This is a genomic window from Roseateles sp. P5_E8 (assembly GCF_054177665.1).
Genome location: NZ_JBGCUM010000034.1, coordinates 1 through 55,653 on the forward strand (window position 1 = coordinate 1; position 55,653 = coordinate 55,653).

Consider the following 55,653-nt stretch of genomic DNA (forward strand, 5'->3'; position numbering starts at 1 on the left):
GCGCTGCACCTGGCCGGCCGCAGCCTGGGCACCGGCGTGGCCATGCAGCTCGCCGCCCGCCTGGCCGCCGCCGGCCGCCCGGTGGCCAGCGTCGCGCTCATCACACCGCTGAAGAGCTTGCGCGCGGTGCTGCGCCGCAACCCGCTGCTCGCGCCGCTGACGCCGTGGCTGCGCTCGCCGCTGGACTCGGTGGCCGCCGCGCGGGCCTTGCACTGCGAGGTGCTGGTGCTGCTGGCCGAACGCGACCGCCAGGTGCCACACGCGCACTCGCACACGCTCGTGCAGGCCCTGCGCAACGCAGGCTCCGCCGTCACCGTGCACCAGCTGGCCGGCACCAACCACCGCAGCCTGGCGCGCACGCCGGCGGCCATGCACAGGCTGGGCGGCTGGCTGCTGGCGGCGTCCAAGGCCGAGCTCAACCCGCGCTGAAGCCGCCCCCCTATAACCGCACTCCTCGCTGGCTAACCCCCTTGTCGTCGCTGGGGTGGGTACCTAGCGTCGGTCTCCCACAAGACCTATGGAGACAACATGACCCACCCTGTCCGCAGCTCACTCGCCGCCGCAGCTCTCGCCGTCCTGTTGGCAGGCCCCGCCAGCGCCGTCACCTTCAGCGACGCCTTCTTCTTCGGCGACAGCCTGTCCGACACCGGCAACATTCTGGTGGCCACCGGCGGCACCATCCCCGCTACGCCGCCCTACTTCAACGGCCGCTTCTCCAACGGCCCGGTCTGGGTCGAGTACCTCGCCGCCGGCATCGGCCATGCCGACGCCGCCAAGGCCAGCCTGCTGGGCGGCCACAACTACGCCTTCGGCGGCGCACGCACCAGCAATGCCGGCGCGAGCGACCTGCTCAGCCAGGTGGGCAGCTTTGTCAGCGCGCTGCCGGCAATGGCCGACGCCAATGCGCTCTACGTCGTCGTGGCTGGCGGCAACGACATGCGCGACGCCCGCAGCGGCAACCCGGCCAATATCGGTGCCGCAGCGGTGGCCGCAACCGACAACCTCAAGGCCGCCATCGGCCTGCTGGCCGGCAAGGGCGCCAAGAACATCCTCGTGGCCAACCTGCCCGACCTTGGCAAGACGCCGGAGGCCGTCGGGCTCGGCGTGACCGCCGCGTCCACACAGGCGACCGACGCCTTCAACTCACTGATGGGCGGCGTGGTCAGCTACGGCCAGGGCCTGGGGCTCACGATGAGCTTCTTCGACTTCGCGGCCCTGGGCGCTGCGGTGCGCACCGACGCGCTCACCAATGGCGGCGCCCTCTACGGCATCACCAACGTCTTCACGCCCTGCGGCGCCTTCCAGGGCTCGGTCGGCATCTCCTGCGATGTCTCGCAGTTCTCCGATGCCCTGCACCCCTCGGCCGCGTCGCACGCCCTGATGGGCGCAGCAGCCATTGCCGCCGTGCCCGAGCCTGAAACCTATGGCCTGATGGCGCTGGGCCTGGGCGTTATCGGCTTCATGGCGCGGCGCCGCCGGCCCACCGCCTGAGCAAAGCAGCCGGGGCCGCGACAGCCTGGAAGAATCGCGGCCCATGAAGCTCAACCAAGCCCTGCCCGCCCTGGCCGCCGCCGCAATCTCCAGCACCGCCCTCGCGGGCGACGGCCAGTTCCAGCTGCTGGTGCTGGCCATGCCCACCAAGTACCACTACGAGTACATCCCGGTGGCGCGCGAGAGCTTCGAGAAGCTGGCCAAGCTGCACGCCTTCGACCTGACCTGGGCCGCCCAGCCCTATGCCTTCGAGGGCGACCTCAGCAAGTACGCGGCGGTCGTGCTGCTGAACAGCTCGGGCGAGGAGTTCAACGAGGCGCAAAGGGCAGGTTTCGAGCGCTACATGAAGGCCGGCGGCAACGCCGTCGTCGTGCACCGCGCCATCATCAGCAAGTCGGGCCTGTGGCCCTGGTACGAGAAGCTGGTCGGCCGCAGCTTCGTCATTCACCCCATGCTGCAGACGGCCGTCGTCACCAAGGCCGACCCGGCCCACTCCGCCACCTTCGGCCTGCCGGACAAATGGATCTGGAGCGACGAGTGGTATGAGTTCAGCAACCCGCACGGCGTGACCGTGAACCCCGTGCTGACCGTGGACGAGCGCACCTACGACCCGAAGAAGATCTGGCCCGGCCAGGTCGCCAACGGCATGGGCGCCAACCACCCGGTGAGCTGGTGGCAGGGCTACGAGAAAGGCCGCGTGTTCGTCACGGCGCTGGGGCACAACGCCGAGATGTACAAGGACGCGAGGTATCTGGACCACCTCTGGGGCGGCGTGTGGTGGGCCGCCACCGGGCGCTGACGAGCCCGACTCAGGCTACTTCGAGAACCAGCCAGCGATGCGCTGCTTGATGCGCAGGAAGAAGCCGGCGCGCTCCACGTCGGCAAGCGCCACGACCGGCGCCTCGCCGAGCGACTTGCCGTTGGCCACCGCGACGATCTTGCCGATCACCGCGCCCTTGGCGATCGGCGCCTCCAGGCCCGGGTTCAGCGTCACCTCGGTCTTGACCGCGGCCGCCTGGCCCTTGGGCACCACCAGCGTCCACGGCTTGGCGGCGCCCGCCGCCACCTCGGGCACCACGCCATAAAGCACCTTGGCATTCGTCAGCGCAGCGCCCGGCTGGGTCGGCGTCGCTTCCTCGAAATTGGCGTAGCCCCAGTTGAACAGCACGCGGGTCTGGTCCGCCCGGGCCTGCTTGCTGTTCGCGTTCATGATGACCGAGATCAGGCGCATGCCGTTGCGCTTGGACGAGGCCGTCAGGCAGTAGCCGGCGTCCTCCGTGTGCCCGGTCTTGAGCCCGTCGACCGTCGGGTCGGTGTAGAGCAGCATGTTGCGGTTGCCCTGCTTGATGCGGTTGTAGGTGAACTCGCGCTCGGCGTAGATCGGGTAGTACTCGCCGCTGTTGCGGATGATGGCCGCGGCCAGCACGGCCAGGTCCTTCGCTGACGCCTTGTTGTTGGGGTCGGGCAGGCCGGCTGCGTTCGCGAACTGCGTCTTCGTCATGCCGAGCTTCGCGGCCTCGGCATTCATCAGCGTGACGAAGCCGGCCTCCGAGCCGCCGATGTGTTCGGCCAAGGCCTTGGAGGCGTCGTTGCCGCTGGCGATGACCACGCCGCGCAGCATGTCCATCAAGGAGGCCTTCTCGTTGAGCGGCACGAACATGCAGCTGTCGCCGTCCTTGCCGCCACGGCACCAGGCGCTCTCGCTCATGGTGACCATCTCGTCGGGCTTGAGCTTGCCGCTCTTCAGGCCCTGCTCCACCAGGTAGCTGGTCATCATCTTGGTCAGTGATGCGGGCGGCAGCGGTTCGTCGGGGTTGGAAGACGCGAGCACCTGGCCCGTGTTGAAGTCCATCAGGACCCAGGCCTTGTTTTCGAGCACGGGGATGGACCGCCCGTTGGCGTCGGTCGTCATCGCCTGCTCGGCAGGCGCCGACTTGGCCTTGCGGGCAGCGGCCGCGTGCGGCTTGGACTTGCCATGCGGCGCAGCGGTGGCGACGCCGGCTGAGCCCGCCAAGAGGGCGCTGGCCAGGAGGGAGGGAAGGAGACGGGAAAGGGGGGATTTGCGTGTCATGGAGATGCTTGCTGAAGAAGCCGGTCGGTAGCTCGTCGCGATCAATGCGCTGGTGCCCCAGGCGCCGGTGAGGTTCTGCCGTTGGCGCGAAACACACCCGCCGTCGGCAGTGACGGCAAGATGAATCGGCATCGGCAGGTGCGCCATGCACGTGATCGCTGGGGGGCCTGGGCGATTGTGGCGGGTTGGCAGCGCAGGACGAGCTTCAGCGCCTTGGCGGGCGACCTGCGCCGAGTAACAGTTGAATGCCGCGACGCGCGTCAAGCTGCTGAGCGGTTCGGCCCAGGGTCACCGCGGGCACCTTCGTGCCGGCACACTGCGCCGTCATGAACGCCACCCGCCGCCTGATGACCCTCCTGCCCCTGGCCGGCCTGCTGCCGGCGGTCGCCCTAGCCGCCACGGCTGCACCTGCCGTGCTGCCCCTGTGGCCTGAAGGCGTGCCCGACCGCATGCGGCCCGACGCCCCCGCCACGCGCGGCGACCTTGGCCCCGAGCGGGTGGACGCGAACGGCGCCATCGCCAACGTCTCGCTGCCCACGCTCACCGTCGTGCCGCCCGCCGTCGACCGCCATCTATCAACCCAGGGCACCGCCGTCATCCTCTGCCCGGGCGGCGGCTACCGCTACCTGTCGTGGCAGCGCGAAGGCCTGCAATACGCCGCCTGGCTGAGCACGCTGGGCATCACCACCTTCATCCTGAAAAGCCGCCTGGAGGAATGGGGCCACCCCGCGCCGCTGCAGGACGTGCTGCGCGCCATCCGCCTGGTGCGCTCGCGCGCGGCCGAGTTCGGCGTCGACCCCAAGCGCGTCGGCATCATGGGCAGCTCCGCCGGCGGCCACCTGGCGGCCAGCGCCAGCACGCTGTGGGACCACCCCGACGGCCGCACCGGCGCCGCGCTGGACAACAGCGTCAGCGCCCGGCCCGACTTCGCCGTCCTCGTCTACCCCGTCATCACGATGACCGACCCCGCCGCCCACGCCGGCTCGCGCCGCGCGCTGCTGGGCAGCACGCCTGCTCCAGCGCTGCTGGCACTGATGTCCGCCGAGCAGCAGGTGACCGCCGCCACGCCGCCCACTCTGCTGCTGCACACGCAGGGCGACAAGACGGTACCGGTGGACAACAGCCTCCTGTACTACCAGGCCCTCACCCGGGCCGGTGTGCCGGCCGAGCTGTACGTGTTCGAGCAGGGCGGGCACGGCATTGGCATGCGGGATGGGCTGGGCACGGCGTCGGCCTGGCCGAGGCGGGCGGAGGACTGGCTGCGGCAGCGGGGGTTGTTGGGTACGGCGGGGCGGTGACGCGGGCGGGTGGCCACGGAAATCCGGAGGATTCAGGACGGGTACGGCGGGAGCTCAGCAGTGGAGGAGGATGCTCGGAACTCCGCGCCTCGCGCCGGCCTTCATCCCGCTAGAGTGCCGGGCCGGCGCCTGCCGTGACCGTAGCCTCCAGAAGTCGAGGCCGGCCAGCCCACGAGACCATGAATCACCAAGCCCTTTCTTCCTTCATCTGGTCCGTCGCCGACCTGCTGCGTGGCGACTACAAGCAATCTGAGTACGGCCGTGTCATCCTGCCCTTCACCGTACTGCGGCGCCTGGACTGCGTGCTGGAGGGCACCAAGCCGGCCGTGTTGAAGGAGTTGGAGGTCAGGACCAAGGGCGGCGTGAACCCCGATGCCTACCTGCGGCGCAAGGCGGGCCAGAGCTTCTACAACATCTGGCCAGGTGACTTGACCGCGCTGCTGGGCGACCAGGACCACATCCGCCAGAACCTCTACGCCTACGTCCAGGCCTTCTCACCCGCGGCACGCGACATCTTCGAACGCTTCGACTTCTTCACCCAGGTCGAGCGCCTGGCCAAGGCCAACCTGCTCTACCTTGTCACCGAGAAGTTCGCCAACATCGACCTGCACCCGGAGGCCGTCAGCAATGCCGCCATGGGCGCCGTGTTCGAGGAGCTGATCCGCAAGTTCGCCGAAATCTCGAACGAAACAGCCGGAGAGCACTTCACGCCGCGCGAGGTCATACGCCTGATGGTGGACCTCATCTTCATCGAGGACGACGACGTGCTGAACCCGGGCAACGCCGTGGTCCGCACCATCTACGACCCGACCGCTGGCACCGGCGGCATGCTGTCGGTGGCGGGCGAATACCTGCTGCAACACAACCCGCAGGCACGGCTCACCATGTACGGCCAGGAGCTCAACGACGAGAGCTACGCCATCTGCAAGGCCGACATGCTCATCAAGGGCCAGCCGGTGGAGAACATCGTCGTGGGCAACACCCTCAGCGACGACGGCCACGCCCACACCAAGTTCGACTACATGCTCTCCAATCCGCCATTCGGCGTGGAGTGGAAGAAGGTCGAGAAGGCCGTGCGACAGGAGCATGAGCAGAAGGGCTTCGACGGCCGCTTCGGCCCCGGCCTGCCGCGCGTCAGCGACGGCTCCATGCTGTTCCTGATGCACCTGCTGTCCAAGATGTCGCCCGTGGTCAACGGCGAAGGCGGCTGCCGCTTCGGCATCGTGCTCAACGGCTCACCGCTGTTCACCGGCGGCGCCGGCAGCGGCGAGAGCGAGATCCGCCGCTATGTGCTGGAGAACGACCTGGTGGAGGCCATCGTCGGCCTGCCCAGCGACATGTTCTACAACACCGGCATCGCGACCTACGTCTGGGTGTTGTCCAACAAGAAGCCGGCCGACCGCAAGGGTTACGTCCAGCTCATCGACGCCAGCGGCTTCTGGCAAAAGATGCGCAAGAGCCTGGGCTCCAAGCGCAAGGAGATGAGCGACGCCCACATCGCCACCGTCACGCGGCTGTTCGGCGGCTTCACCGAGGCCGAGCTGGTCACCGTGTTCGACGCCGCCGGCCGGCCTCTGGGCGAGCCACTACTCGTCACCGGCACGGACCAGCCACCCGCTGCCCCCGAAGGCGGCCGCCTGAAGCGCGTGCCCATTGCGCGCATCTTCCGCAACGAAGAGTTCGGTTACACCACCCTCACCGTGGAGCGCCCGCTGCGCGATAAAGCCGGCCAGGTGGTGCTGGGCCTCAAGGGCAAGCTCAAGGGCAAGCCCCAGCCCGACAGCGCGCTGCGCGACACCGAGAACGTGCCGCTGGGCGAAGACATCGCGGCCTACTTTCAACGCGAGGTGCTGCCGCATGCGCCGGACGCCTGGATCGACGAGGAGAAGAGCAAGGTCGGCTACGAGATCCCGTTCAACCGCCACTTCTACGTCTTTGAGCCGCCGCGCAGCCTGCATGCGATTGATGAGGAGCTGAAGATCGTCACAACCAGCATCATGAAGATGCTGGGGGAGTTGGCGGAATGAGTTTGCCGAGGTATCGCGCATACAAGGACAGCGGTGTGACTTGGCTCGGTGCTGTGCCTGAGCATTGGGCTGTGAAACGGTTCAAGTGGCTGATTGAGCGCAATGACGGCGGCGTCTGGGGTGATGACCCAGACGGCAATGACGACACCGTTGTGCTGCGTTCAACCGATCAGACGGCCGACGGTCATTGGAAGCTTGATGAGCCTGCCTTGCGCAAGCTGTCGGAGTCCGACCGTCGCGGCGCAACCTTAGAGATCGGAGACCTGCTGGTTACGAAGTCCAGCGGTAGCGCGCTGCACATTGGCAAGACAACCCTTGTTGACGAGAGAGTGGGAGACCTTGGTGGTTGCTACTCGAACTTCATGCAGCGCCTCAGGCTCAATGCGGGGCTCTTGCCAAAGCTTGCTTGGTACGTGATGAACAACGAGCTTGCACGCAGTCAATTCGATCTGGCCTCGAACTCCACGACAGGGCTTGCCAACCTCAATGGGACGATGATTTCAGACGTGCTCGTTCCGGTGCCGGGCACGTTGGAGCAAGCCTCCATCACCACCTTCCTCGACCACGAAACCGCCAAGATCGATGGGCTGATTGCGGAGCAGGAAAAGCTCATCGCGCTGCTGGCCGAAAAGCGCCAGGCCACCATCTCCCACGCTGTCACCCGCGGCCTGAACCCCCAGGCCCCCATGAAGGATTCCGGTGTGTCGTGGTTGGGGGAGGTGCCGGCGCATTGGGAGGTTAGGGCGCTGCGCCGCGTCATTGCAACCATCGAGCAAGGTTGGAGTCCGGAATGCCACGCCCGGGAGGCGGAAGCGACCGAATGGGGCGTGCTGAAGGCGGGTTGCTTGAACGGTGGCGTGTTCCGGCCCTCGGAGAACAAGGCGTTGCCGCCGGACTTGTCTCCGGAGCAGAAGTACGAAGTTCGCGTCGGCGATGTGCTGATGTCTCGCGCCAGCGGCTCACCTGAGCTGGTCGGCTCGACGGCACTGGTCACAACGACGCGGCCGGGCCTGATGCTGTCGGACAAGATTTTTCGGCTTCACCTCCAGGAGGCTGTCGCGCCGAGCTACTTCGTCGCGGTGATGGGTTCGTTGGGCCTGCGCGCCCAAATCGAAAACGCATTGAGCGGTGGCAATGGCATGGCCAACAACCTGCCCCAATCCAGCCTGCTGACGTTCTCCATGACGGTGCCGCCACAGAGTGAGCAGCAGGAGATCGTGGATTTCGTCGACGGGGAAGTCGGCAGGATCGATAGCCTGAGGGGCGAATCGGAGCGCGCCATCGCCTTGCTGAAGGAACGCCGCTCCGCCCTCATCGCCGCCGCCGTCACCGGCCAGATCGACGTGCGCGGCCTCACCGCCGCCGGAGTGCCAAGAACCCCATGAACGCCAGCACGCCCAAGACCATCCAGATCTTCCTGCCTAGCGGCGAGCCCACGGGCATTCGCGTGGCTGAGATCACCACGCRCATCGTTCAGGTGATCGAGGTGCCGCGCAAACGGCTGCCGCAGTTCTTCGCCATGCCGGAGAGCACGCAGGTGGCGGTGTACTACCTGGTGGCCACGCCCGAGGACGGCAGCGCGCCGCAGGTGTACGTGGGCCAGACGGGCGACCTGCGCGCGCGCCTGGCCGACCACGACAAGAAGAAGGACTTCTGGGAGCGGGCGCTGGTGCTGGTGTCGCGCACGCATTCGCTCACGCAGACACATGCCCTGTTCCTGGAGTGGCTGAGCCTGGACACGGCGCGCCGCGTGGGGCGGTACAGCGACTCCAACGGCAACGCGGGCAGCCGGCCGCACACACCGGCCCCGCTGGAGGCGGATTGCCGCGAGGTGTTCGAGACGGGCCAGATCCTGCTGGCCACGCTGGGCCACCCGCTGTTTGCGGCGCTGCCGCAGGCCGACCAACGCGCCAAGGCGGCCGAGTTGTTCTTCTGCCGCTCGGGCGGCGTGGAGGGCCGGGGGCTCTACACCACCGAGGGTTTCGTGGTACTGGCGGGGTCGGTGGGGCGGCTGGCGCATGTGCCGTCCATCCAGGGCACGAGTGACGCGAACTTCCGCGACAAGCTGCTGCGCGAGGGCGTGATGGCGGCCGAGGGCGACACGGTGCGCTTCACGCGCGACCACCTCTTTCGCTCGCCCAGCATGGCGGCGGTGGCGCTGCTGGGGCGCACGGCCAATGGCTGGCTGGAGTGGAAGGCCGAAGACGGGCAGACGCTGGACGCGATGAAGCGGCGAGCGATCGAGGCCGAGGGCACTGCCCTCGGGTGAACTCGGCAACTGAAGAAAATGTGCGCTACATCAACGTTGTTGAAGAAAACGTGTGATGGCTGACGTTTTTACGCCCGACGCTGCGGCCGCCACCCAAAAGGCCGGCGATCAACTGAAGAAAATATTTGTGAATCAATCAATTTTGATAATAATTCTTCTGGCCTGAAGATTTTCCAGGCCACACCCCCAAGAGACATGAGCGACATCGGCTACGCCTGGATTCAAGACGCCGTGGGTGCCCCGGACTTCCTGGGCACCCAGCGCGCTCGGCTGGCGCCGGTCAGCCGCATCGAGCGCCTGGCGGATGGCACGCTGCTGGTGCCACACAAGCTGGCCCCGGCGCCCTCGCTGTTGCAACAGGCGCTGTTTGCGCTGAAGCACGAAGGCGTGCGGCTGGACCTGCTGGCACTGGCGCTGCGGCGCGTGCCGGCGGCGGAGCTGGCAGCCCTGGTGCGCGCAACGCCCAACAGCGTATACGGCCGCAAGCTGGGTTACTTGTGGGAGGCCTGGCATGGCCGGACCCTGCCAGACCTGGCCGAGACGGGCGTGGCCGCTGCCTACGTGCCGCTGTTCGACCCCGAGGCCTACGCCGTGGGCCAGCCGCGGCGCGACCCGCGCTGGCGCGTGGAGTTCAATGGTCTGGGCGAGTTGGACTTCTGCCCTGTGGTGCGCAGGACACCGGCGCTGGCGGACCGGCTGGCGAAGGACGTGCTGAGCCAGGCCCAGGCGTTCGCCGAGTCCGTGGGCGCGGCCCTGATGGAGCGGGCGCTGGCCTGGGCCTACCTGAGCGAGACCGAGGGCTCGTTTGCCATCGAGGGAGAGGCGCCCAGCCACGACAAGGCGGCGCGGTTTGCCGCCCTGCTGAAGCAGGCGCATGAGCAGCGGCCTCTCACTGAGGAGCTGCTGGTGGCGTGGCAGAACGCCACGGTGTCCAACCCGTTCGACCTGGCCGCGCAGTTCCGCACGGAGCAAAACCGGCTGCAAAAAGACATGCCCGGCGCAGCCGGTGTGACCTATGTCCCGCCCGAGCCCGAGCTGGCCGCCGTACTGATGGCGGGCCTCATGCGCCTGGCCAACCAACGCCCACCGGGGCTGGATGCGCTGGTGCACGCTGCGGTGGTGTCGTTCGCGTTCGTGTTCATCCACCCCTTCATGGACGGCAATGGGCGGCTGTCGCGCTTCCTGGTCCACCACTGCCTGGGGCAGTCGGGCCGGCTGCCGCCGCAATTCCTGCTGCCCATCTCCGTGGCGATGAAGAAGCACGAGGCCGCCTATCTCCAGGCGTTGACCGCCTTCAGCAAACCGGCGCGCCAGTTGTGCGAGGTGACCTGGGCCGGTGACGAGCAGTACGCCTATGCCTGGGCCGCAGACGCCGATGCGTGGTTCCGCTACGTGGACCTGACGGACGCCGCAGTCTTCATGCTGGACATGGCCGAGGCGTCGCTGGACACGCACATGCGGCAGGAGGTGGAGTTCCTGACCCTGTTCGACCGGGCGAAGGCTTTCATCGATGCCCGCCACGACCTACGCGGCAGCGACCTGGCGACCCTGATCGTGACGATCTTCCAGAACGGCGGCACGCTGTCGAGCAACCGGCGCAAGCGCTACGCCGAGCGTGTGCAGCCCGAGGTGCTGGACGCCATCGAGGATGCGGTGCGCCGGGCCATGCAGGGCCAGGCACTCGATGAAGCCGGTTAGGCTGCGCGCACACCGAGCAATGGCTGCAAGGCCACCACCCCGAGCTGCTGGACAACCCATGAACCTGCACCAGGAACGGCACTTCGAGGCCGAGATCTGCCAGCACCTGGCCGCCCATGGCTGGCTGCATGCCGAGGGCGATGCGGCGCTGTTCGACCGCGCCAGCGGCCTGTTCATGCCCGACCTGCTGGCCTGGGTGCAGGCCACGCAGCCCGAGAGCTGGCAGCGCCTGGGCAAGACCCACGGCCCGGCGCTGGCTAACGTGCTGGCCGAGCGGGTGCGCAAGAGCCTGAACGAGCGCGGCACGCTGGACGTGCTGCGGCGCGGCGTGGAGTTGCTGGGCCTGCCGGCGCCGCTGATGCTGGCGCAGTTCAAGCCGGCGCTGGCCATCAACCCGGCCACCCAGGCCGCCTATGCCGCCAACCGGCTGCGCGTGGTGCAGCAGGTCTGCCATTCGCCGAACAACCCCAAGGCGGAGCTGGACCTGGTGCTGTTCGTCAACGGCGTTGCGGTGGCGACGGCCGAGCTGAAATCGGACTTCACGCAGAGCGTGCATGACGCGGTGGACCAGTACCGCTTCGACCGCAACCCGGCGCCCAAGGGCGGCGTGCTGGAGCCGTTGCTGGGCTTCCCGGGCGGGGCGCTGGTGCACTTCGCGGTGAGCCAGTCGGAAGTGATGATGACGACGCGGCTGGCCGGGCCGGCGACGAGCTTCCTGCCCTTCAACCGGGGCAATGAGGGCGCCGCCGGCAACGCGCCGAACCCGGCGGGCTTTGCCACGGCCTATCTGTGGGAAGAGGTGTGGGCGCGGGAGAGCTGGCTGGATATCCTGCACCGCTACCTTACGGCCAAGCGCGACGACAAGAAGCAGCTCAAGAGCGTCGTCTTCCCGCGCTATCACCAGCTGGATGTGACGCGGGCGCTGGTGGCCGATGTCTTGGCCCAAGGCGCGGGCCAGCGCTACCTGATCCAGCACTCGGCCGGCTCGGGCAAGACCAACTCGATTGCCTGGACAGCGCACTTCCTGGCCGACCTGCACGACGCCGAGCACAAGAAGATTTTCGACAGCGTGCTGGTGGTCAGCGACCGCAACGTGCTGGACGCGCAGTTGCAGGAAGCCATCTTCGACTTCGAGCGCACGACGGGCGTGGTGGCGAGCATCACGAACGAGCACGGCAGCAAGAGCGCGCAACTGTCGCAGGCGCTGAAGGACGGCAAGAAGATCATCGTCTGCACCATCCAGACTTTTCCCTTCGCCTTGCAGGCGGTTCAGGAGCTGGCCGCCACCGAGGGCAAGCGCTTCGCGGTGATTGCCGACGAGGCGCACAGCTCTCAGACCGGTGAGGCGGCGGCCAAGCTGAAGCAGCTGTTGTCGGCGCAGGAGTGGGCCGAGTTGCAGGACGGTGGCGAGGTGGACACCGAGGCGCTGCTGGCCGCGCAGATGGCGGCGCGCAGTGGCGACGGCGCTGGCGCGAAGGGCTTGACCTACGTGGCCTTCACTGCAACGCCCAAGCAGAAGACGCTGGAGCTGTTCGGCCGGCCCGGCCCCGATGGGCTGCCGCAGCCTTTCCACGTCTATTCGATGCGGCAGGCCATCGAAGAGGGCTTCATCCTGGACGTGCTGAGGAACTACACCAGCTACAAGCTGGCCTTCAAGCTGGCGCACGACGGCAAGGAGTACGACGAGGCGCAGGTGGAGCGCAGTGCGGCCATGAAGGGGATCATGCAGTGGGTGCGGCTGCACCCGTACAACATCTCGCAGAAGGTGCAGGTTGTCGTCGAGCACTACCGCGAGAACGTGCAGCCGCTGCTGGCCGGCCGCGCCAAGGCCATGGTGGTGGTGGGCTCGCGCCGCGAGGCCGTGCGCTGGCAGAAGGCCATACGCGCCTACATCGCCAAGCAGAACTACCCGCTGGGCGTGCTGGTAGCCTTCTCGGGTGAAGTGAATGACGCCGACAGCTATCCGCAGGCCGTTACGGAGGCCAGCAAGGACCTGAACCCCGGCCTGAAGGGCCGCGACATCCGCGAGGCCTTTGCTGATTCCGACTATCACCTGCTGCTGGTGGCCAACAAGTTCCAGACCGGCTTTGACCAGCCGCTGCTCTGCGGCATGTACATCGACAAGATGCTGGGCGGCATCCAGGCGGTGCAGACGCTGTCGCGCCTGAACCGCGCGCACCCGGGCAAGGACACGACCTACATCCTGGACTTCGTCAACGAAGCCGGCGACATCCTGAAGGCCTTCAAGACCTACTACGAGACGGCTGAACTTGAGGCCACGACCGACCCGCACCTGGTCTACGACCTGCGAGCCAAGCTCGATGCCAGCGGCAACTACGACGACTTCGAGGTGGAGCGCGTGGCCAAGGTGGACACGGATCCCAATGGCACGCAGAAGGCATTGGACGCGGCCATCGCGCCCGTGGCCGACCGCCTGCTGAAGCGCTACAAGGCGGCGCAACAAGACATGTCGGCCGCGGAAGATCGGCAAGACGACAAGGCCGCAAAGTCGGCCAAGGATGCGCTGGACGCTTTGCTGCTGTTCAAGAACGACATGGCGGCCTACGTGCGGCTCTACGCCTTCCTGTCGCAGATCTTTGACTACGGCAACACCGACATCGAGAAGCGCTTCCTGTTCTTCAAGCGGCTCATTCCGCTGCTGACCTTCGGCCGCGAGCGCGACACGGTGGACCTGAGCCAGGTGGTGCTGACCCATCACACGCTGAAGAACCGCGGCAAGCAGGCGATGAGCCTGAACGCAGACGGCAGCTACAAGCTACCGCCGATGGACGCAGTGGGCAGCGGCTCGGTGCAGGAGAAGCAGCAGGCCTATCTGGTCGAAATCATCCAGAAGGTGAACGGCCTGTTCGAGGGCGAGCTGAGCGACGACGACCAACTCGTCTACGTGAACGGCGTGCTCAAGGGCAAGCTGCTGGAGAACGAGATGCTGATGCAGCAGGCCGCCAGCAACAGCAAGGAGCAGTTCGCCAACTCGCCCGACCTCAAGGACGCGCTGATGCACGCCATCATGGATGCGCTGGATGCCCACACCACGATGAGCACGCAGGCGCTGGGCTCGGAACGCGTGCGGGACGGGTTGAAGGACATCCTGTTGGGGCCGGCTCAGTTGTACGAGGCGCTGCGGGCTCGGTCGGGCTCTAGCGCTGGCGACAGACCTTAGCCACAGGAAAGCAAAAGGCTCACAAGCCTTTCAGCTCGTGAGCCCCAGTTACGCCGCTTCGGCAAATGCACGCTGCGCGTGCGTGCGACGACGTCGTCAAACGTCGATGTTGCCCGCGCGAAGCGCGTTGGTCTCAATGAAGTCCCGCCGCGGCTCCACCTCGTCGCCCATCAGCATCGTGAAGACCTTGTCCGCCTCGATGGCGTCGTCGATCTGCACGCGCAGCAGGCGGCGCACGTTCGGGTCCATCGTCGTTTCCCAGAGCTGCTCGGGGTTCATCTCGCCCAGGCCCTTGTAGCGCTGGCGGCCGACGGCGCCTTCGGCTTGGCTCATGAGCCAGGCCATGGCGGCGCGGAAGTCGTCGACCTTGCTTTCCTTGGCCTTCTCGCCCTCGCCCTTGCGCACCATGGCGCCGTGCTGGATGAGGCCCTGGAAGCTGAGGCCCGCGTCGGCCAGCACTTCGTAGTCGGCGCCATGCACGAAGTCGGCGGAGATGACGCTGGCGCGCACGTTGCCGTGGTGGGTGCGAGCGATCTTGAGAAACAGCTTGTCGGTGCGCGGGTCGGTCTCCACCGTCACCAGCGCGTCGTGCAGCAGGCCCTTGAGGCTGGCGGCGCTGGCCTCGGCGGCTTCAGCGGTGTCGAGGTCCAACGCCAGGCCATTGGCCAGCACGTGCAGGGCTTCGATGTCCATCCAGTTGGACAGGCGGCCGATGACGGCCTGCGCGGCGACGTACTTGCGCGCCAGCGTGTCCAGCGTGTCGCCCTTGAGCGTGTTGCCCGTGCCCGTATCCAGCGACGCGTCTTGAAGCGCGACCTTGAGCAGGAAGCTGTCGAGCTCGGGCGCGTCCTTCAGGTATTGCTCGTGCTTGCCGACCTTGACCTTGTAGAGCGGCGGCTGGGCGATGTAGATGTGGCCGCGCTCGCAGAGCTCGGGCATCTGGCGGTAGAAGAAGGTCAGCAGCAGCGTGCGGATGTGGGCGCCGTCCACGTCCGCGTCGGTCATGATGATGATGCGGTGGTAGCGGAGCTTGTCGGGGTTGAAGTCGTCGGTGCCCGCGCCGCGGCCGATGCCGGTGCCTAACGCGGTGATCAGCGTGATGATTTCATTGCTGGTCAGCAGCTTCTCGTAGCGGGCCTTCTCGACGTTCAGGATCTTGCCGCGCAGCGGCAGGATCGCCTGGAACTTGCGGTCGCGGCCCTGCTTGGCGGAGCCACCGGCGGAGTCGCCCTCGACGATGTAGATCTCGCACTGGGCGGGGTCTTTTTCCTGGCAGTCGGCCAGCTTGCCGGGCAGGCCCAGGCCGTCGAGCACGCCCTTGCGGCGCGTCATCTCGCGTGCCTTGCGCGCGGCTTCGCGGGCGCGGGCGGCGTCGAGGATCTTGCCGCAGATGATCTTGGCGTCGAGCGGGTTCTCGAGCAGGTAGTCGGTCAGCAGGCGGGAGACGATGTCTTCCACCGGGCCGCGCACTTCCGAGCTGACGAGCTTGTCCTTGGTCTGCGAGCTGAACTTGGGCTCGGGCACCTTGACGGAGACAACGCAGGCCAGGCCTTCGCGCATGTCGTCACCGGCGACTTCGACCTTGGCCTTCTTGGCCAGCTCGTTGTCGTCGATGTACTTGTTGATGACGCGGGTCATCGCGGCGCGCAGGCCGGTCAGGTGGGTGCCGCCGTCGCGCTGCGGGATGTTGTTGGTGAAGCAGAGGACGTTCTCGTTGAAGCCGTCGTTCCACTGCATCGCCACTTCGACGCCGATGTTGGTCTGCTGGTCGCTCATCTTGTCGCCCTGGGCGTGGAAGATGTTCGGGTGCAGGGTGGTCTTGCCCTTGTTGATGAACTCGACAAAGCCCTTCACGCCGCCGGCATAGGCGAAGTTGTCTTCCTTGTTGTTGCGCTCGTCGACAAGGCGGATCTTCACGCCGTTGTTCAGGAACGAGAGCTCGCGCAGGCGCTTGGCGAGGATGTCGTAGTGGAAGTCGTTGTTCTGCTGAAAGATCTCGGTGTCGGGCAGGAAGTGGACTTCCGTGCCGCGCTTGTCGGTCTCGCCGGTGATCTTCATCGGCCGGGTCTCGAAGCCGTTGACCATGACGCTTTCAGCGTCCTGCGGCACGCCCTTGGCGAACTCGATGAAGTGGACCTTGCCGTTCTGGCGCACGGTCAGGCGCAGGAACTTGGACAGGCCGTTCACGCAACTCACGCCCACGCCGTGCAGGCCGCCGGAGACCTTGTACGAGTTCTGGTTGAACTTGCCGCCGGCGTGCAGCTCGGTCAGTGCGATCTCGGCGGCAGAGCGCTTGGGCTCGTGCTTGTCGTCCATCTTGACGCCCGTGGGGATGCCGCGGCCGTTGTCGATGACGGAGATGGAGTTGTCGGTGTGGATGGTGACGACGATGTCGTCGCAGTGGCCGGCCAGGGCCTCGTCGATGGAGTTGTCCACCACTTCAAACACGAGGTGGTGCAGGCCGGTGCCGTCCGACGTGTCGCCGATGTACATGCCGGGGCGCTTGCGCACGGCCTCCAGGCCTTCCAGGATCTGGATGGAGTCGGCGTCGTAGACGGCGCCCGACTTGGCCTCGGCGGCCGCAGCCGCTTGCTGCTTTTCGTTCAGGCCATCGGGGTGGTCGGCGCTGCTGGAAACATCACTCATCGGGAACTCTCTCTCACTCGCGGGCGACAAACTGATCGCCCTTTAAAAGCACTGAAGCGGGCCGAAGCCCGCTGTGTCCAAGTCAGGTCGTGACTCAGATCCTCATTGGCATGACCACGTACTTGAAGCCCGTCGTGTCGGGGATCGTCAGCAGCGCACTCGATGCGCTGTCGTTGAGGTCGATGCAGACCATGTCCTGGCTCATGTTGGCCAGGGCGTCCATCAGGTAGGTGACGTTGAAGCCGGTCTCGATCTTGTCGCCGGCGTAGTCGATCTCGATCTCTTCCTTGGCCTCTTCCTGCTCGGCGTTGCTGGACGCAATGCTCAGCAGGCCCGGCTCGAAGGTCAGGCGCACGGCCTTGAACTTCTCGCTGGTCAGGATGGCGGCGCGCTGCAAGCTGCTCAGCAGCGTGGTGCGGCCCAGCGTCAGGCGGAACTTGTGGTTTTTGGGGATGACGCGGTTGTAGTCGGGGAACTTGCCCTCGACGAGCTTGGTCACGAACTCCATGCCGCTGAAGCTGAACTTGGCCTGGTTGCCGGCAAAGCGCATCTCGATGGCGTCGTCGTCCTTGCCGTCCTTGAGCAGGCGCTGCAGCTCCAGCACGGTCTTGCGCGGCAGGATGACTTCCTGCTTGGGGATGTCGGTGTCCAGCTCGGCCTGGGCCAGCGCCAGGCGGTGGCCGTCGGTGGCGACGAGCGTCAGGTTCTTGCCTTCGGCGACGAACAGGATGCCGTTCAGGTAGTAGCGGATGTCGTGCACCGCCATCGCGAAGTGCACCTGGTTGATCAGGCCCTTGAGCGCCTTTTGCGGCACGCTGAACGCGGGGCCGAAGTCGGCGGCTTCCTGCACGAGGGGGAAGTCGTCGGCCGGCAGCGTCTGCAGCGTGAAGCGGCTCTTGCCGCCTTGCAGCGTCATCTTGTTCTGGTTGCTGGTCAGGCTGACGACCTGGTCGGTCGGCAGGGCGCGCAGGATGTCGATGAGCTTGCGCGCGCCGACCGTGGTGGACAGGTTGCCGGCGTCGCCGTCGAATTGCACCGTGGTGCGCACCTGGATCTCGAGGTCGCTCGTCGTCAGCTCCACCTGGTTGCCGGTCTTGCGGATCAACACATTGGCCAGGATGGGCAGCGTGTGACGCCGCTCGACGATGCCGGCCACTGCTTGCAGCGCGCCGAGCACCTGATCCTGGGGAGCTTTCAAAACGATCATGGAGGCCTCTTTGGAGGAGATCTTTGGGGGATTTCGGCTGGGCCGCAGACCCAAAACCGCGCGCGCGCGTAAAGCTGCGATTGTCGCCCGGAAACGGTGCCTCGCCGGGTGGGCGGGGCGTGCGGGTCAACCCGAAGCGGTGACTGGCTTCAGCCCTTCAGCGTCTGTTCGAGCACGTGGAGCTGCTGGTTCAGCTCGGTGTTCTTCTGGCGCTCGCCGCCGATCTTTCGCACGGCATGGAGGACCGTCGTGTGGTCCCGCCCGCCGAACAGCTCGCCGATCTCGGGCAGGCTCTTCTGCGTCATCTCCTTGGCCAGGTACATCGCAATCTGGCGCGGCCGGGCGATGCTGGCCGGGCGCTTCTTGGAGTACATGTCGGCGATCTTGATCTTGTAGAAGTCGGCCACCGTCTTCTGGATGTTCTCGACGCCGATCTGGCGGTTCTGGATGGAGAGCAGGTCCTTCAGCGCCTCGCGGGCCAGCGTGATGCTGATCTCCTTGTGCGAGAACTTGGCGTAGGCCAGCACCTTGCGCAGCGCGCCTTCCAGCTCGCGCACGTTCGCGCGCACGTTCTTGGCGACGAAGAAGGCCACGTCCTCGGGCATCGGCGTGCCCTCGGCCTCGGCCTTCTTGATCAGAATGGCGACGCGCATCTCCAGCTCGGGCGGCTCGATGGCCACCGTCAGGCCGGCGTCGAAGCGGGAGGTGAGGCGCTCATCAATGTCCACCAGCCCCTTGGGGTAGGTGTCCGACGTCATGATGATGTGCGCCTTCTTGGCCAGCAGCGCCTCGAAGGCGTTGAAGAACTCCTCCTGCGTGCGGTCCTTGCCGGCGAAGAACTGCACGTCATCGATCAGCAGCAGGTCCAGCGAGTGGTACTTGGCCTTCAGCTCGTCGAAGGTCTTGCGCTGGTAGTTCTTGACGACGTCGGAGATGAACTGCTCGGCGTGCAGGTAGAGCACGCGGGCGTCCGGCCGGTCCTTCAAGAGGGCGTTGCCGACGGCGTGGATCAGGTGGGTCTTGCCCAGGCCGACGCCGCCGTAGATGAACAGCGGGTTGTAGGTGATGCCCGGGGCGCCGGCGACATGCAGCGCGGCGGTGCGGGCCATCTGGTTGGCGCGGCCGGGCACCAGCGTGTCGAACGTCAGCTGCGGGTTGATGCGGTGCTTGGCCGAGGCGGGCGCCTGCGACGGCAGCATGATGGTGCTGGCGGGCGGCGCGCTGACGGGCCGCAGAGCCGCGCTGGGCTCCGGCGGGGCTGAAAGCTGCTGCTGCTGCGCCGCCGAGACGGCAGCCGACATCGCGCCGGGCGCGGCKATGGGCGCGCTCGACGCGTCACGCGAGACCAGCGCCAGCTCCAGCCGCGTCGGGCGGCCGGCCAGTTCGGTCAGGATGGCCTCGATGCGGGCCGCGTATTGGCGACGGATCCAGTCGCGCTTGAAGTGGTTGGGCACCTTCAGCGTGGCGACCAGCGCGCTCGCGGCATCGGCGCCTTCGCCCGACACGGTGGCCGGCGGCAGCGGGCGGATCCAGGTGTTGAACTGCTGCTCGGGCAGCTCGGTGGCCAGGCGCTCGCAGCCACGCCGCCAGAGGTCAGAGGCCCATTCCGCCGAATTCATGCCCACCGCGCCAGTCGTTTCGCCCGTTGCCAAAGCCTGCACCCCATCCACCCAGTGTTCTTCTTCGCTCATTGTGGAAAACTTCTTCTCGAGCGGTCGGATTGTACGGACCCGAGCCGGTCGAAGGACGGGTTATCCACAGAATTTGGAAGGGGGTCAATCCCTGGCAAACCCGGCTTGAGACTGGCGACTTATTGACCGAGCCGGCGGCTTCTGCTGTAATGCCGGGTTTTCGCGCACTGCGATTCATTCGCCGTGCGCTTTTCTTGTCGGGCACCAACCGCTGTGTCCGGACGAACCGAACAAATCCCTCCAAAGAGGTTTCCCCATGAAGCGTACCTACCAAGCCTCCAAGACCCGCCGCGCCCGCACCCATGGCTTCCTCGTGCGCATGAAGACGCGTGGCGGCCGTGCCGTCATCGCCAATCGCCGCGCCAAGGGCCGCAAGCGCCTGGCCGTCTAAGCCCGCCGGTGATTGACGACCGCGCCTGCGTGCGTCGTCAGCCCCCGGGCACCCGATGATCGGCAAGCTGAACCGCCCGGTGGACTTTGAGCGTGTGCTCGGCCGTCAGAGCCGGGCGCGCAGCGCGCATTTCGCGCTGCACCACCTCTCGGCCAATCCCGAGCCCAGCGCCTGGCATGCCGCCCAGTTGCGCACAGCCTCAGCCAAGTTATCAACAGGCGACCCACAGCCTGTGCACAAATCTGTGGACCAAGACCCGCCCGCTGCGCCCTCGATTCCAGTTGAGGGCTGCTGGGTGGGCATCGTCGTGCCCAAACGGCATGCCAAGCGATCGGTGACCCGGGCGCTCTTGAAGCGGCAGATCCGCGCCGCATTTGCCGAGCGTCCCGGCATGCCGCCGGGTTTGTGGGTCGTGCGCTTGCGCTCTCCGTTTGACCGCCAGAAGTTCCCCAGTGCCGCGTCCGACGCGCTGCGGGCGGCAGCGCGTGCCGAGCTGGCGCAGCTGCTGGACCGCGCGCTCAAACCCAAGGCCGCCGCCGCATGAACCCCAGCTGGCCCGCTCGCCTGCTGATGGCCCTTGTGCGCGGCTACCGGCTCATGCTCAGCCCCTGGCTGGGCAACGCCTGCCGGTTCGAGCCGACCTGCTCTCGCTATTCGCTGGCCGCGCTGGAGAAGCACGGCGCACTGGCCGGCAGCTACCTGACCGTTCACCGCATCCTGCGCTGCCAGCCGCTGTGCAAAGGCGGGCACGACCCCGTGCCTGACAATGCGCCGCGCCTGTTTTCCCGCCTGATTTCCCCTGTGCCTTGCGCACCGTCTTCCTCTTCCGAGTCTCTCCATGACTGATATTCGCCGCACCGTGCTGTGGGTGGTGTTCACGATGTCCCTCGTCCTGCTCTGGGACGGCTGGCAAAAGCACAACGGGCATCCTTCATTGTTCGGCCCCCAGGTGCCCAAGGCGGTCGCAACGGCCCCTGTCGGCCCTGCGTCCAGCGGCGTGCCGGCCAGTTCGACAGGTTCGGCCAGCCAGGCCCCGGCGGCCGTCACGGCCCCTTCGGCGGCGCCGTCCGAGAAGGTCACCATCCGCACCGACGTGCTGACGGTCACGGTCGACACGCTGGGCGGCGACATCGTCCGCGCCGAGCTGCCCAAGTACCTGACCTCGCCGGACCCGACGGTCACCGACCAGCTGCTGCAGATGGTGCATCTGCAGAAGAAGCCTGCGTTCACGCCCGAACCCGTCGTGCTGTTCAACGCCGCCCAGCACTACCGCGCCCAGACCGGCCTGGTGGGCGGCGCCGGCCCGCTGCCGACGCACAACACCCCGATGACGGCCGTGGAAGGCCCGCGCGAGCTGGAAGCCGGCCAGAACGAGGTCAAGTTGCGCCTGGAATCGGCCGAGGTCGGTGGCGTCAAGCTGGTCAAGACCTTCACCTTCAAGCGCGGCGTCTACACGGTGGGCGTCACGCACGAGGTCGTCAACGCAGGCAGCACCCCGGTCACGCCCCAGGTCTACCTGCAACTGGTGCGCGACGGCAGCACGGTCACCGGCGGCGCGGCGTTCACGCCCAGCTTCACCGGCCCGGCCATCTACAACGACAAGACCAAGTTCAAGACCATCAAGTTCGAGGACATCGACAAGAACAAGGTCGACATCGAGAAGCAGGCCGAGCACGGCTGGGTCTCGATGGTGCAGCATTACTTCGCCAGCGCCTGGCTCGTCAACGAGGCGGGCAACCGCGAGTTCTTCGTGCGCAAGCTGCCCGGCCAGGTCGGCGTGAGCGGCGACAGCTATGCCACCGGCWTGGTGTTCACGCTGCCAACGCTGGCGCCTGGCGCCAGCGCGACGCAACAGGCTCTGCTCTTTGCCGGCCCGCAGGAGGAGAACAACCTATCGGCCCTGGCCCCGGGCCTGGAGCGCGTCAAGGACTACGGCGTGCTGACCATCCTCGCCGAGCCGCTGTTCTGGCTGCTCGACAAGCTGCATGGCTTCATCGGCAACTGGGGCTGGACCATCGTCACCCTGGTGCTGCTGCTGAAGATCGCGCTGTACAGCCTGAACGCCAGCGCCTACAAGTCGATGGCGCGCATGAAGGCCGTCGCGCCGCGCATCAACGACATGAAGGAGCGCCTGAAGGACAAGCCGCAGGAAATGCAGCAGGAGATGATGAAGATCTACCGCGAGGAGAAGATCAACCCCATCGGCGGCTGCCTGCCCATCTTCCTGCAGATGCCCATCTTCATGGCGCTGTACTGGGTGCTGCTGTCCACCGTCGAGATGCGCCAGGCGCCGTGGATGCTGTGGATCACCGACCTGTCGGTGCGCGACCCCTACTTCATCCTGCCGCTGCTGATGATGGCCTCCAGCCTGTTCCAGGTCTGGCTCAACCCGCCGGCGGCCGACCCGATGCAGCAGAAGATGATGTGGATCATGCCGGTCGCCTTCGGTGTCATGTTCTTCGTCTTCCCCGCCGGCCTGGTGCTGTACTGGCTGACGAACAACATCCTGTCCATCGCCCAGCAATGGATGATCAACAAGCGCTTGGGCGTGAACTGAAGCACGTGAATCTGCACAGCCCCCGCAAGCGGGGGCTTTTTTATGCCTGCGACAAGCAGTTCAATGGCTTCGCGGGGCAGAGAACACCGGCCCGGACGGGACTCACGAGAGCGCCCGACCCGAGCCTCCCCCGCGCCAATTCCGCCAGCAGCCGCCCCCGACCGGGCGGCTGTTTGCTTTTGGGCCGCCGACAATCGCGCCATGCTCGCCCGACACGCCGACCCCATCGCCGCCATCGCCACCGCCCCGGGGCGTGGTGCCGTCGGTATCGTGCGGGTGTCATCGCCGCAAGAGTTGTCCGGGCTGATCGATGCCGTCTGCGGCCGGCCGCTGAAGGCGCGCGAAGCGACCTATCTGCCCTTCCGCGACGCGACCGGCACGGCCATCGACCAGGGCCTGGCGCTGCATTTCCCGGCGCCGCATTCCTACACCGGCGAGCATGTGCTGGAACTCCAGGCCCACGGCGGCACCGTCGTCATGCAGCTGCTGCTGGCGCGCGTCATCGAGGCGGGCGGCACGGTTCGCCTGGCCGAACCCGGCGAATTCACACAGCGCGCCTTCCTGAACGGCAAGCTCGACCTGGCGCAGGCCGAGGCCGTGGCCGACCTCATAGACGCCAGCACCGAGGCCGCCGCGCGCAGCGCCAGCCGGGCGCTCGGCGGCGCGCTGTCGCACGAGGTCGGCATCCTGCGCGACCAGCTCATCCAGCTGCGCATGCTGGTCGAGGCAACGCTGGACTTCCCCGAGGAAGAGATCGATTTCCTCGAAAAGGCCGATGCCTTCGGTCGGCTGGACCGCCTGACCGCGCAACTGCGCCAGGTACAGGCCCGCACGCGCCAGGGCGCCCTGCTGCGTGACGGCCTCAAGGTCGTGCTGGCCGGCCAGCCCAACGTCGGCAAGAGCTCGCTGCTGAACGCGCTAGCCGGTGCCGAGCTGGCCATCGTCACGCCCATTCCCGGCACGACGCGCGACAAGGTCAGCCAGACCATCCAGATCGAAGGCGTGCCGCTGCACATCACCGACACGGCCGGCCTGCGTGACGCGACGGCGGACGAGGTCGAGCGCATCGGCGTGTCGCGGTCGTGGGACGCGATTGCGGATGCCGACGTCATGCTCTTCCTGCACGACCTGGGCCGTGTCGGTCAGGCCGATTACGAAGCCGAGGACGAGCGCATCCGCGCGCGGCTGGCGGGCGTGGACGCTGGCCGCATCGTGCAAGTCTTCAACAAGGCCGACCTGGCCGCTGCGCCCGACGGCGAGATCGCGCTGAGCCTGAAGACCGGCGCCGGCCTGGAGGCGCTGCGCCAGCGCCTGCTGAAGACCGCTGGCTGGCAGGCCGTGCCCGAAGGCCTGTTCATTGCCCGCGAGCGCCATGTGCAGGCGCTGGCACGCACGGCCGAGCACCTGGCGCTGGCCCGCGAGGTCGCCGCTCAGCGCGACGCGGCGCTGGATCTGCTGGCCGAGGAGCTGCGCCTGGCCCACGACGCGTTGGGAGAGATCACCGGTGCGTTCTCGGCGGATGAGCTGCTGGGGGTCATCTTCAGCAGCTTTTGCATAGGCAAGTGATGGCTCAGCGCCCGGCGCTGATGAACGTCATCTTGCCCTTAACGCCTCCGCTCACCTGCGTGCTCGCCACCAGCTTGGCGCGTGCCTCCGCGTTGCCGCGCAGGAAGGCGTCGAAGAAGGTCAGCTCCCAGCTGTAGGCCTCGCGCTCGGCGGCGGGGGAGAGCAGGTGGCCTTCGCCGGGCAGTTCAACGGCCCAGACCGGACCCCCGAGACGGCGGACGCCGACGCGGACGGCGTCGGGTGAGACGCTCTTGTCCTGGTCGGCATAGACGGCAAAGAAGGGCACCTTCACGGCGGCCAGGCCACCGAAGTCCTCGCCCAGATGCCAGGCGTCGGTCTTGAAGGGCCAGACGCCGAAGCTGGTGCCCATGAAGGGCACGAGGCCGAAGCCGGCCTTGATGCGCGGGTCGCGCGGGTTGTGGGCGGGGTACTTGGGATCAACGCCGCCGAGCAGGGCCAGCACGGTCAGGCCGCCGGCGCTGGCGCCTGAGGCGCCGATGCGGTCGCGGTCGATGGCGGGGCCGAAGACGGCGTCCTTCAACACGTAGTCCAGTGCCGCCCGCACGCCCGCCTGGCGCAGCGCGACGGACTCGTGATAGCCCGGCGCGCGGCTGTCGCCGTGGAAGAGGTTGACGACGATGTAGCCGTGCGAGGCCAGCAGCTTGAGGTGGGCGAGGTGCCACAGGCCGTGGGTGTTGTAGCCGCCGGAGTAGACGATGAGCGGGTACTTGGCGGCCGGGTCGGCCAGCAGCGGCTTGTCGGCCGGGCCCTGCATGTGCGGCACGAGGGCGTCGCCGGTGTCCTTGTACGGGAACGCGTAGTCGGGCCGCGGGTTGCTGGCGGGCGTGGGGTAGAGGATGTGCAGCACCAGCGGCTGCGGCTTGCCGACGAGCGCGCCGGCGCCGGGCTGGCTGGCGGGCACGCTGACCTGCAGCTGCGGCACGGCCTGCGGGTGGGCCAGGATGACCGACAGGTAGGCGCCGTCCTTGCTGCCGTTGAGGTAGTCGATCAGCGGCCGGCCGCCAGGCACCGTGACTTGCAGGTTAGTGGAGCCGACGGCGAAAGGGCCAGGGCCGGCGGCGGGAATCTCGGCGGCCTGGGCGGACGCGGCAAGGCACAGGCTCAGCAGCAGGAACAGGAGGCGCATGTCATCGGGCGGGCAGGCTTGGGGTGGCGCAATGTCGCCGAAATGCCCGCCGATGACAACGGTGTCAGCTCAGGGGTTGGAAGCCTTCCAGCGCGGGTAGGCGTCCAGCGCCTTCTGTGGCCACACGCCCCACCAGGTGTAGCCATTGCGGCGGCCCTTGGAGATCTCGTTGACGTCGTCGTGGATGGTCTTGGGCCAGTCGCCAAAGATGGGTCGGCCGGTGGGGATGTCGTACAGGCGCGACCACAGCGGGCCGGCGCCGGCCTGGGCGGTGAGCTTGCGGCCGTCGGGCGTCATCGTGAAGGCGTGGTCGCGCAGCGCGTGGGCCTTGAGCCAGGCGATGCCACTCTCGATGGCCGCCTTCATCGCGGGCGTGGGGTGGGGCTGCTGCATCAGGAAGAGCAGTACGCCGGCGCTCTCGGCGCTGGCGAGGCTGCGCGGCTCGTAGTTGCGGGCGGAGATGGGCGCCAGCGTGACAGCGTCGATCTGCTGGGGCCAGAGCGTCGGGCGGCCGTCGACCTTCACCTGGGCGGCCAGGAGGAGGTCCACCGCGCGGGCCGCAGCGGTGCGGGCCTGGCGGCGCAGCGGCGCGGGGACGAAGGCGAAGCCGGGCGCGGCCTTGGCCACGTCCTGAAGCAGGCGCGCGGCCTCAGCGACGGCGTCGTCGTTGAAGGTGATGCCGTCGTGGAAGCCGCCTTCCAGCGGGTAGTTCTGCGGCCAGCCGCCGTTGGGGTACTGGGCCATCAGCAGGTAGCCGATGCCCTTCAGGATGGCGGCCTGGCAGGCCTCGCTCGGGCGCTGCTGGTTCACGCGCGCCAGGAAGCGGATCTCGCTGTGCGTGGCGTCGTTGTCCAGCGTGCCGACGAAGGTCCAGTAGCGGTCACGCGGCTCGTCGAAGCTGCCCGTGCCCACCGTCATCGTCTCGGCGTTGTTCGAATAGCGCTGGCCAGGCAGGCGGGCCGGGCCGCTGCGGTTCTGGTTCTTGCTCCAGCCGCCGCTGGGGGTCTGGAAGCTGAGGATGGTGGCGGCGATTGCTCCCGCCTCGGCCGACGCGTACCAGGCAGGCTCGCGGTCCAGCGGCGCGTTCGTCTTGCCGGCGGTGGGCGGTGGCGGCACGGTGTCGCCGGCTTTCAGCTCGCGCGCCAGCGTGGCGCGGTCCAGGGTCATCTGGCGGCCGGAGCGGTCCAGATAGGCCTGCCAGGCGGTTCGCTGCGCGGCGGGCAGCTCGGCGAGGCGCGCGGCGCTCATCTCGGGGGCCGGCGTGTTGTGGCCGATGACGGCGGCGAGCAGGGCGCCCGGCGCGAAGGCGAGAGCGAGAGAGAGCAGTTTCTTCATGGCAGCGGCAACAGGCCTTCGGCGCGCACGGTCCAGGCGCCATCCTTGGGGAAACCGGGCGTGGGGCCCGCAGGTGCGCCGTCCCAGCCGCCGGCCATCAGACCCAACGCCATCAGGTAGGCCGAGTTGGTGGGCAGGTAGGCCACGGCGCCCTCGGGGTCGCGCGGGCGGCGGCTGTAGCCGCTGGGCATGAAGCGGGCCGACGGCAAGCTGTTGGCGAGGATGCTGACCGCGCGCTCGGGCTCGCCCAGCCGTGCTGCGGTCAGCGCGCCCTGGCCCATCTGCCAGCTGACCCAGCCGCCATCGGCGCCGCGCTGCTCGTGCACGGCGTGGAAGGTGCGGCGGGCGGTCTCGATGTCGATCTTGGGCGTGGCCGGCAGATAGCCCAGGGCCAGCAGCATGGACGAGGGCGCGCCCTGCTTGCCGGGCTTGAAGAGGTCGCGGATGCCGTCGATCTCGAGGTACTTGCCGTCCTGCTGCGGCAGGGGCGCCAGGTGGGCAATGACGTCCGCCCAGCGTGGGTCGGGCGCCAGGCCCAAACGCTCTCGCCACTGTTGCGCGACACGCAGGCCGTAGTGCCAGAAAGCCAGCTCGAAGGTCGGGTCACGCACCAGCTCGACCGAGGTGCTCTCGCTGACGTTCTTCAGCGGCGGGCCGAGGTGGTAGACGCCGGTGGCGGGGTCACGCTGGGCAAAGCTGGCCAGGAACTTGGCCGACTCGAACACCATGTCGCCATAGCGCGCCAGCGTCTCCTGCGTGGGCTTGGCGCGGTAGACCAGCTCGGCCAGGTAGATGGGGTTGGGCTGGTTCCAGATGATGTAGGGGTTGATGCCGCCGGGCGTGGGGCGGCCATCCAGGCCGGACATCTTGGGCCAGCGCACGCCGTCGAAGCCCTCGCTCTTGGCCTGGGCGATGCCCTTGGGCAGCTGACCCAGGTACCAGGCCAGGCCCTTCTCAAGCAGGTCCACATGGCCCCATTGGTAGAACTGTGCGGCGTGGAAAGCGTAGACCTCGGAGTTGTGCTTGCCGAACCAGCTCAGGTGCTGCAGGCCGGTCTCGGCCGGCGGGAAGCCGCCGGCGTAGTTGACGCGCATCAGGTAGAGCGACTGGATAGCTCGGCGCTCGACCTCCTTGGCGCGCGGATCGGTGGCGGCGCTGAGGTCGACCATGCCGCCCTTCGTCCAGTAGTCGGCCCAGGCCTGCTTCGATGAGGCGAGCGTGCTGTCGACGGTTTCGTTAGGCGCCGGATGCTCGGCGTCGGCAAAGGCGGCCGTGAAGGCAATCGTGTCGCCCTTCGTCGCGCGCAGCCGGTAGTCGTGCGGCGCGGCAAGCTGGGGCGTGGACGCGCTGACCAGCTCGGCCGGCGTGGACCAGCGCAGCTCGGTGTCGTAGCGCGTGCCGTCGGCGTGGCGGGCGATGCGGGCATGGCCGGGGCCGACCTGCGTCAGCGTGCTCTGGTGCCTGTCGGGCTGCTCCCAGATGAAGGGCGGCTTGTGGGCAATCGAGGTGCGGTAGGCGTAGGGGAAGCGCAGCCGCACCTGCAGCTCACCACTGGCGATCAGCGGTGAGCGCGCCTGCACGGCCATCACGGCGGCCGAGCCATGCGCGGCCGTCAGCACCTCCAGCGGCTGGCCGCGCACCAGCAGGCGGCTGGTGACGACGCCGGTCCACAGGTCCAGCGTCTGGTGGATGCCGGCGATGTCCTCGGTGCGCAGCGGCTCGCCGTGCAGCGTGAAGGCGAACTGGCCCAGCGGCATGGGCTGGGGGTTCTCGCGGTAGTAGCGGCCGGCGGGGGTGTTCTGGTTGATGGGGTAGAGGATCTGCCGGCCATGGAAGGGCACGGGCGCCAGCGTGTCCTCGAAGCGCAGGTTCTCGGGGTTGGGAAAGCTGTGCCAGCTCCAGGTGTTGCGCGTCTCCAGCGGCAGGCCGTTGTCGTAGTAGATGCGCTCCAGGCCCTGCAGGCCGGTGACGTCCACGGTCAGCGCAAAGTCGCCGTTACCGACGGTCAGCGCGGACTCGGGGTTGATGCCGGTATTGCGCACCTGGTGGCGAGCGACGACGGCGGCGCGGTCTATCGGCTGGGCCCAGGTGGGCTGCGTCACGAGCGCGGCCAGCAGGAGGAGGAACTGCTTCAAAACGGCAACCTCAGGTTCGGAGGGACGACAAAGGGTTTGGGCTCGGGCAGGTGGCGGTCGAGCGTCAGGCTCATCAGGCCGATCACCACGTCGTTGCTCAGCGTGCGCAGCGTCAGGCGTGCGAGTGGCTTGGCGGGGTCCAGCGGCAGGTCCAGCACGGTGGCAGCACCGCCGGGCACGACGCGGCCGGTGGGCTGCAGGCGCACCAGGCCGGATTGCAAGTCCACGCGCGGCGGCGTGGGGCCGGGGCGCTGGAACTGGTAGTCATCGATGAAATAGTCCTGCTCGATGGGCCACCAGGTGGTGGGATTGTGCAGGGCCAGGCGGGCCTGGCTGCCGTCCGCGTAGTCGACGATGACTTCGCCGTTGTCGATGCGGCTCTGCATGAAATTGGTGGAGCCGGCCATCAGCAAATAGGCGTGGCGGGCCTGTCCGTTCAGCGGGATGCTGATCTCGTGCGGATAGTTGTCCCAGCGGGAGGTGAAGGCAATGTTGCGGGCCTCGGGCGCGGCGGGTGTGGCGAGAGGCAGGCCGTTGGGCAGCAACAGCCGGCCGTCGTTCTGGGCCGCCACGCGGCGCAGGCCGGTGTCGTTGATGACAGGCAGCTCGTTGACGTGGCCCGCCCAGGCGCCGGCGCCTTGCGAGGGCAGCGTCAGCGACACGCCGGCCGGGCGCGGGCTCAGGTATTTGCCGGGCTTGAAGATGTCGGTGACGCGGTCGTTGAAGTGGGTGTCGAGGGCGACGGGCTCAAACCGGGCGTCGGGCACAGCGACGGTCCAGTCGGTGGCGGGAGGGGCGGGCATCGGATAAGCGCAGAGGGGCGGATCGAAGCCCATGGGCACCGCGCGCCACCCGACAGCCACGACCGCGCGGGCGCCGAACGGCAGCGCTATCTGTATGCGACCGGTCCCGTCGGCTTTCCATGTGCCACGAACGCCGTTCACCAGCACCCGCACAGGCTCGCGGCGTTGCGCTTGCAGTTGCAGCAGCAGGCGCTTGAAGCGCGCGCCGGGCTGCGTCAGCGTCCACGTCTCATGCTGGCCTTGACGCTGGAAGGTGAGGCCGACGCCCGGATGCTGCAACTCGGCTTTTTGCCAGGCTGCAGGCAGGCCGGGGCGCACGGTCAGCACGCCCGCCAGCGCATCCGGCCTCACGCCGAACAAGCCCTCCACCAGCGCCCGCGCCGTCACGCCAGTGCCGTCGGCAAAGTCGCGCTGCGACTCGCGGCGGTAGTGGTCCAGGTAGTTCATGGAGCCCACGTTGCCCGGCGTGATGCCCATGTTCATGCTGGCCATCAGCGCGCTCTTGGCGAGCACGAAGGCGGACTCGAAGTAGCCGGCCTGCCACATCGCCAGCGCGGTGTGCAGGTTCTCGCCCATGACGACGTTGTTGACCGACCAGGCATAGGGCATCCAGTCGGTGCTGGGCAGGACGTGGTAGTCCGTGTCCCTGGGGACGCCGGGGCCGTGGACGGGGATGCGTTTGAAGCCGTGAAACACGTCCCGCACCATCTGCAGGGCCTCCTTCGACGTGGGCACCTCGGAATCGATGGCGGTGTAGAAGGTCCACAGCCCATAGCTCTCGTGCAGCCGCTGCAGGCCCAGGCTGTCGCGGTACTCGCCGAAGGCGCCGCGCTCGGGCATCCACAGGTGGCGGCGCATGGCCTGGGCGATGAGGTCGGCCTCGCGCTGGTAGGCGCTGCCGTCCTCGCCGATCAGCTTCGCCAAGCGGGCCGCGCTGCGGAAGGCGTAGTGGTTGTAGGCCGACGCATGCGTGACGCCACCGCCGCCGTAGAACACGTCGTCGCTGGCCCAAAAGTTGGCATAGCCCTCGTACAGCGGCAGGCCGCCGAAGTCGCGTCGGAACAGGCGCTGCTCCCAGGCCAGGTGGCGCTGGATCGCGGGCCAGGCACGCCGCGCGAGGTCCAGGTCGCCGGTCCACAGCAGGTGGCGGAACAAGGCGTCGAAGAACACCATGTTCATGTCGTAGTGCGACTTGGACAGGTCACCGTTGGAGTGCAGCGCCGCCTCGCTGCGCGCGAGGTGGCTGTCGGCATCGGGCGGCGGCAGCTGCTCAGGGATGGGCGAGGTGTTCTGCCGCGCCAGCCAGGTCTCGATGTTCTGCTTCGCGCGGTCGTGCCAGCCCAGCGCGTCCAGCGCATAGGGGCCGCGCCAGCCCAGCAGCGGCGTGCGCCAGGCGACGGCGCCGTGCATGATGGCCTTGGCGTCGTCGTCCCACAGCGCATCGCCCACGACGTTGAGCGCGCCGACGGCGGCGTTCAGCCAGGGGTCGGGCGTGACGATGCGGACCTGCTGGCGCAAAGCCTTGAAGTGGGCCTGCTCGCGGGCGAACAGCGCCGGCAGCTCGGCCGGCGAGAAGCGCGCGGCCAAGGGCGTGCCGCGCTGGTTGGCGCGCGGCGCACCGACAGCGGCATACGTCTGCGCAGCGGCGCTGGCGTCGGCGCGGGCGGCATCGGCCAGCCGTTGCAGCGCCAGCAAGATGGGTGTGCGATCAGTCAGTGGCACGCGACCGACGACGATGGCGGTGTCGGGTGTTGCCTCGGGTGGCCCGGCGAGCAGCGCCGGCAGCGAGTCCCAGTCGCCCGCCGGCGCCAGATGTTGGCGAGCCTCCATCGGCACGACGCCGGCGATGACCGCGGCCGGCGCGGACAGCACAAAGCCGTCTTCCCCCAGCGTGAAGCGGTTGCCCGCCGCGAACTGCGGCTGGAACTGGAAGTAGCGGCTGATGGGCACGGGCTCGGTGCCGATATCGCCGTCGCGCCGGCCGCGCTGGCCGGTGACGCCGCCATAGGCCCACACCAGCTCGGTGCCTTCGGCCAAGCCACGGCCTTCGGCGCGGATCAGCAGCCCCTCGGTGCTGGCCGTGGCCAGGGCCACGACCGCGACGCTGCCCTCACCCAGCAGCGGGTCGCGGATGTCGTAGTGCAGCTCGCCCGGGCGGTAGCGCGTGGTGATGGAGCCCGCTTCATGCAGCCAGCGGCTACCGGCCGGCGTGCGCACAGCCAGGCGCAGATTTCCACCACGCCCGGGCAGGTAGAGAACGAACTCGGGCTTGTCACCGCCATCAACGCGAAAGCCGGTGTGGCCGCCATAGAGCGGGCGGTTGAAGAACTCGTCGCCGTTGCGGATGACGAAGTCCTCGCCCTCGGGCGTGTAGCGCAGCGGCTGGGTCGTCTGGCCTTGCAGGTTGATGCGGGTCTGCTGCGGGCCGGAGATGAGCTGGGCAGCAGCCGGCCACGGCAGGGCCAGCGCGGCCACGACCACACATTCGAAAAACCAGCTGCGCATCCCTTGCCCTCGACCGGTCTGCCGGCTCACGGCGAGTCGTCCCGGGCGCGCAGGGCCCGGGGCGACAGGCAACTCACTCGTCGTTGAACAGCGGCTCGGGCAGGTAGAGCCCCGCGGCTACGGTCATGCCGAAGAGACTACCCGACAAGGGCATGGCCATCAGTTCGGCGGTGCTCAGGCCCACGCGGGCCGTGGAGACGGCGAGCTGGTCACCCGCCGGGCCACCGAAGGCGGGGCAGGTGACGTCGCGCACCGGCAGCTTGTAGCGCGCCAGCAGCCGGCCGTCCGGCGCGTAGTGGGCCACGGCCGCGTTGCCCCATTCGGCGTTCCACAGGCAGCCCTTGGCGTCGATGGTGGAGCCGTCGGGCCAGCAGTCGTCGAGCTCTTTCTTGACGAACAGGCGCGGCTCGCTGACGCGGGCGCTGGCCGAGTCGTAGTCGCAGACCATGATGCGGCGCGTTGGCGTGTCGCAGTAGTACATGCGCTGGCCATTGGGGCTGAAGCAGATGCTGTTGGCGATGGCGACACCGTCCAGTGCCAGGCGGCGCAGGCCGTGGGCCAGCGTGTATTGGTAGAAGCCGCCGATGGGCCGGCGCGGCTCGGCTTCGTCCAGCGTGCCGAAGACGAAGGCGCCGCTGCGGTCACAGCGACCGTCGTTGGCGCGCGTGGTGGGCAGGTGGGCTTCGAGGGGCGCGATGGTCTCGGGCTCGGCGGCGACGCTGCCGGTGGCCTGCAGGTCGGGCAGCCTCAGGCGCGCGAGTCGCTTGGCCATGGCCAGGATGATGGCGCCGGAGCGGCCGTGCACGAAGCAGCCGACGCGCTCGGGCAGGCGCACCTGCAGCGTGGCACTGGCGCCGGGCGTCCAGGCGTAGATGCAGGCACCTTCGATGTCGGTCCACCACCAGCGGCCACTGGCGGCATGCCACTGGATGCCTTCGCCGAGGGTGTTGGCTTGGGCGAGGGCGAGGGCGAAGGGGTGTTCAGTGCTCATCGGGTTTGTCTTCCAAGCTGGCGCGGGCCTGCTTGCGGGCGATGGCGCCGGCGTGGCGGCGGCGCTCGTCGGGGGTGAAGGGGCGCAGCGGCGCCACCGGCACGGGCTTGTTGTCGTCGCCCACGGCCACCATCGTGAAGTAGCAGCTGTTGACGTGCCGCACCTCCTGCGTGCGGATGTTCTCGGCCACGACCTTGATGCCGACTTCCATCGACGAGGTGCCGGTCATGTTGATGCTGGCCAGGAAGGTGACCAGCTCGCCGACATGGATGGCCTGGCGAAAAATCACGCGGTCCACCGACAGCGTGACGACGTAGCGGCCGGCATAGCGGCTGGCGCAGGCGTAGGCGACCTGGTCCAGCAGCTTGAGGATGTTGCCGCCGTGGACGTTGCCGGAGAAATTGGCGGTGTCCGGTGTCATCAGCACCGTCATCGTCAGTTGGTGGGCGGGCAGGTCCATGGGGGCGGTTTTCAGCGGGTCACGAGAAGCGGTGGATTGTCGTGCTGCGGAACACCTCGCCCGGCCTCAACACGGTGCTGGGCCAGTCGCTGCTGGCTTCGTGGTGCGGTGAGTCGGGGTTGTGCTGGGTCTCCAGGCACAGGCCGTCGCCCTGACGGTAGATGCGGCCTCCTGGGACGTTGCTGGCGGCCAGGCTGCCGTCGAGGAAGTTGCCGGAATAGAACTGGACGGCCGGCTCGCTGGTCAGGATGTCCATGCGGCGGCCGGAGTGCGGGTCCTCCAGCGTGGCGGCGGGGCGCAGGCCGTCGGCGTTCAGGTCGCCGTCGAGCAGCCAGTTGTGGTCGTAGCCCTTGGCGCGCAGCAGCTGCGGGTGGGACTGGCGAATGCGCGCCACGATGGGCGTCGACTGGCGGAAGTCGAAAGGTGTGCCCGCGACGGCCGCGTGCTGCTGCGGGATCAGGTGCTGGTCCACCTCGCTGTAGCGCGACGCGGGGATCGTCAGGCGGTGGCGCAGCACCGAGCCCTGGCCGGCGAGGTTGAAGTAGTCGTGGTGGGTCAGGTTGACGACAGTGGCCCGGTCGGTCGTGGCCGTGTAGTCGACGCGCCAGCTGTTGTCGGTGGCGCTGACGGAATAGCGCACATAGACCCTCAGCTCGCCGGGGAAGCCTTGCTCGCCGTGCGGGCTCGTGTAGCTGAACAGCAGCGCCTGGGCCTCGCCGGCGCGAGGCTCGGCAGGCACCGCGCTCCACAAGCGATGGCCGAAACCTTCGGTGCCGCCGTGCAGGCAGTTGGGGCCGTCGTTGCGGCCCAACGCGTGGGTCTCGCCGTCCAGCTCGAAGCTGGCGCCGGCAATGCGGTTGCCATAGCGGCCGACGATGATGCCGAAGGACGGGTTGCGGTGGACGTAGTCGTCCAGGTTGTCGAAGCCCAGCACGACGTTGCCGGTCTCGCCTTGAGCGTCCGGCACCCACAGGCCGGTGACGATGCCGCCCAGCGTGATGGCGGTCAGCTTGAGGCCCAGGCCGTTGCTCAGCGTGTATTCATGGACGACGCGGCCATCGGGCAGGCGTCCGTACTCAACGCACTCGACGCTCATGCCCAGCCACCATCAACGACGAAGTCCTGTGCCGTGCACATCGCGCTGTCGTCAGCAGCCAGGAACAGCGCCATCGCCGCAATGTGCTGCGGCATCAGCGGCTCGTTGATGCACTGGCCCTTGGCGATCTCGACCTTGGTCTCTTCGGTGACCCAGAGCTTCAGCTGCTTCTCGGTCATGACCCAGCCCGGCACCAGCGTGTTGACGCGGATCTTGTGCGGACCAAAGTCGCGCGCCAGGCAGCGCGTCAAGCCTTGCGCCGCGGCCTTGCTGGCCGTGTACGCCGGCATGCCGCCCTGCTTGAGCATCCAGCTGATGGAGCCGAAGTTGATGATGCTGCCGCCACCGGCCGCCTTCATGTCGGGCAGCACGGCCTGCGCGGTGAAGAACTGGTGCTTGAGGTTGACGGCGACGCTGGCGTCCCAGAACTCGGACGTGGTGTCCTCAACGGCGTGGCGCTTGTCGTTGGCGGCGTTGTTGAGCAGCACCGTGAAGGGGCCGCTGCGCTCGCGCAGCGTGGCGATGGCCCCGCGCAGGGACTCGACGTTGCTGAGGTCAGCGGCGGCGAATTGCGGCGCGTGGCGCGAGCCGGCCAGGCGGGCGGCAAGCGCGTTGCCTTCATCCGCAGCCAGGTCGATGAAAGCCACTTTGGCGCCCTGTTCGGCGAACGTCTCCACCAAGTAAGCACCGATGCCGGTGGCCCCGCCGGTGATCAGGACGCCCCGGTCCTGGAGGCTGGGATAACGCGCGTAGGAACTCAAGGGCTGTCTCCGGTCTGATGCTGGCCGGCTTCTCTGGCCGGGCGATGACCAGATTATTAGTCATACTTTTTTGTTTGCAAAGTCGTCGAATTCCGGGTTAACCCCGATGATCAAGGACAAATAGTCATACTTTAATGAGAGCCATGCCAGCGACAACAGCCGGCCCTGGGCCGCGCGTCGGCACTTGATCCAACTTCCCCCAGAGACAAGGGACCGCATCATGAGCGCCTCCACCACCCGCCCCTACCGCGGCGTCTTCCCGGTCGTTCCGACCATCTTCCACGCCGACGGCACGCTGGACGTTCCCGGCCAGCTGCGCTGCGTCGATTTCATGATCGATGCGGGCTCCACCGGCCTGTGCATCCTGGCCAACTTCTCCGAGCAGTTCGTGCTGTCGGACGCCGAGCGCGAGACGCTGACGCGCGCCATCCTGAAACACGTGGCCGGCCGCGTGCCGGTCATCGTCACGACGACGCATTACTCGACGCAGATCTGCATCGAGCGCAGCCAGCTGGCGCAACAGCTCGGCGCGGCGATGGTCATGGTCATGCCGCCGTACCACGGCGCCACCTTCCGCGTGTCGGAAGGCCAGATCGAGGGCTTCTACCAGCGCCTGTCCGATGCGATCGCGATTCCGATCATGATCCAGGACGCCCCCGTGGCCGGCACGCCGCTGTCGGTGCCCTTCCTGGCGCGCATGGCCGCCAACATCACCAACGTGAAGTACTTCAAGCTGGAGATGCCGCAGGCCGCCAGCAAGATGCGCGAGCTGATCCGCGTCGGCGGCGCCGCCATCGAAGGCCCGTGGGACGGCGAGGAAGCCATCACGCTGCTGGCCGACCTGGACGCAGGCGCCACCGGCGCGATGACGGGCGGCGGCTTCCCCGACGGCATCCGGCTCATCTTCGATGCCTTCCACCGTGGCGACCGCGAGGAAGCCGTGGTCCAGTACGGCCGCTGGCTGCCGCTGATCAACTACGAGAACCGCCAGGGCGGCATCCTGACCGCCAAGGCGTTGATGAAGGCCGGCGGGGTCATCAACAGCGATGCGCCGCGCCACCCCTTCCCCGAGATGAGCCCCGAGACGCGCGCGGGCTTGCTGGACGCCGCGAAACGACTCGATCCCCTGGTTCTTCGCTGGGGCAAGTAATGCGCGCCTTGATGGCGCTGGTGGCCGCACTGGCCCTGTGCCTGGCCGCGCGCGTGGACGCCGTGGAGCCGCAGGCCGAGCCCGGCGCGCACGACCCCACGCTGCTGATCACGGCCGACCGCTGGTTCGTCTTCACGACCGGCCGAGGCCTGCAACGGCTGGAATCGGCCGATGAAGGCAAGACCTGGCGCCGCCTGGCACCGGTGTTCAGCCAGGCACCCGCCTGGTGGGCCGAGGCCGTGCCCGAGCACAAGGGCGTCGACGTCTGGGCGCCCAAGGTCTTCCAGCATCAGGGCCGCACCTGGCTGCTGTATTCCATCTCCACCTTCGGCAAGAACCGCTCGGCCATCGGCCTGGCCAGCAGCGACAAGCCGGACGGCGGTGAGTGGCGTGACGACGGCCTCGTCGTGGCCAGCACGGCGACCGACAACTTCAACGCCATCGACCCCGACCTCTTTGTCGAGCGCGACGGCAAGTTGTGGCTCAGCTATGGCTCTTTCTGGGGCGGCCTGCGGCTGACCGAGCTGGACGCCAATACGCTGCGCCCCACGGGCGAATCGACCTTCATCGCCCGCCGCAAGGGCGGCATCGAGGCTCCCACCATCGTGCGACATGGCCACTGGGTCTACCTGTTCGCGTCCTACGACATGTGCTGCAAGGGCGCGCAAAGTACCTACAACGTCCGCGTGGGCCGCGCCCGCAATGTCGAAGGCCCCTACCTCGACCGTGAAGGCAAGGACCTGATGAACGAGGGCGCCACGCCGCTGCTGAGCGGCGGCGCTCGCTGGAAGGGCCCGGGCCACCAGGACGTCGTCGGCGACTGGTTCGTCCACCACGCTTACGACACCGAGCGCGGCGGCAAGCCGCACCTGCGCATCAAGCGCCTGAGCTGGACGCCCGACGGCTGGCCCGTGCTCGCACAAGAAGATTGAACCGGAGACACCCACCGTGGCTGGCTTGAAGTTGGAGAACGTCTGCAAGCGCTACGGCGCGGTGCAGGTCATCGAGAACCTGTCGCTGGACGTGGCCGAAGGCGAGTTCGTCGTCTTCCTGGGCCCGTCGGGCTGCGGCAAGACCAGCCTGCTGCGCATGGTGGCGGGACTGGAGGAGGTCAGCGGCGGCCGCATCCTCATCGGCGACCGCGACGTCACCGTCGCCCCGCCGGGGCAGCGCAACCTGGCCATGGTGTTCCAGCACTACGCGCTCTACCCGCACATGAGCGTTAGGGAGAACCTGGCGTTCGGGTTGAAGAACATCGGCCTGCCCGCCGACGAGATCGCCAGGCGCATCACCGAGTCGGCCCGCATGCTGGAGCTGGACACGCTGCTGGACCGCAAGCCGGGGCAGCTGTCGGGCGGCCAGCGCCAGCGCGTCGCCATTGGCCGTGCGGTGGTGAAGGAGCCTGGGATCTTTTTGTTCGATGAGCCGTTGTCGAACCTGGATGCGGCTCTGCGCGGGCGCACGCGGCTGGAGCTGGCGCAGCTGCACCAGCGCCTGGGCGCGACCATGGTGTTCGTCACGCACGACCAGATCGAGGCGATGACGCTGGCGACACGCATCGTGGTGATGAAGGGCGGCGCGATTGAACAGGTGGCGACGCCGGCGGAGCTGTATAGGCGCCCGGCGACGAAGTTCGTGGCGAGCTTCATTGGCACGCCGGGGATGGGGTTTGTGCCGGTCGAGCGGGCGGCGGATGACCGTGGGCGCGCCGTTGTCACGGTGCCGGGTGGCGCTGCGGTGACGACACGGGTTTCGGTGGATGGTTTGGCGTCGCAGGGCCTGGTGCTGGGCGTGCGGCCGGAGAACCTGCGAGTCGCGGAGCAAGGGCCTTTGCGCGGCCGCGTCGAGCTGGTGGAGTTCCTCGGCGAGCGGACGTTGGCTCACTTGAAGCTTGAGGGCGGCACGCCGTTGATCGTGACGGTGCCGGCGGGGGTGTCGCCGAAGCTCGGCTCTTACGTTGCTGTCAGTGTGGATGTGGCTGAGGCGCATCTGTTCGATGAGGCGGGTCGTGCGCATCACGCTCAGGAGGCTTTGTCGTGAGTGGCGGCTTGGTGGCCAGGCCCAGCCGGGATTTCGTCCCGGCGGCCGACTCACTTTTTGCGCCGCCAAAAAGTAAGCAAAAAGCTCTCCCCTGCGAAACCGCCCACCCCAAAGGCGGGTGGGTCCCCTGCGATGCTCGAAGCCCGGGGCCGCACCCAACTCACTTCGCTACGCTCCGTTCAGACAAAGGGGTGCGAAGTCAGAGCTTGAGGCTCGCTGCGCTCGCGCCCCGGGCTTCTGCGCTTCTCGGCGGTTTAGAAGGGGAGGTTCCCGAACACCCCCAACAGCCAACAGACAAGCCCGAAAGCCGGGTGGTGGATGTATTTCTGCATGCCCCCTTTAGCCCCGCCGAGCAGCGGAAGGCCTTGAGGGCGTGCGCGCAGCGCACTTCAAGAACTGACTCCGCGTGGTTGTCTGACCGCAGCGTAGCGAAGGGAGTTCCGCGCGGGCCCTCAAGGACTGAGCAGCGCAGGGAACCCCGAAGCGCAGCGCAGGGGCGGGGCGGTCGGGGGGAGCTCTTTGCTTACTTTCTGGCGGCCCAGAAAGTGAGTCGCCCGCCGGGGCGAATTCCCGGCACCACCCTAGCCACAAAGCCACCGGTGGAGCAGCCCCAATGAGCGCCCCGACTGTTGGCCTCCGCGCCTCGCGCCCCGCCTACGCCCTCTTCGTCCTCCCCTTCGTCACCCTCTACGCCCTGCTGCTGCTCTGGCCCCTGGCCAAAGGCGTGTGGACCAGCTTCCACGACCACGACCTGCTGTCCAACGACAGCTTCTGGGTGGGCCTGGGCAACTACCAGGAGCTGTGGGGCGACGAGGTCTTCCACCAGGTCGTGTGGAACACCATCCGCTTCGTGCTCATCAGCACGCCGATCTTCGTGATCCTGTCGCTGATGCTGGCCCTGGCACTGAACCGCCAAGGCAAGCTCGCCACCTTGCTGCGCGCCACCTTCTTCTGCGCGTCGGTGTTCTCCGTCACGCTGATCACGCTCGTGTGGAAGCTGGCGCTGATGCCCGAGCGCGGCCTCATCGCCCAGTTTTTCACGGCCCTGGGCCTGCCCGAGCTGCCGCTGCTGACGAGTGACAACCTCGCGCTGCTGACGGTCGCTCTGGTGACCGTCTGGTGGATCATCGGCCTGCCGATGATCATGTTCCTGTCGGCCCTGCAGCAGATCCCGAGCGACATCTACGAAGCGGCTGCACTGGACAACACGCCCAGATGGCGCGTGCTGACGCACATCACGCTGCCCAGCCTCAAGCGCGCCATCATCCTCGTCGCGCTGATCGAGGTGATCCGCCAGTTCCAGGTCTTCCCGCAGATCATGCTGATGACCAACGGCGGGCCCAACAACACGACGCGCTCGGTCGTGCAGTTCATCTACGAACAGGCCTTCATGCAGCTCTCGCTGGGCTACGCCACGGCGGCGTCGCAGGTGCTGCTGGCCATCATGCTCATCGGCGTTTCAACGCAGCTCTGGCTGGAACGTGACCGCAAGGGAGACGCACGATGAACCCGCTGCTCAGAAGAAGTTGGTTCGACCGCTCCGTGATGGTCGCGCTGACGTTGCTGGCCCTGGTCTGGATGGCGCCGCTGCTGTGGGTGCTGGCGCTGTCTTTCAAGCCCAACGAGTTCCTACTCACGCGCACCGACGTCTTCCTGGCGCCGCCCTACACGCTGGCCAACTACCTGGACATCCTGCAGACCTCGCAGGTGTTCCGCTGGCTGGGCAACAGCGCCCTCGTGGCACTGCTGCAGACCGTCGGCGTGCTGGTGCTGTCATCGCTGGCCGGCTATGGCTTTGCGCGCTGCGAGTTCCCGGGCCGCAAGTGGCTGTTTGCGCTGGTCATGTTCGGCCTGGCCGTGCCGGCGCAGTCGGTCTTCATCCCGCTGCACCGGCTGTTCTCGGAGTGGAACCTACAAAACACCATTGCCGGCCTGACGTTGCCCGGCCTGGCCGCGCCCTTCGGCGTCTACCTGATGACGCAGTACTTCAAGGCCATCCCGGCCGAGCTGGAAGAGGCCGCGCTGCTGGACAACGCCTCGCGCTTCAAGACCTTCCTGACCATCATCCTGCCGCTGACGCTGCCGGCGCAGGCCACCCTCGGCATCTTCACCTTCCTGGGCTGCTGGAACGACTACCTCTGGCCGCTGGTCATCGCGACGCAGCCGGACATGTACACGCTGACGCGCGGCCTGGCGTCCACGCAGACCAACTTCGCTCAGTCGGAGGGCCTGGGCTTCCTGATGGCCCAAGCCGTCTTCGCGGGCATGCCGGCGCTGATGCTGTATCTCTTCTTTCAGCGCCACCTTGTCACCGCCGTGGCCGGGACGGGCAAGTCATGAAGCGTTTGCTCATCTGTCTCTCTGCCGCGCTGCTTGCAGCATGTGGCGCACGCACGCCCGAAGCCGGCAAGACCGAGATCACGCTGATGCGCTTCTTCGGCAGCTGCGAGGCGCAGTACGGCCAGGTCGTGAAGACGTCCGAGGGCGTCGGCGAGTGCGGCATCGTCACGGCGCTGGTCAACGAGTTCAACGCGACCAACACCGACGGCATCGTCGTCAAGACGCAGATCGGCGAGTGGGGCCCGTACTACGACCAGCTCACCGCGCGCCTCGTCTCCAAGGACATCCCGGCCATCGCCGTGATGCACGAGTCGGCCCTGGGCGACTACGTGCGCCGCAAGCTGGTGCTGCCGCTGGACGAGGACTTCAAGCGCGTCGGCGTGCCGGTGGACGACTTCACCGAGCATGCGCGCCGCGGCACCTCGTTCAACGGTCAGACCTATGCGCTGCCCTTCGACACCTGGGCCTGGTTGTGGCACATCAACACGAGCTTGATGAAGAAGGCCGGGCTCGACGCGCTGCCACGCTCCCCCGAGGAATTGCTGGCGCAGGCGCGCCAGTTCAAGCAGAAGACCGGCAAGCCCTACTTCGCCTGGGCCGTGGCCAACGAGACGGCGGCGAATGACCGCACCTTCCTGACGTTGGTCGCGCAGCAGAACGCCCAGCTGTTCTCCGCCGATGGCAAGACCATCAACATGCACCAGCCCGCCGTCGTCAACGCGCTGACGCTGATGCAGACGCTCTACCGCGAAGGCCATGTGCGGCCCAACCTCGACTACGCCGCCGCCAACCAGGCCTTCCTGAACGGCGAGGCGGGCGTCGTCGTCGTCGGCACCTGGACCATCGACCAGTTCCTGCGCGAGTCTCAAAAGCCCGAATCCAAGCTCAAGGGCGCCTACACGGTGAAGCCCTTCCCGCAGCTCTACGACAAGCCCGCCGTGTTCGCCGACGGTCATTCGTGGGCGCTGTTCAAGAACGGCACCCAAGACGCCAAGGCGCACGAGGCCAGCATCAAATTCCTGAAGTTCGTCTGGGACCACAGCGCCGAGTGGTCGCGCACCGGCCACCTGCCCGTCAGCAAGACCGTGGCGCAAAGCGAGGCCTTCCGTGCGTTGCCGCTGCGCGAGGCGCTGACCGAGATCACGCAGACCGGCGTCGGCATGCCCGGCAACGTGCCCACGCAGCGCGGCATCGAGCTGCTGATCGGCGAGGACGTGGCCAACGTGATGATCTCCGGCAAGCCGGTGGACGAGGTGCAGGCCAGCGTCGAGAAACGCGTCAACAAGGCATTGAAGAAGGCAAGACGATGACCTTCGAAGCCTCCCTGATCGTCGACCGCGACTTCGACCTCGCGCCGCTGGACCGCCGGCTGTTCGGCGTCTTCGTCGAGCACCTGGGCCGCTGCGTCTACAACGGCATCCACGAGCCAGGCCACCCCACTGCCGACGAGCACGGCTTTCGCGGTGACGTGGCCGAGCTGACGAGGGAGCTGGGCGCCACCATCGTCCGCTACCCCGGCGGCAACTTCATGTCGGGCTACAACTGGGAAGACGGCGTCGGCCCCAAGGACCAGCGCCCGCGCCGGCTGGACCTGGCCTGGTTCTCGACCGAGACCAACCAGGTCGGCACGCACGAGTTCATGGCCTGGTGCCGCAAGGTCGGCATCGAACCGATGTTCGGCGTCAACCTTGGCACGCGCGGGCCGGACGAGGCGCGGCACTACCTTGAGTACTGCAACCACCCGAGCGGCACAGCGCTGTCGGACCTGCGCCGCTCGCATGGCGCCGAAGAGCCGCTGGGCATCAAGTTCTGGTGTCTGGGCAACGAGATGGACGGCCCCTGGCAGATCTGCCAAAAGACGCCCGACGAGTACGGCCGCATCGCCAAGGAGACCGCCAAGCTGATGCGCTGGGTGGACCCGACCATCGAGCTGGCCGCCTGCGGCTCATCGGCCTATGACATGCCGACCTACGGCGTCTGGGAAGACCGCGTGCTGGAGCACTGCTTCGAGCAGGTGGACTACCTGTCGCTGCACAGCTACTTCGTCAAGCCGCCCGCGGACACCAGCACCGAGAGCTTCTTCGCGCAGATCGAGACGAATGCGCGCTACATCGAAGACACGGTGGCGATTGCGGATTCGGTCGCCACGCGCAAGCGGTCGACGAAGCGGCTGAAGTTGTCCTTCGACGAGTGGAACGTCTGGTACCGCGCCCGCCACGGCGAGCATCTGAAGCAAGCGGGCTGGCCCGAGGCGCCGCGGCTGCTGGAAGAGGTCTACACGGCCGAGGACGCACTGCTCATCGGCGGCATGCTGACGATGTTCATGAACCACGCGGACCGGCTCAAGGTCGCCTGCATGGCACAGCTGTGCAACGTCATCGCGCCCATCATGACCGAGCCGGGTGGCGCGGCCTGGCGGCAGACCATCTTCCACCCCTTCGCGCAGGCCGCGCGCTGGGCGCATGGCGACGTGCTGCGCTCGGTCGTCAAGTCGCCCGGCTTCGCCAACGCGAGGCATGGCGAGCTGCCCTATCTGTGCGCCAGCGTCGTCGACGACCCGGCCACCGGCCGCACGGCCGTCTTCCTGCTCAACCGCCACCTGAGCGAAGAGATGGGCCTGTCCATCACGCTGCGCGGCCTGGGGCACGAGCGCCGGCTCGTGCAGGCCGAGCAACTGCACAGCGCCGACCTGAACGCCAGCAACACCGTCGACGCGCCCGACCGCGTCGCGCCCCAGCCCTTGGCGGGCATCGCCATCCTCGACGAGCAGTTGAGCGTGACGCTCAAGCCCGCCTCCTGGAACGTCATCGTCACCCAAGCCATCCGCGCCGCATGACCTGGAACAACCCTCTCATTCCCCAGCGCGCCGACCCGCAGATCACGCTCGTCGACGGCCGCTACTGGTTCACCGCCTCGGTGCCCAGCTACGACGCCATCGAGATCCGCGCGGCGGACAGCATCACTGGCCTTGCGAGCGCGCCGACGAAGGTGATCTGGCGCAAGCACGACAGCGGCCCCATGAGCTTCCACGTCTGGGCGCCCGAGCTGCACCGCATCGACGGTCGCTGGTTCGTCTACTTCGCAGCCTCGGAGCGCGACGACATCTGGAAGCTGCGCATGTACGTCCTCGAATGCTTGGGGCAAGACCCGCTCACCGACGCCTGGGTCGAGCGCGGCCAGATTGCCACACCCGAAGAGGGCTTCTCGCTGGACGCGACGCCCTTCGAGCACGGCGGCAAGCGCTACCTCTGCTGGGCGCAGAAGAGCCCACCGACGGAGAGCAACCTCTACCTCGCCGAACTGTCCAACCCGTGGACGCTGAAGACCGCGCCGGTCGTCATCTCGCGCCCCGAGCTGGCCTGGGAGCGCATCGGCTTCTGCGTCAACGAGGGCCCGGCGCTGCTCAAACGCCATGGCCGCGTCTTCATCGCCTACTCGGCCGCCGCGACCGATGCGAACTACTGCATGGGCCTGCTGTGGGCGGACGAGAACGCCGACCTGCTGGACGCTGAGAGCTGGCACAAGTCGCCCACGCCGGTGTTCACGACGGATGAATCGGTCAGCCAGTTCGGCCCCGGCCACAACAGCTTCACGACCACGCCCGATGGCCAGACCGACCTGCTGGTCTATCACGCCCGCAACTACCGTGACATCGTTGGCGACCCGCTGAACGACCCCAACCGCCACACCCGCGTGCAGGCCTTTGGCTGGCGCGCGAATGGCTTCCCCGACTTCGGCACGCCTGTTGCCGATGGCCCCTACTCAATCTGAGACAACACATGCGCCTCATCGCTTCGTTCCTGCTCGCCCTGCCCGCTCTCGCCCAGGCGCTGAACAGCCCCGACGGCCAGCTCCAGGTCGACGTGTCTGTCAACGCCCAGCAGCAGCTGGTCTACACCGTGCAACGCGCCGGCCAGCCCGTGCTGCTGGCATCGCGCCTGGGCCTGGTGCTGGAGCAAGGCGACTTCGCCAACGGGCTCAAGCTCGTCGCGACCTCGCCCGTGAAGGCTCACCGCGAGCAGTACACGCTGGCAGCCGGCAAGAAGAGCAGCGTCGACTACCGCGCCAACGAGCAGCGCTTCACCGTCGCCAACGCCGCCGGCCAGAAGCTCGTGCTGACGCTGCGCGCCTCCAATGACGGCCTGGCGCTGCGCTACACGGTGGACGGCGCGGGTCGCAAGCAATTCAAGGACGAGCTGACCAGCTTTGCCTTCGCGCCGGAAGCTCGCGCCTGGCTGCAACCCATGTCTGTGGCCAAGACGGGCTATGCGCGCACCAACCCGTCCTACGAAGAGCATTACCAGGCCGACATCGCCGTCGGCACGAAGGCGCCGTCACATGCGGGCTGGGTCTTCCCGGCGCTGTTCCGCGCGGGCGCCAACTGGGTTGCGCTGACCGAAGCCGGCATGGACGGCCGCTTCCACGCGTCGCGCCTGGCAGGCGAATCCACAGGCGGCACCTACCGCATCGGCCTGCCCGAGCCCAGCGAGGTCTTCACCGGCGGCCATCTGCTGGCTGACGTGAACGGGCCGCTGACAACGCCCTGGCGCGTGCTGGCCATCGGCCCCTTGAAGACGGTCATGGAATCGACCCTCGGCACGGACCTCGCCGCGCCCGCCGTCGCCTTCGACAAGAAGAGGCTCCAGCCCGGCCACGCCTCCTGGAGCTGGGCCATCCTGAAGGACGACGCCACCGTCTTCGACGTGCAGAAACGTTTCGTCGACTACGCCGCCGACATGGGCTGGAACTACACGCTGGTGGATGCCTACTGGGACCGCAAGATCGGCGACGCCAAGATGAAGGAACTGGCCGACTACGCGAAGACCAAGAACGTCGGGTTGCTCGCCTGGTACAACTCCTCGGGCGCCTGGAACGACACCGATATGAGCCCGAAGAGCGCGCTGCTGACCCCGGCAGACCGCGCCAAGGAGTTCGCCCGCATGAAGGCCATCGGCGTGAAGGGCCTGAAGGTGGACTTCTTCGGTGGCGACGGCGCCTCCATGCAGGCCTACTACGTGGCCCTGTTGAAGGAAACCGCTGCGGCCGGCCTGCTGCTGAACTTCCACGGCGCGACGCTGCCGCGCGGCTGGAGCCGCACCTACCCCAACCTGCTGACGGTGGAGGCCGTGAAGGGCTTCGAGTTCGCCACCTTCACGCAGGGCGACCAGGACAAGGTCGTCGGCCACGCGGCCATGCTGCCGTTCACGCGCAACCTGTTCGACCCCATGGACTTCACGCCCGTGGTGTTCCATGAGATTCCCAAGATCAAGCGCGCCACGCGCAACGGCTTCGAGCTGGCCGAGAGCGTCCTCTTCCTGTCGGGCATCCAGCATTTCGCCGAGACGCCCGAGGGCATGGCCACGGTGCCGGCCTATGTGAAGGGCTTGCTGCGCGAGTTGCCGCGCCACTGGGATGAGGTGCGCTTCCTGGACGGTGAGCCGGGCAAGTTCGCTGTCATCGCCCGCCGCGCCGGCAAGCAGTGGTTCGTTGCCGGCATCAACGCCGACGACCAGCCGCGCGAGATCACGCTCGACCTAGCCTGGCTGGGCGACCGCGAAGGCCAGCTCATCACCGACGGCGCAGGTGAGCGCGAGTTCGCCGAGAGCAAGCTCGCGGCCCCCGCGGCCAAGCTGACGCTGGCGCCCAAGGGCGGCTTCGTCGCCCGCTTTCGATAATGAAGGCTTCAGCGACTAGCCTGGCTCCCATGCGAACCCGAGCGGACCACTCCACCTACAGCGCCCAGACCGAGGGCAAGGGCAAGAGCCAGCACGGCCGCATCGTCAGCGAGCTGGGCCTGTCCATCGTCGGCGGCGAGCTGAAGCCCGGCGACAAGCTGCCGCCCGAGGCCCAGCTGCTGGAGCGCTACGAGATCAGCCGCCCCGTGCTGCGCGAGGCGGTGCGCGTGCTGGTCGCCAAGGGCCTGGTGGTGTCGCGTCAGCGCGCCGGCGCCATCGTGCGGCCACGCAACGAGTGGCATCTGCTGGACCCGGACGTGCTGTACTGGCTCATCCAGGCCCAGCCCCAGCGCGACTTCGTGCAGACGCTGCTGGAAGTGCGCCAGATTTTCGAGCCCGCCGCCGCCGCACTGGCCGCCCGCGCCGCGACAGACGAGCAGCTCACGTCGATTGCCAAGGCCTACGAGGGCATGGCCGCCGCCAAGACGACCGAGGAGCTGCTGGAGCCCGACCTGGCCTTCCACCGCCGCATCGCCGAGGCCACGGGCAACGACCTGCTGGCCTACATCGGCAACATGCTGTCGCTGGCGCTGCGCGAGTCCATCACGTTGTCCAGCCAGTTGCCCAACACGCATGAGCTTTCGCTGCCGCGCCACAAGGCCATCCTGACCGCGCTGCAGGCCCGCGACCCCCTCGGCGCCCGCCAGGCCACGCTGGTGCAGCTGGACGAAACCGGCGACGACATCAACAGCGTGCTTGCCAACGATGGGCGGGTCAATCTTGCTTAAGAAAGTCACCCCCATGGCCCGCGACGATGACGATGACGCCAGCGGTCTGACCGACGCCAGCCCCAACCCGAACTGGTTCCTGCGCGCGCGGCTCAAGACGCGCCAGCTGCTGCTGCTGATCGCGCTGGACGACGAGCGCAACATCCACCGCGCCGCCGAAGTCCTCTGCATGACGCAACCGGCTGCCTCCAAGCAGCTCAAGGACCTGGAGGACATGCTGGATGTGAAGCTCTTCGAGCGCCACCCGCGCGGCATGGAGCCCACGCTCTACGGCGAGACCATGATCCGCCACGCGCGGATGGCGCTGACGTCGCTCTCGGCGGCGCACGATGACATCGTCGCGTTGAAGCACGGCCTGTCGGGTCAGGTGGAGGTGGGCGTCATCATGACCCCCGCCATGGGCCTGCTGCCGCGCGCCATCTCGCGCATCAAGCTGCAGGCGCCCCGCTTGCGCATCGGCGTGCAGATGGACAGCAGCAAGGCGCTGCTGGACATGCTGCGCCGGGGCAAGCTGGACTTCATGATCGGCCGCATCGTCGAGGAGGAAGGCGCCGCCGGCATGCACTACGAGGAGCTGACCGTCGAGCCCGCCTGTGCCGTCGCCCGCGTGGGCCACCCGCTGTTGAAGGCCGACAACCTCAAGCTCGCCGACCTCGCCAACCAGCCCTGGATATTGCCGCCGCAGGGCAGCGTGTTGCGCCACCGCTGGGAACTGATGTTCCGCCGCGCTGAGCTGGAGCCGCCGGCGAACAACGTCGACACGACGGCCTTGTTGTTGATCACGGCCTTGTTGCAGCAGACGGATTCACTGCATGTGATGCCCGTCGAAGTGGCGCGCTATTACGCGTCGCTGAACGTGCTGGCGATCTTGCCGATTGAGCTGCCCTGCCACATGGATGCGTTCGGCATCATCACGCGTGAAGGGCATCTGATGTCGCCGGGGGCGAGGCAGTTGCTGCATGAGGTGAGGCTGGCGGCGCGGGACTTGTATTAGGGCCTGCGGTGGCGCCCCCTGGCTCGGGGGGAGCCGGCTGCGCTGTAAACGCGGCGATTGAGACGGTGCGGAGACGCTGCCTGGGCAACATGGGCCGCATTGCCGCCGTCAGGTCGTGGACCGTCCGGCAACTCACCGCGCCCCTCTGGTCTGGCTGGGCGCGAAACCTCTTAGCCCCAAGGAGACGACGTTGACCGCACAGATCTCAAACATGCGCCCGATGCCGCCCCGCGCCAGGCGAGCCGATTCGCTCAAGTGGGCCACCATCAGTGGGGCGCTGCTGGTGCTCTGCAACCCCAGCCTCGCCGCAACCACGGCCGCCTCGGTGACCATTCGGCAGGTCGGCGATTCGCAGACGCCCAACACCCTGAATTTCGCCGGCGTGGGCAACGACCGGTTGCGTGCGGCCATTGGCGAATACACCAAGGCGCCAGTCACCACCTCGGGTAGCGCCACGGCAGGCAACGGCAAGATATCCACCTTCGCCAGCGCCTTCAACAGCCGACCCGGTACCTCGGGCGCAGAACCGACCAGCGCCGAGACCACCGCTACCGCCTCTTTGACTGACAGCTTCACGGTCAGCGCGACCGGCGACGCTCCCATAGAAATGGTGTTCGCGCTGCATGCCGCCGGCAACGTGACGGCGTTCAACAGCGCTACGAACGCCAACCTTGGCTTTGGCGGCGCCGGCGCAACGGCCAGTTGGCAGATCAGCCTGTCGGGGCCAGATGTCTCGCTTTCAGCCTCGGGCAGCGTGGCTGAACAGAAGACCCTCGTCAGTCGCAACCCTTTCCTGATCAGCATCGTCCGTACCGAAACCGGCCTCGGCTTCAGCGAGTTCTCGATGCTGGTGGGGGTGACCCCGGGCCCGGCCGGGACGACCTTCAACTTGTCGATGCTTGCCGAGGCGAGCGCGGGCGTCCAGCGGGGCAATGATGGCAGTCAGAGCGCCCTTGCCGACTTCGGCAACACGCTTGAGTGGATGGGCTTGGCGCGCGTGACCCTGCAAGACGGCAGCCCCTACCTCGGGACTTTGTCCATCACCAGTGATTCGGGCTTTGACTACGGGCGGGCGGTGTCGGCCGTGCCGGAGCCCGAGAGCTATGCGTTGATGCTGGGCGGCCTGGCCCTCGTCTGCTGGATCAAGCGGCGGCGGGGTTGAACGCGACTGAGCGCGGGTTCGGGGTGGGCCGCTCTCGCGGATGCTTTTGCGTAGACCGTGCCTGCTCGGCGCATTGCCGGGAGTCCCGTCCGGCGGCTGGGTAACTTTGGCGAAACCTTCGGTTTTCTTCTGCGGCGCCAGAAGCGGGCGGCGTGGCTTCAGTCTTCGTCGGGTTCGGCGAACTTGGCCTGAAACGCCTCGGCGAACTCGGCCGACGCGCTGAACGTCAGCGTCACCGTCACCCAGTCGCCCGCCTCGTGCTGCACCAGCAGCTCGTGGTCCCAGGCGCAGCCATCCTCCACCGGGCCCTGCCGGCCGCCGAACTCGGCCTGCGCCCAGGCCAGCACCTGCTCCACCTCGACCATCACGGCGGCATGTTCGGTCTCGCGGGTGGAGGCCATGGCCTCCAGCGTGAGGATGTCGTCGGAGCTATCGCTGAGGTCGAAGCTGAGGTGGCGCATGCGGCGTGGGCTGTTCCTGGCCCGATTGTGTCAGCCGGTAAGTCACGACCTTGTGCCCACACCCCCCGCCGTTAGCATCCGCGCTGGTGGCATCGCGGGCTCGGGCTCTCGCGCAGGCGAGCGTCCACAGGTCAGGGTCCTCAAAGCCATGCACATGCACCATCACCGTCTCGCGCTGCCGTTGTTGATCCTGTCACTGCTGGCGGTGGCGCCAGCCGGGGCCGCGACACCGCAGCCCGCCTCGTCCGGGGCCGTCGAGGCACGGTTGAACGTCCAGCAGTTCCACGTCACGGGCAATACGCTGCTGCCAGAAGCCACGCTGCTGCAGGCCCTCGAGCCCTTCAAGGGCGAGCACAGTCTGGCCGAACTGCAGCAGGCCGCCGCCGCCGTGCAGGCGCTGTACCGTCAGGCCGGCTACGGCGGGGTGGTTGCCTATCTGCCGGTGCAGAGCCCGGCGCCCGGCACGCTGACCATTGCGGTGCTGGAGGGTCGGTTCAGCAAGATCACCTTCAGCGGCAACGCCCGCACCGGCGAGGCCGCGCTGCGGCGCAGCCTGCCGCTCTTGCGCGAAGGCCTGACGCCGCAGCCGCAGCGCCTGGACGCGCAGATCCAGCTCGCCAACGAGAACCCCGCACGCCAGGTGGCGGTGTCGCTCGAGCCGGGCGCGCAGCCCGGCGAGGTGGACGCGCAGGTGCTGGTGAAGGAGCAGCCGCCCGCGCGCTGGACGCTCGGCCTGGACAACACCGGCAACGCCAGCACCGGCCGCATGCGCACCTCCGTCGGCTATCAGAGCGCCGAGCTCTGGGGGCTGGACCATGTGCTGTCGCTGCAATACCAGACCTCGCCCGAGAAGCTCGATTCGGTGTCGGTGCTGAGCGCGGGCTACCGCATGCCGCTGTACGGCGCCGGCCTGATGCTCGACGTCTTCGCCGCGCATTCCGACGTCGACGGCGGCCGCACGGCCACGGTGGCGGGGCCGTTGCAGTTCGACGGCAGGGGCGACGTGCTGGGCATGCGCCTGGGCGGGCGGCTCGCGCGCAACGGCGAGCGGGTGCAGCGGCTCGCCGCAGGGCTGGACCGGCGCGCCTATCGCAACAACTGCAGCATCGAGGGCCTGCCGGCGGGTGCCTGCGGCAGCGCCGGCGAGAGCGTGACCGTGCATCCGCTGTCGATCGACTACCAGCTGCAGTGGACGGGCAGCGACCCGGCGAGCCTGGCGCTGACCCTGTCGCAGAACCTCGAAGGCGGCACCCATGGCCGCGCCGCGGATTTCCAGGCGGTGCGCCCGGGCGCCAATCCCGGTTTCATGGTGCTCAAGCTGCAGGCGGCCCGCGCCAGTGCCCTGCCGGACGGCTGGCAGCTGCAGTGGCGCCTGCAGGGGCAGGCCAGCCCCGACGCCCTCGTGCCGGGCGAGCAGCTGGGGCTCGGCGGCGCCAACGCCGTGCGCGGCTATGGCGAGCGCGAGCTGATCGGCGACCAGGGGCTGCTCGGCTCGCTGGAGGTCCTCAGCCGCGATTTCGCGCCGCTCGTGGGCGGCGCGCAGGCCCAGTTGCGCGGCCTGTTCTTCGTCGACGCAGGCAAGGTCTGGAACCACCTCGGCACGCCTTGCCGCAACGGGCAGTCGCGCTGCGCGCTGGCGTCGGTGGGCCTGGGCGCACGCATGATGATCGCCGGGCTGCAGCTGCGCCTGGACCTGGCGCACACGCTCAAACCGGGCCTCCAGACGGACCGGCACGAGCAGCACGTGCACGTGAACGCCACCTACAGCTTTCCCTGAGGCCTGAGCCATGAACCGAGCCCTCTTGCCGCGACACCTCAAGTTCCGCCCGCTGGCGGCCGCGCTGGCCCTGGCGGCCATGGCCTGCGCGCAGGCGCAGCAGACCTTGCCCAGCGGGCTGCAGGTCGCGGCGGGCCAAGCCTCGGCGCAGACCCAGGGCGGCGTGCTGACCGTGACGAATTCGGCCAACGCCATCCTGAACTGGCAGAGCTTTTCCATCGGCGCCCAGAACGCCGTGCGCTTCGTGCAGCCCAGCACGAGCAGCCAGGTGCTCAACCGCGTGACCGGCAACGACCCCTCGGCCATCCTCGGCAGCCTGAGCAGCAACGGGCGCGTCTGGCTGCTCAACCCCAATGGCGTGCTGTTCGGCCAGGGCGCCCGCGTCGACGTGGCCGGCCTCGTCACCTCGACGCTGAACATCGCCAACGAGGACTGGCTCGCCGGCCGCTACGTGCTCGGTGGCGCCGAGCCGGCGGCGGGCATCGTCAACCAGGGCGAAATCCGCACCAGCCTGGGCGGGCGCGTGGCCCTCGTGGGCGGCTCGGTCGAGAACCAGGGCCTCATCGAGGCCCCGGGCGGGCAGGTGCTGCTGGCTGCCGGGCGCAGCGTCGAGCTGGTCGACACCGGTGCGCCCAATCTCGCCGTCAGGATCACGGCGCCGCAGGGCGATGCCTTGAACCTCGGGAGCCTCAGCGCGGCCGGTGGGCGCATCGACGTGCATGGCGCGGCCGTCAACCAGCAGGGCCTGGTGCGCGCCGACAGCCTGTCGGTGGGGCCGGGCGGTGAGATCGTGCTGCAAGCCAGCGAGCGCCTGACGCTGGCCGCGGGCAGCGTGACGAGCGCGGACGCGGCGGCGGGCGGCGGTGGGCGGGTCCTGCTGCTCGGCCGGGAGGTCGGCGTGCTCGACGGCGCCGCGGTCAGCGCCTCGGGGCGCGACGCCGGCGGCACCATCCTCGCTGGCGGCGGCGTCCAGGGGCGCGATGCCTCCGTGCCCAATGCCCAGGCCCTCTTCCTCGGCCGTGGCGCCAGCCTGTCGGCGGACGCGCTGGGCCAGGGCAACGGCGGGCAGATCGTCCTCTGGAGCGACCTGGCGACGCGTGCCTACGGCGCCTTGAGCGCCCGCGGCGGCGCCCTCGGCGGCAACGGCGGCCTGATCGAGACCTCGGGCGGCTGGCTGGACTCGCGGCCCGCGCGCCTGGACGTGAGCGCTCCGCGCGGCCGTGCCGGCACCTGGCTGCTCGACCCCTACAACATCACCATCACCGACGGCGGCAGCGGCGTCGACACCGGCTTCGACGCCAGCTTCACGGCCAACGCCGACGACGCGGTGGTCACCACGGCCACCCTCAACGCTGCGCTGACCGCGGGCACCAATGTCACGGTCTCGACCGGCACCGGCGGCACGCAGGCCGGCAACATCACGGTCACGAGCGCCAACATCACGCCCTCCAACACCGCGCCGGTCACGCTGACGCTGCAGGCTGCCGGCGACATCGTGCTGGACAACACCCACATCACCAACAGCGGTGGGCCGCTGAACGTGTCGCTGCAGGCGGCGGGGAGCGGCGTCGGTGCGGTCAGCATCAACAACACCCACATCTGGACCGGCGGGGGCAACCTCACCATCGGCGGCCCCGGCGGCGGCCCGGCCGTGGGCCGCCCCGGCATGCCCGACGGCGTCAAGATCGTCGCCGTCGACATCACGACGGACGCCGGCGGCAGCGGCCCCGTCGGCGACGTCACCATCAACGGCAGGACGGCCGAGACCGGCGGCCGCGGCGTGTACTTCCCCATCGACCCCTCGTTCAGCAGCAACTTCGTCAGCACCGTCAACAACTTCACCGTCACCGGCAACTCGACCAGGGGCCGCGGCGTGGAGATCAACGATCTCTACCTGCAGCAAGCCAATGCTGCGATCACCATCACCGGCACCGGCACGGACGGCCTCTACATCACCAACCAGCAGTTCCCGCAGGTCTACCTCGGCGGCGCCAGCGTGACCCTGACCGGCGTTTCCACCGGCACCGGCTACGGCCTCTACATGGCGTCGGATCCGGCCAGCAGCAACCTGATCTACACCAGCTCCGGCGACCTCAAGGCCACGGGCCAGAACACGCAGGGCGGCCTGAATGCCCTGACGATCATGGGCGGCGGCGCCGACATGTTCTCGCTCAACGGCAACCTCACGCTGACGGCCCTCGGCGGCGGCGCACTGCTGAACGGCCTGAGCATGAGCACCGATGCCATCAGCAGCCGGATCGAACTTTTCAGCGACACCACGCTGACCATCGACAACAGCTCGCTCACGGCCGATTTCATCCATGTGCGCAGCTTCTCGACCCAGCTGCTGGGCACGACCTCGCTCTACAGCGGTGGCCCGGGCACGGCCATCCTCATCGAAGGCCCGGCCAACAACCCGACCAGCTTCTTCGACAACAAGGCCGGCAGCGGCGCGCTGGGGATCGACTCCTCCTCCAGCGGGCGCTGGCTGATCTGGAGCTTCGACCCTGCCGGCAGCGCCAGCATCAACCTCGGCGGCCTGGGCTACAGCTTCCAGCGCTACGGCACCGGCGCCGTGGCCGATGCGGCCAGCGATTTCGGCAACGGTGTGGCTTCCTACAACGTGCAGTACGCCACCATGAACGGCACGGTGGCCCCGCGCGCCTACAACGGCACGACCAATGCCGCGCTCAGCAACCTGAGTTTCACGCTGGACGTGGCCGGCGACACGCCAGGCTCGATCAGCAGCTACACGGCCAATTTCTCCAGCAAGGACGTCGGCACGCGCGCCGTGACCCTCAACTTCAGCGCGCCGCCGCAGTTCATGGACGCCACCGGCCATCCGATCTACGGCTACACGCTGCAAAGCGCTGCCAGCGGCAACATCACGCCGGCCACGCTGACCGCCACCGTCAGCGCCGCCAACAAGGTCTACGACACCACCACCGGCGCCACGGTCAGCGTCAGCGGCATCACCGGCCTCGTCGGCAGCGAGACCGTGGGCGTGGCCGGCTCCGGCAGCTTCGCGAACAAGAACGTCGGCACGGGCAAGATCGTCACCGCCAGCTACCTGCTCAGCGACGGCAGCAACGGCGGCCTKGCYTCCAACTACCAGTTCCAGGCGCCSGCCGGCAACGTCACGGCCAACATCACGCCGGCSCCCATCAGCTTCAGCGCCACGGCCCAGRACAAGGTCTACGACGCGCAGCYGACCGCCACGCTCGCCAACATCGYCATCACGCCGCTGGGCAGCGACCAGCTCACGCTCAACGCGGGCACGGCGACGTTCAGCRACAAGAACGTCGGCACGGCCAAGCCGGTCTCCATCAGCGGCGCCAGCCTCWCGGGCRCGGACGCCGGCAACTACCAGCTCGCCGCGCCCACCGGCCTCRCGGCCAACATCACACCGGCCACGCTCACCTTCTCGGCAACGGCACAAAACCGCAGCTACGACGGCACGACCGTGGCCCAGTTCACCGGCCTGGGCGTCACGCCGCTGGGCAGCGACCAGGTGACGCTGAATGCCGGCACGGGCGCCTTCGCCAGCAAGGATGTCGGCACCGCCAAGGCCGTCAGCACCAGCGGCTTCAGCCTCTCGGGCTCCGACGCCGCCAACTACCTGCTGGCCGCGCCCACTGGCCTGGCCGCCGACATCACGCCGGCCACGCTGACCGCCACCGTCAGCGCCGCCAACAGGGTCTACGACACCACCACCGGCGCCACGGTCAGCGTCAGCGGCATCACCGGCCTCGTCGGCAGCGAGACCGTGGGCGTGGCCGGCTCCGGCAGCTTCGCGAACAAGAACGTCGGCACGGGCAAGATCGTCACCGCCAGCTACCTGCTCAGCGACGGCAGCAACGGCGGCCTTGCCTCCAACTACCAGTTCCAGGCGCCGGCCGGCAACGTCACGGCCAACATCACGCCGGCGCCCATCAGCTTC

General features: G+C 68.0%; 41 protein-coding genes. 28 read left to right on the forward strand and 13 right to left on the reverse strand.

Annotation, left to right across the window (positions count from 1 at the left end):
- From ACXRVZ_RS18445 to ACXRVZ_RS18455, 3 genes are all read left to right on the forward strand, one after another.
- A partial coding sequence (locus ACXRVZ_RS18445; protein WP_458232675.1) for an alpha/beta hydrolase family protein occupies positions 1–429 on the forward strand: 429 nt, incomplete at its 5' end.
- A gap of 99 nt (positions 430–528) precedes the next feature.
- Entirely contained in the window at positions 529–1,491 is a 963-nt protein-coding gene (locus ACXRVZ_RS18450) for an SGNH/GDSL hydrolase family protein (protein ID WP_457425096.1), read from the forward strand.
- A 43-nt stretch (positions 1,492–1,534) separates the two neighbouring features.
- A complete protein-coding gene (locus ACXRVZ_RS18455; RefSeq protein WP_457425094.1) occupies positions 1,535–2,290 on the forward strand; it encodes a ThuA domain-containing protein in 756 nt (251 codons plus the stop codon).
- 15 nt (positions 2,291–2,305) lie between these two features.
- Here the strand turns inward: ACXRVZ_RS18455 and ACXRVZ_RS18460 are convergent, their stop codons facing one another.
- The gene (locus ACXRVZ_RS18460; protein ID WP_457425092.1) at positions 2,306–3,505 is read right to left on the reverse strand and encodes a D-alanyl-D-alanine carboxypeptidase family protein; all 1,200 of its coding nucleotides are present in this window, start codon (positions 3,503–3,505) and stop codon (positions 2,306–2,308) included.
- Between the two features lie 404 nt (positions 3,506–3,909).
- Between ACXRVZ_RS18460 and ACXRVZ_RS18465 the strand changes: the two genes are divergently transcribed.
- The 6 genes from ACXRVZ_RS18465 (at position 3,910) to ACXRVZ_RS18490 (ending at position 14,035) form a co-directional block, all read left to right on the forward strand.
- The gene (locus tag ACXRVZ_RS18465; protein WP_457425090.1) at positions 3,910–4,860 is read left to right on the forward strand and encodes an alpha/beta hydrolase; all 951 of its coding nucleotides are present in this window, start codon (positions 3,910–3,912) and stop codon (positions 4,858–4,860) included.
- 179 nt (positions 4,861–5,039) lie between these two features.
- Positions 5,040–6,887 (forward strand): type I restriction-modification system subunit M, encoded by a 1,848-nt coding sequence (locus tag ACXRVZ_RS18470; RefSeq protein ID WP_457425088.1) that lies wholly within the window; start codon positions 5,040–5,042, stop codon positions 6,885–6,887.
- Positions 6,888–6,958: 71 nt separating this feature from the next.
- On the forward strand, positions 6,959–8,272 hold the full coding sequence (locus tag ACXRVZ_RS18475; RefSeq protein ID WP_457425086.1) for a hypothetical protein: 1,314 nt from the start codon (positions 6,959–6,961) through the stop codon (positions 8,270–8,272).
- Entirely contained in the window at positions 8,269–9,156 is an 888-nt protein-coding gene (locus tag ACXRVZ_RS18480; protein ID WP_458232676.1) for a GIY-YIG nuclease family protein, read from the forward strand. Before ACXRVZ_RS18475 ends, ACXRVZ_RS18480 begins: the two co-directional genes overlap by 4 nt.
- A 195-nt stretch (positions 9,157–9,351) precedes the next feature.
- The gene (locus tag ACXRVZ_RS18485) at positions 9,352–10,854 is read left to right on the forward strand and encodes a Fic family protein (RefSeq protein ID WP_457425082.1); all 1,503 of its coding nucleotides are present in this window, start codon (positions 9,352–9,354) and stop codon (positions 10,852–10,854) included.
- A gap of 58 nt (positions 10,855–10,912) precedes the next feature.
- Positions 10,913–14,035 (forward strand): type I restriction endonuclease subunit R, encoded by a 3,123-nt coding sequence (locus ACXRVZ_RS18490; protein ID WP_457425080.1) that lies wholly within the window; start codon positions 10,913–10,915, stop codon positions 14,033–14,035.
- Positions 14,036–14,131: 96 nt separating this feature from the next.
- Here ACXRVZ_RS18490 and gyrB read toward each other — a convergent pair whose 3' ends face one another.
- The 3 genes from gyrB to dnaA all read right to left on the reverse strand — a co-directional run bounded on the left by gyrB (position 14,132) and on the right by dnaA (position 19,507).
- Positions 14,132–16,681 carry a DNA topoisomerase (ATP-hydrolyzing) subunit B gene (gene gyrB / locus ACXRVZ_RS18495; protein ID WP_457425078.1) on the reverse strand — a complete coding sequence of 850 codons (2,550 nt, stop codon included), beginning with the start codon at positions 16,679–16,681 and terminating at the stop codon, positions 14,132–14,134.
- 94 nt (positions 16,682–16,775) lie between these two features.
- Positions 16,776–17,888, reverse strand: coding sequence for a DNA polymerase III subunit beta (dnaN, locus tag ACXRVZ_RS18500; RefSeq protein WP_457425076.1), 1,113 nt, complete (start codon positions 17,886–17,888; stop codon positions 16,776–16,778).
- Between the two features lie 149 nt (positions 17,889–18,037).
- Entirely contained in the window at positions 18,038–19,507 is a 1,470-nt protein-coding gene (gene dnaA, locus ACXRVZ_RS18505; protein WP_457425100.1) for a chromosomal replication initiator protein DnaA, read from the reverse strand.
- 328 nt (positions 19,508–19,835) lie between these two features.
- On the opposite strand from dnaA, the gene rpmH reads away from it, so the two are divergent.
- The 5 genes from rpmH to mnmE all read left to right on the forward strand — a co-directional run bounded on the left by rpmH (position 19,836) and on the right by mnmE (position 24,093).
- Positions 19,836–19,970, forward strand: a complete 135-nt coding sequence (gene rpmH / locus ACXRVZ_RS18510) for a 50S ribosomal protein L34 (RefSeq protein WP_457425074.1) — start codon at positions 19,836–19,838, stop codon at positions 19,968–19,970.
- Between the two features lie 55 nt (positions 19,971–20,025).
- Complete coding sequence (locus ACXRVZ_RS18515) at positions 20,026–20,514, forward strand: ribonuclease P protein component (protein ID WP_457425072.1); 489 nt, start codon at positions 20,026–20,028, stop codon at positions 20,512–20,514.
- A complete protein-coding gene (gene yidD / locus ACXRVZ_RS18520; RefSeq protein WP_458232677.1) occupies positions 20,511–20,816 on the forward strand; it encodes a membrane protein insertion efficiency factor YidD in 306 nt (101 codons plus the stop codon). The genes ACXRVZ_RS18515 and yidD overlap by 4 nt, the downstream gene beginning before the upstream one ends.
- Positions 20,809–22,527: a membrane protein insertase YidC gene (yidC, locus tag ACXRVZ_RS18525; protein WP_458232678.1), complete on the forward strand. Its 1,719-nt coding sequence runs from the start codon at positions 20,809–20,811 to the stop codon at positions 22,525–22,527. Before yidD ends, yidC begins: the two co-directional genes overlap by 8 nt.
- A 201-nt stretch (positions 22,528–22,728) precedes the next feature.
- Positions 22,729–24,093 (forward strand): tRNA uridine-5-carboxymethylaminomethyl(34) synthesis GTPase MnmE, encoded by a 1,365-nt coding sequence (gene mnmE, locus ACXRVZ_RS18530; protein ID WP_457425066.1) that lies wholly within the window; start codon positions 22,729–22,731, stop codon positions 24,091–24,093.
- Positions 24,094–24,097: 4 nt separating this feature from the next.
- Here the strand turns inward: mnmE and ACXRVZ_RS18535 are convergent, their stop codons facing one another.
- From ACXRVZ_RS18535 to ACXRVZ_RS18570, 8 genes are all read right to left on the reverse strand, one after another.
- The gene (locus tag ACXRVZ_RS18535; protein WP_457425064.1) at positions 24,098–25,240 is read right to left on the reverse strand and encodes an alpha/beta hydrolase family protein; all 1,143 of its coding nucleotides are present in this window, start codon (positions 25,238–25,240) and stop codon (positions 24,098–24,100) included.
- A gap of 69 nt (positions 25,241–25,309) precedes the next feature.
- Positions 25,310–26,575, reverse strand: coding sequence for a pectate lyase (gene pelA / locus ACXRVZ_RS18540; RefSeq protein ID WP_457425062.1), 1,266 nt, complete (start codon positions 26,573–26,575; stop codon positions 25,310–25,312).
- Positions 26,572–28,710 (reverse strand): hypothetical protein, encoded by a 2,139-nt coding sequence (locus tag ACXRVZ_RS18545; protein WP_457425060.1) that lies wholly within the window; start codon positions 28,708–28,710, stop codon positions 26,572–26,574. The genes pelA and ACXRVZ_RS18545 overlap by 4 nt, the downstream gene beginning before the upstream one ends.
- Positions 28,707–32,018, reverse strand: a complete 3,312-nt coding sequence (locus tag ACXRVZ_RS18550; protein WP_457425058.1) for a DUF4450 domain-containing protein — start codon at positions 32,016–32,018, stop codon at positions 28,707–28,709. The genes ACXRVZ_RS18545 and ACXRVZ_RS18550 overlap by 4 nt, the downstream gene beginning before the upstream one ends.
- Before the next feature lie 73 nt (positions 32,019–32,091).
- Positions 32,092–33,009, reverse strand: coding sequence for an SMP-30/gluconolactonase/LRE family protein (locus tag ACXRVZ_RS18555; protein ID WP_457425056.1), 918 nt, complete (start codon positions 33,007–33,009; stop codon positions 32,092–32,094).
- Positions 32,999–33,469: an acyl-CoA thioesterase gene (locus ACXRVZ_RS18560; RefSeq protein ID WP_457425054.1), complete on the reverse strand. Its 471-nt coding sequence runs from the start codon at positions 33,467–33,469 to the stop codon at positions 32,999–33,001. Before ACXRVZ_RS18560 ends, ACXRVZ_RS18555 begins: the two co-directional genes overlap by 11 nt.
- A 19-nt stretch (positions 33,470–33,488) precedes the next feature.
- On the reverse strand, positions 33,489–34,565 hold the full coding sequence (locus tag ACXRVZ_RS18565) for an aldose epimerase family protein (protein ID WP_457425052.1): 1,077 nt from the start codon (positions 34,563–34,565) through the stop codon (positions 33,489–33,491).
- A complete protein-coding gene (locus tag ACXRVZ_RS18570; RefSeq protein WP_457425050.1) occupies positions 34,562–35,326 on the reverse strand; it encodes an SDR family NAD(P)-dependent oxidoreductase in 765 nt (254 codons plus the stop codon). Before ACXRVZ_RS18570 ends, ACXRVZ_RS18565 begins: the two co-directional genes overlap by 4 nt.
- A 220-nt stretch (positions 35,327–35,546) precedes the next feature.
- Here ACXRVZ_RS18570 and ACXRVZ_RS18575 point away from each other — a divergent pair, with 220 nt between their 5' ends.
- The 12 genes from ACXRVZ_RS18575 (at position 35,547) to ACXRVZ_RS18630 (ending at position 49,475) form a co-directional block, all read left to right on the forward strand.
- Positions 35,547–36,476 (forward strand): dihydrodipicolinate synthase family protein, encoded by a 930-nt coding sequence (locus ACXRVZ_RS18575; protein WP_457425048.1) that lies wholly within the window; start codon positions 35,547–35,549, stop codon positions 36,474–36,476.
- Positions 36,476–37,408: an arabinan endo-1,5-alpha-L-arabinosidase gene (locus ACXRVZ_RS18580; protein ID WP_457425046.1), complete on the forward strand. Its 933-nt coding sequence runs from the start codon at positions 36,476–36,478 to the stop codon at positions 37,406–37,408. Before ACXRVZ_RS18575 ends, ACXRVZ_RS18580 begins: the two co-directional genes overlap by 1 nt.
- Positions 37,409–37,424: 16 nt before the next feature.
- On the forward strand, positions 37,425–38,516 hold the full coding sequence (locus ACXRVZ_RS18585; RefSeq protein ID WP_457425044.1) for an ABC transporter ATP-binding protein: 1,092 nt from the start codon (positions 37,425–37,427) through the stop codon (positions 38,514–38,516).
- A gap of 613 nt (positions 38,517–39,129) precedes the next feature.
- A complete protein-coding gene (locus ACXRVZ_RS18590) occupies positions 39,130–40,023 on the forward strand; it encodes a carbohydrate ABC transporter permease (protein WP_457425042.1) in 894 nt (297 codons plus the stop codon).
- Positions 40,020–40,856, forward strand: a complete 837-nt coding sequence (locus tag ACXRVZ_RS18595) for a carbohydrate ABC transporter permease (protein WP_457425040.1) — start codon at positions 40,020–40,022, stop codon at positions 40,854–40,856. Before ACXRVZ_RS18590 ends, ACXRVZ_RS18595 begins: the two co-directional genes overlap by 4 nt.
- On the forward strand, positions 40,853–42,166 hold the full coding sequence (locus tag ACXRVZ_RS18600; protein WP_457425038.1) for an ABC transporter substrate-binding protein: 1,314 nt from the start codon (positions 40,853–40,855) through the stop codon (positions 42,164–42,166). The genes ACXRVZ_RS18595 and ACXRVZ_RS18600 overlap by 4 nt, the downstream gene beginning before the upstream one ends.
- Entirely contained in the window at positions 42,163–43,692 is a 1,530-nt protein-coding gene (arfA, locus tag ACXRVZ_RS18605; RefSeq protein WP_457425036.1) for an arabinosylfuranosidase ArfA, read from the forward strand. Before ACXRVZ_RS18600 ends, arfA begins: the two co-directional genes overlap by 4 nt.
- A complete protein-coding gene (locus ACXRVZ_RS18610) occupies positions 43,689–44,627 on the forward strand; it encodes a glycoside hydrolase family 43 protein (protein ID WP_457425034.1) in 939 nt (312 codons plus the stop codon). Before arfA ends, ACXRVZ_RS18610 begins: the two co-directional genes overlap by 4 nt.
- 8 nt (positions 44,628–44,635) lie before the next feature.
- The gene (locus ACXRVZ_RS18615) at positions 44,636–46,531 is read left to right on the forward strand and encodes a glycoside hydrolase family 97 catalytic domain-containing protein (protein WP_457425032.1); all 1,896 of its coding nucleotides are present in this window, start codon (positions 44,636–44,638) and stop codon (positions 46,529–46,531) included.
- Between the two features lie 29 nt (positions 46,532–46,560).
- Positions 46,561–47,319 carry a FadR/GntR family transcriptional regulator gene (locus ACXRVZ_RS18620; protein ID WP_457425030.1) on the forward strand — a complete coding sequence of 253 codons (759 nt, stop codon included), beginning with the start codon at positions 46,561–46,563 and terminating at the stop codon, positions 47,317–47,319.
- Between the two features lie 13 nt (positions 47,320–47,332).
- Positions 47,333–48,313, forward strand: a complete 981-nt coding sequence (locus ACXRVZ_RS18625) for a LysR family transcriptional regulator (RefSeq protein WP_457425028.1) — start codon at positions 47,333–47,335, stop codon at positions 48,311–48,313.
- A gap of 190 nt (positions 48,314–48,503) precedes the next feature.
- Positions 48,504–49,475, forward strand: coding sequence for a PEP-CTERM sorting domain-containing protein (locus tag ACXRVZ_RS18630; protein ID WP_458232679.1), 972 nt, complete (start codon positions 48,504–48,506; stop codon positions 49,473–49,475).
- A 158-nt stretch (positions 49,476–49,633) separates the two neighbouring features.
- Here ACXRVZ_RS18630 and ACXRVZ_RS18635 read toward each other — a convergent pair whose 3' ends face one another.
- A complete protein-coding gene (locus ACXRVZ_RS18635; RefSeq protein ID WP_457425024.1) occupies positions 49,634–49,936 on the reverse strand; it encodes a hypothetical protein in 303 nt (100 codons plus the stop codon).
- Positions 49,937–50,090: 154 nt separating this feature from the next.
- On the opposite strand from ACXRVZ_RS18635, the gene ACXRVZ_RS18640 reads away from it, so the two are divergent.
- Both ACXRVZ_RS18640 and ACXRVZ_RS18645 read left to right on the forward strand, forming a co-directional pair.
- A complete protein-coding gene (locus tag ACXRVZ_RS18640; RefSeq protein WP_457425022.1) occupies positions 50,091–51,713 on the forward strand; it encodes a ShlB/FhaC/HecB family hemolysin secretion/activation protein in 1,623 nt (540 codons plus the stop codon).
- Between the two features lie 10 nt (positions 51,714–51,723).
- Positions 51,724–55,653 (forward strand): beta strand repeat-containing protein (locus tag ACXRVZ_RS18645; RefSeq protein ID WP_458232680.1); only part of this gene is annotated, 3,930 nt, incomplete at its 3' end.

Excerpts from the sequence above, each read along its gene's own strand:
- ACXRVZ_RS18450 (WP_457425096.1), top strand. The coding sequence starts at position 529 with ATGACCCACCCTGTCCGCAGCTCACTCGCCGCCGCAGCTCTCGCCGTC.
- ACXRVZ_RS18455 (WP_457425094.1), top strand. The coding sequence starts at position 1,535 with ATGAAGCTCAACCAAGCCCTGCCCGCCCTGGCCGCCGCCGCAATCTCC.
- ACXRVZ_RS18465 (WP_457425090.1), top strand. The coding sequence starts at position 3,910 with ATGACCCTCCTGCCCCTGGCCGGCCTGCTGCCGGCGGTCGCCCTAGCC.
- ACXRVZ_RS18470 (WP_457425088.1), top strand. The coding sequence starts at position 5,040 with ATGAATCACCAAGCCCTTTCTTCCTTCATCTGGTCCGTCGCCGACCTG.
- ACXRVZ_RS18485 (WP_457425082.1), top strand. The coding sequence starts at position 9,352 with ATGAGCGACATCGGCTACGCCTGGATTCAAGACGCCGTGGGTGCCCCG.
- ACXRVZ_RS18490 (WP_457425080.1), top strand. The coding sequence starts at position 10,913 with ATGAACCTGCACCAGGAACGGCACTTCGAGGCCGAGATCTGCCAGCAC.
- gyrB (WP_457425078.1), bottom strand. The coding sequence starts at position 16,681 with ATGAGTGATGTTTCCAGCAGCGCCGACCACCCCGATGGCCTGAACGAA.
- dnaN (WP_457425076.1), bottom strand. The coding sequence starts at position 17,888 with ATGATCGTTTTGAAAGCTCCCCAGGATCAGGTGCTCGGCGCGCTGCAA.
- rpmH (WP_457425074.1), top strand. The coding sequence starts at position 19,836 with ATGAAGCGTACCTACCAAGCCTCCAAGACCCGCCGCGCCCGCACCCAT.
- ACXRVZ_RS18515 (WP_457425072.1), top strand. The coding sequence starts at position 20,026 with ATGATCGGCAAGCTGAACCGCCCGGTGGACTTTGAGCGTGTGCTCGGC.
- yidD (WP_458232677.1), top strand. The coding sequence starts at position 20,511 with ATGAACCCCAGCTGGCCCGCTCGCCTGCTGATGGCCCTTGTGCGCGGC.
- mnmE (WP_457425066.1), top strand. The coding sequence starts at position 22,729 with ATGCTCGCCCGACACGCCGACCCCATCGCCGCCATCGCCACCGCCCCG.
- ACXRVZ_RS18535 (WP_457425064.1), bottom strand. The coding sequence starts at position 25,240 with ATGCGCCTCCTGTTCCTGCTGCTGAGCCTGTGCCTTGCCGCGTCCGCC.
- pelA (WP_457425062.1), bottom strand. The coding sequence starts at position 26,575 with ATGAAGAAACTGCTCTCTCTCGCTCTCGCCTTCGCGCCGGGCGCCCTG.
- ACXRVZ_RS18550 (WP_457425058.1), bottom strand. The coding sequence starts at position 32,018 with ATGCGCAGCTGGTTTTTCGAATGTGTGGTCGTGGCCGCGCTGGCCCTG.
- ACXRVZ_RS18555 (WP_457425056.1), bottom strand. The coding sequence starts at position 33,009 with ATGAGCACTGAACACCCCTTCGCCCTCGCCCTCGCCCAAGCCAACACC.
- ACXRVZ_RS18560 (WP_457425054.1), bottom strand. The coding sequence starts at position 33,469 with ATGGACCTGCCCGCCCACCAACTGACGATGACGGTGCTGATGACACCG.
- ACXRVZ_RS18565 (WP_457425052.1), bottom strand. The coding sequence starts at position 34,565 with ATGAGCGTCGAGTGCGTTGAGTACGGACGCCTGCCCGATGGCCGCGTC.
- ACXRVZ_RS18575 (WP_457425048.1), top strand. The coding sequence starts at position 35,547 with ATGAGCGCCTCCACCACCCGCCCCTACCGCGGCGTCTTCCCGGTCGTT.
- ACXRVZ_RS18580 (WP_457425046.1), top strand. The coding sequence starts at position 36,476 with ATGCGCGCCTTGATGGCGCTGGTGGCCGCACTGGCCCTGTGCCTGGCC.
- ACXRVZ_RS18590 (WP_457425042.1), top strand. The coding sequence starts at position 39,130 with ATGAGCGCCCCGACTGTTGGCCTCCGCGCCTCGCGCCCCGCCTACGCC.
- ACXRVZ_RS18595 (WP_457425040.1), top strand. The coding sequence starts at position 40,020 with ATGAACCCGCTGCTCAGAAGAAGTTGGTTCGACCGCTCCGTGATGGTC.
- ACXRVZ_RS18600 (WP_457425038.1), top strand. The coding sequence starts at position 40,853 with ATGAAGCGTTTGCTCATCTGTCTCTCTGCCGCGCTGCTTGCAGCATGT.
- arfA (WP_457425036.1), top strand. The coding sequence starts at position 42,163 with ATGACCTTCGAAGCCTCCCTGATCGTCGACCGCGACTTCGACCTCGCG.
- ACXRVZ_RS18610 (WP_457425034.1), top strand. The coding sequence starts at position 43,689 with ATGACCTGGAACAACCCTCTCATTCCCCAGCGCGCCGACCCGCAGATC.
- ACXRVZ_RS18615 (WP_457425032.1), top strand. The coding sequence starts at position 44,636 with ATGCGCCTCATCGCTTCGTTCCTGCTCGCCCTGCCCGCTCTCGCCCAG.
- ACXRVZ_RS18620 (WP_457425030.1), top strand. The coding sequence starts at position 46,561 with ATGCGAACCCGAGCGGACCACTCCACCTACAGCGCCCAGACCGAGGGC.
- ACXRVZ_RS18625 (WP_457425028.1), top strand. The coding sequence starts at position 47,333 with ATGGCCCGCGACGATGACGATGACGCCAGCGGTCTGACCGACGCCAGC.
- ACXRVZ_RS18635 (WP_457425024.1), bottom strand. The coding sequence starts at position 49,936 with ATGCGCCACCTCAGCTTCGACCTCAGCGATAGCTCCGACGACATCCTC.
- ACXRVZ_RS18640 (WP_457425022.1), top strand. The coding sequence starts at position 50,091 with ATGCACCATCACCGTCTCGCGCTGCCGTTGTTGATCCTGTCACTGCTG.